General features: G+C 67.4%; 52 protein-coding genes and 3 rRNA genes (2 of these 55 only partly in view). 22 read left to right on the top strand and 33 right to left on the bottom strand.

The window, feature by feature from the left end; genetic code table 11:
- Window positions 1–1,391: the 5' portion of an AMP-binding protein gene (locus tag HDA45_RS08660; protein WP_184893510.1), read on the bottom strand. 106 nt of this gene lie to the left of the window's left edge; only the first 1,391 of its 1,497 coding nucleotides appear in the window; the start codon lies at window positions 1,389–1,391; the stop codon falls past the left edge of the window.
- Window positions 1,388–2,020: a TetR/AcrR family transcriptional regulator gene (locus HDA45_RS08655; protein WP_184893508.1), complete on the bottom strand. Its 633-nt coding sequence runs from the start codon at window positions 2,018–2,020 to the stop codon at window positions 1,388–1,390. The genes HDA45_RS08660 and HDA45_RS08655 overlap by 4 nt, the downstream gene beginning before the upstream one ends.
- A gap of 62 nt (window positions 2,021–2,082) precedes the next feature.
- On the opposite strand from HDA45_RS08655, the gene HDA45_RS08650 reads away from it, so the two are divergent.
- Window positions 2,083–2,574, top strand: a complete 492-nt coding sequence (locus HDA45_RS08650) for a DUF1453 domain-containing protein (RefSeq protein ID WP_184893506.1) — start codon at window positions 2,083–2,085, stop codon at window positions 2,572–2,574.
- Here HDA45_RS08650 and HDA45_RS08645 read toward each other — a convergent pair.
- Window positions 2,571–3,749 (bottom strand): aminotransferase class V-fold PLP-dependent enzyme, encoded by a 1,179-nt coding sequence (locus HDA45_RS08645; protein ID WP_184893504.1) that lies wholly within the window; start codon window positions 3,747–3,749, stop codon window positions 2,571–2,573. The genes HDA45_RS08650 and HDA45_RS08645 overlap by 4 nt on opposite strands.
- A 46-nt stretch (window positions 3,750–3,795) precedes the next feature.
- On the opposite strand from HDA45_RS08645, the gene HDA45_RS08640 reads away from it, so the two are divergent.
- The gene (locus tag HDA45_RS08640; protein WP_184893502.1) at window positions 3,796–4,425 is read left to right on the top strand and encodes a GntR family transcriptional regulator; all 630 of its coding nucleotides are present in this window, start codon (window positions 3,796–3,798) and stop codon (window positions 4,423–4,425) included.
- 4 nt (window positions 4,426–4,429) lie between these two features.
- Window positions 4,430–5,191: a metallophosphoesterase gene (locus tag HDA45_RS08635; protein ID WP_184893500.1), complete on the top strand. Its 762-nt coding sequence runs from the start codon at window positions 4,430–4,432 to the stop codon at window positions 5,189–5,191.
- Here the strand turns inward: HDA45_RS08635 and HDA45_RS08630 are convergent.
- The 6 genes from HDA45_RS08630 to HDA45_RS08605 all read right to left on the bottom strand — a co-directional run bounded on the left by HDA45_RS08630 (window position 5,188) and on the right by HDA45_RS08605 (window position 12,370).
- A complete protein-coding gene (locus HDA45_RS08630; RefSeq protein WP_184893498.1) occupies window positions 5,188–6,807 on the bottom strand; it encodes a CocE/NonD family hydrolase in 1,620 nt (539 codons plus the stop codon). The genes HDA45_RS08635 and HDA45_RS08630 overlap by 4 nt on opposite strands.
- A gap of 161 nt (window positions 6,808–6,968) precedes the next feature.
- Window positions 6,969–8,357: an aspartate ammonia-lyase gene (gene aspA, locus HDA45_RS08625; protein WP_184893496.1), complete on the bottom strand. Its 1,389-nt coding sequence runs from the start codon at window positions 8,355–8,357 to the stop codon at window positions 6,969–6,971.
- Window positions 8,358–8,367: 10 nt separating this feature from the next.
- Window positions 8,368–9,321: an asparaginase gene (locus HDA45_RS08620; RefSeq protein WP_184893494.1), complete on the bottom strand. Its 954-nt coding sequence runs from the start codon at window positions 9,319–9,321 to the stop codon at window positions 8,368–8,370.
- Complete coding sequence (locus HDA45_RS08615) at window positions 9,318–10,751, bottom strand: amino acid permease (protein ID WP_184893492.1); 1,434 nt, start codon at window positions 10,749–10,751, stop codon at window positions 9,318–9,320. Before HDA45_RS08615 ends, HDA45_RS08620 begins: the two co-directional genes overlap by 4 nt.
- 4 nt (window positions 10,752–10,755) lie before the next feature.
- A complete protein-coding gene (locus tag HDA45_RS08610) occupies window positions 10,756–11,427 on the bottom strand; it encodes a FadR/GntR family transcriptional regulator (protein ID WP_184905444.1) in 672 nt (223 codons plus the stop codon).
- 541 nt (window positions 11,428–11,968) lie between these two features.
- On the bottom strand, window positions 11,969–12,370 hold the full coding sequence (locus HDA45_RS08605; RefSeq protein ID WP_184893491.1) for a nitroreductase/quinone reductase family protein: 402 nt from the start codon (window positions 12,368–12,370) through the stop codon (window positions 11,969–11,971).
- Window positions 12,371–12,583: 213 nt separating this feature from the next.
- Between HDA45_RS08605 and HDA45_RS08600 the strand changes: the two genes are divergently transcribed.
- The 7 genes from HDA45_RS08600 to rrf all read left to right on the top strand — a co-directional run bounded on the left by HDA45_RS08600 (window position 12,584) and on the right by rrf (window position 26,076).
- Window positions 12,584–13,588 carry a plasmid pRiA4b ORF-3 family protein gene (locus tag HDA45_RS08600; RefSeq protein ID WP_343072033.1) on the top strand — a complete coding sequence of 335 codons (1,005 nt, stop codon included), beginning with the start codon at window positions 12,584–12,586 and terminating at the stop codon, window positions 13,586–13,588.
- 203 nt (window positions 13,589–13,791) lie between these two features.
- A complete protein-coding gene (gene dnaE / locus HDA45_RS08595) occupies window positions 13,792–17,373 on the top strand; it encodes a DNA polymerase III subunit alpha (protein WP_184893489.1) in 3,582 nt (1,193 codons plus the stop codon).
- The gene (locus HDA45_RS08590) at window positions 17,373–18,845 is read left to right on the top strand and encodes an MFS transporter (protein ID WP_184893487.1); all 1,473 of its coding nucleotides are present in this window, start codon (window positions 17,373–17,375) and stop codon (window positions 18,843–18,845) included. The genes dnaE and HDA45_RS08590 overlap by 1 nt, the downstream gene beginning before the upstream one ends.
- 457 nt (window positions 18,846–19,302) lie before the next feature.
- Window positions 19,303–20,547, top strand: a complete 1,245-nt coding sequence (locus HDA45_RS08585; protein WP_184893485.1) for a low temperature requirement protein A — start codon at window positions 19,303–19,305, stop codon at window positions 20,545–20,547.
- A 352-nt stretch (window positions 20,548–20,899) separates the two neighbouring features.
- A 16S ribosomal RNA gene (locus HDA45_RS08580) occupies window positions 20,900–22,414 on the top strand.
- Window positions 22,415–22,738: 324 nt separating this feature from the next.
- A 23S ribosomal RNA gene (locus tag HDA45_RS08575) occupies window positions 22,739–25,875 on the top strand.
- An 84-nt stretch (window positions 25,876–25,959) separates the two neighbouring features.
- Window positions 25,960–26,076 (top strand): 5S ribosomal RNA (gene rrf / locus HDA45_RS08570).
- The 16S, 23S and 5S rRNA genes sit together here, the layout of an rRNA operon.
- A 214-nt stretch (window positions 26,077–26,290) precedes the next feature.
- On the opposite strand, the gene HDA45_RS08565 is transcribed toward rrf, so the two are convergent.
- From HDA45_RS08565 to HDA45_RS08535, 7 genes are all read right to left on the bottom strand, one after another.
- On the bottom strand, window positions 26,291–27,034 hold the full coding sequence (locus tag HDA45_RS08565) for a Sir2 family NAD-dependent protein deacetylase (protein ID WP_184893482.1): 744 nt from the start codon (window positions 27,032–27,034) through the stop codon (window positions 26,291–26,293).
- 16 nt (window positions 27,035–27,050) lie between these two features.
- Window positions 27,051–28,247, bottom strand: coding sequence for a L,D-transpeptidase (locus HDA45_RS08560; RefSeq protein ID WP_184893480.1), 1,197 nt, complete (start codon window positions 28,245–28,247; stop codon window positions 27,051–27,053).
- 93 nt (window positions 28,248–28,340) lie between these two features.
- Window positions 28,341–29,207, bottom strand: a complete 867-nt coding sequence (locus HDA45_RS08555) for a patatin-like phospholipase family protein (RefSeq protein ID WP_184893478.1) — start codon at window positions 29,205–29,207, stop codon at window positions 28,341–28,343.
- Between the two features lie 9 nt (window positions 29,208–29,216).
- Window positions 29,217–29,879 (bottom strand): DedA family protein, encoded by a 663-nt coding sequence (locus HDA45_RS08550; RefSeq protein WP_101609531.1) that lies wholly within the window; start codon window positions 29,877–29,879, stop codon window positions 29,217–29,219.
- 61 nt (window positions 29,880–29,940) lie between these two features.
- Window positions 29,941–30,942 carry a lipoyl synthase gene (gene lipA, locus HDA45_RS08545; RefSeq protein WP_181773779.1) on the bottom strand — a complete coding sequence of 334 codons (1,002 nt, stop codon included), beginning with the start codon at window positions 30,940–30,942 and terminating at the stop codon, window positions 29,941–29,943.
- 37 nt (window positions 30,943–30,979) lie between these two features.
- On the bottom strand, window positions 30,980–31,933 hold the full coding sequence (locus HDA45_RS08540) for an oxidoreductase (RefSeq protein ID WP_184893476.1): 954 nt from the start codon (window positions 31,931–31,933) through the stop codon (window positions 30,980–30,982).
- Between the two features lie 43 nt (window positions 31,934–31,976).
- A complete protein-coding gene (locus HDA45_RS08535; RefSeq protein WP_184893474.1) occupies window positions 31,977–32,507 on the bottom strand; it encodes a hypothetical protein in 531 nt (176 codons plus the stop codon).
- A gap of 132 nt (window positions 32,508–32,639) precedes the next feature.
- On the opposite strand from HDA45_RS08535, the gene HDA45_RS08530 reads away from it, so the two are divergent.
- Both HDA45_RS08530 and HDA45_RS08525 read left to right on the top strand, forming a co-directional pair.
- The gene (locus HDA45_RS08530; RefSeq protein WP_184893472.1) at window positions 32,640–33,257 is read left to right on the top strand and encodes a TetR/AcrR family transcriptional regulator; all 618 of its coding nucleotides are present in this window, start codon (window positions 32,640–32,642) and stop codon (window positions 33,255–33,257) included.
- A 25-nt stretch (window positions 33,258–33,282) separates the two neighbouring features.
- The gene (locus tag HDA45_RS08525) at window positions 33,283–34,218 is read left to right on the top strand and encodes a TIGR03560 family F420-dependent LLM class oxidoreductase (RefSeq protein WP_184893470.1); all 936 of its coding nucleotides are present in this window, start codon (window positions 33,283–33,285) and stop codon (window positions 34,216–34,218) included.
- Window positions 34,219–34,452: 234 nt separating this feature from the next.
- Here HDA45_RS08525 and HDA45_RS08520 read toward each other — a convergent pair whose 3' ends face one another.
- The 8 genes from HDA45_RS08520 to lpdA form a co-directional block, all read right to left on the bottom strand.
- Entirely contained in the window at window positions 34,453–34,734 is a 282-nt protein-coding gene (locus HDA45_RS08520; RefSeq protein WP_184893468.1) for a hypothetical protein, read from the bottom strand.
- Window positions 34,735–34,974: 240 nt separating this feature from the next.
- The gene (gene lipB, locus HDA45_RS08515; RefSeq protein ID WP_184893466.1) at window positions 34,975–35,718 is read right to left on the bottom strand and encodes a lipoyl(octanoyl) transferase LipB; all 744 of its coding nucleotides are present in this window, start codon (window positions 35,716–35,718) and stop codon (window positions 34,975–34,977) included.
- A 10-nt stretch (window positions 35,719–35,728) separates the two neighbouring features.
- Window positions 35,729–36,343 carry a phosphatase PAP2 family protein gene (locus tag HDA45_RS08510; protein ID WP_184893464.1) on the bottom strand — a complete coding sequence of 205 codons (615 nt, stop codon included), beginning with the start codon at window positions 36,341–36,343 and terminating at the stop codon, window positions 35,729–35,731.
- Window positions 36,340–37,224, bottom strand: coding sequence for a TIGR01777 family oxidoreductase (locus HDA45_RS08505; RefSeq protein WP_184893462.1), 885 nt, complete (start codon window positions 37,222–37,224; stop codon window positions 36,340–36,342). The genes HDA45_RS08510 and HDA45_RS08505 overlap by 4 nt, the downstream gene beginning before the upstream one ends.
- Before the next feature lie 37 nt (window positions 37,225–37,261).
- Window positions 37,262–37,729: an ArsR/SmtB family transcription factor gene (locus HDA45_RS08500; protein WP_184893460.1), complete on the bottom strand. Its 468-nt coding sequence runs from the start codon at window positions 37,727–37,729 to the stop codon at window positions 37,262–37,264.
- 22 nt (window positions 37,730–37,751) lie between these two features.
- Window positions 37,752–38,846, bottom strand: coding sequence for a serine hydrolase (locus HDA45_RS08495; protein ID WP_184893458.1), 1,095 nt, complete (start codon window positions 38,844–38,846; stop codon window positions 37,752–37,754).
- Between the two features lie 355 nt (window positions 38,847–39,201).
- On the bottom strand, window positions 39,202–40,983 hold the full coding sequence (gene sucB, locus HDA45_RS08490; RefSeq protein WP_184893456.1) for a 2-oxoglutarate dehydrogenase, E2 component, dihydrolipoamide succinyltransferase: 1,782 nt from the start codon (window positions 40,981–40,983) through the stop codon (window positions 39,202–39,204).
- 59 nt (window positions 40,984–41,042) lie between these two features.
- Window positions 41,043–42,416: a dihydrolipoyl dehydrogenase gene (gene lpdA, locus HDA45_RS08485; RefSeq protein WP_184893454.1), complete on the bottom strand. Its 1,374-nt coding sequence runs from the start codon at window positions 42,414–42,416 to the stop codon at window positions 41,043–41,045.
- 182 nt (window positions 42,417–42,598) lie between these two features.
- On the opposite strand from lpdA, the gene HDA45_RS08480 reads away from it, so the two are divergent.
- Window positions 42,599–42,943: a hypothetical protein gene (locus tag HDA45_RS08480; RefSeq protein WP_020630431.1), complete on the top strand. Its 345-nt coding sequence runs from the start codon at window positions 42,599–42,601 to the stop codon at window positions 42,941–42,943.
- Between the two features lie 6 nt (window positions 42,944–42,949).
- Here HDA45_RS08480 and HDA45_RS08475 read toward each other — a convergent pair whose 3' ends face one another.
- Window positions 42,950–43,933 (bottom strand): SMI1/KNR4 family protein, encoded by a 984-nt coding sequence (locus tag HDA45_RS08475; protein WP_184893452.1) that lies wholly within the window; start codon window positions 43,931–43,933, stop codon window positions 42,950–42,952.
- Window positions 43,934–44,056: 123 nt separating this feature from the next.
- The gene (locus tag HDA45_RS08470) at window positions 44,057–45,559 is read right to left on the bottom strand and encodes a leucyl aminopeptidase (protein ID WP_184893450.1); all 1,503 of its coding nucleotides are present in this window, start codon (window positions 45,557–45,559) and stop codon (window positions 44,057–44,059) included.
- A 111-nt stretch (window positions 45,560–45,670) separates the two neighbouring features.
- On the opposite strand from HDA45_RS08470, the gene HDA45_RS08465 reads away from it, so the two are divergent.
- Together HDA45_RS08465 and HDA45_RS08460 are read left to right on the top strand one after the other, a co-directional pair.
- Window positions 45,671–46,546: a hypothetical protein gene (locus HDA45_RS08465; RefSeq protein WP_343072032.1), complete on the top strand. Its 876-nt coding sequence runs from the start codon at window positions 45,671–45,673 to the stop codon at window positions 46,544–46,546.
- Complete coding sequence (locus HDA45_RS08460) at window positions 46,539–47,165, top strand: DUF402 domain-containing protein (RefSeq protein WP_184893448.1); 627 nt, start codon at window positions 46,539–46,541, stop codon at window positions 47,163–47,165. The genes HDA45_RS08465 and HDA45_RS08460 overlap by 8 nt, the downstream gene beginning before the upstream one ends.
- On the opposite strand, the gene HDA45_RS08455 is transcribed toward HDA45_RS08460, so the two are convergent.
- A complete protein-coding gene (locus HDA45_RS08455) occupies window positions 47,162–47,473 on the bottom strand; it encodes a hypothetical protein (protein WP_343072031.1) in 312 nt (103 codons plus the stop codon). The two genes, HDA45_RS08460 and HDA45_RS08455, sit on opposite strands and share 4 nt — an antisense overlap.
- Before the next feature lie 116 nt (window positions 47,474–47,589).
- On the opposite strand from HDA45_RS08455, the gene HDA45_RS08450 reads away from it, so the two are divergent.
- Window positions 47,590–48,693 carry a branched-chain amino acid aminotransferase gene (locus HDA45_RS08450; protein ID WP_184893446.1) on the top strand — a complete coding sequence of 368 codons (1,104 nt, stop codon included), beginning with the start codon at window positions 47,590–47,592 and terminating at the stop codon, window positions 48,691–48,693.
- A 335-nt stretch (window positions 48,694–49,028) separates the two neighbouring features.
- Here the strand turns inward: HDA45_RS08450 and cobT are convergent, their stop codons facing one another.
- Window positions 49,029–50,105, bottom strand: a complete 1,077-nt coding sequence (cobT, locus tag HDA45_RS08445; RefSeq protein WP_184893444.1) for a nicotinate-nucleotide--dimethylbenzimidazole phosphoribosyltransferase — start codon at window positions 50,103–50,105, stop codon at window positions 49,029–49,031.
- Between the two features lie 93 nt (window positions 50,106–50,198).
- On the opposite strand from cobT, the gene HDA45_RS08440 reads away from it, so the two are divergent.
- Window positions 50,199–50,867, top strand: a complete 669-nt coding sequence (locus HDA45_RS08440) for a 2-C-methyl-D-erythritol 4-phosphate cytidylyltransferase (protein WP_184905436.1) — start codon at window positions 50,199–50,201, stop codon at window positions 50,865–50,867.
- Here HDA45_RS08440 and HDA45_RS08435 read toward each other — a convergent pair.
- The gene (locus HDA45_RS08435) at window positions 50,864–51,271 is read right to left on the bottom strand and encodes a hypothetical protein (protein WP_184893442.1); all 408 of its coding nucleotides are present in this window, start codon (window positions 51,269–51,271) and stop codon (window positions 50,864–50,866) included. The genes HDA45_RS08440 and HDA45_RS08435 overlap by 4 nt on opposite strands.
- A gap of 170 nt (window positions 51,272–51,441) precedes the next feature.
- On the opposite strand from HDA45_RS08435, the gene HDA45_RS08430 reads away from it, so the two are divergent.
- From HDA45_RS08430 to HDA45_RS08420, 3 genes are read left to right on the top strand one after another with little or no spacing between them, the layout of a single operon-like run.
- Window positions 51,442–52,191, top strand: a complete 750-nt coding sequence (locus HDA45_RS08430) for a GntR family transcriptional regulator (RefSeq protein WP_184893440.1) — start codon at window positions 51,442–51,444, stop codon at window positions 52,189–52,191.
- Window positions 52,188–53,039 carry a phosphoribosylaminoimidazolesuccinocarboxamide synthase gene (locus tag HDA45_RS08425; protein WP_184893438.1) on the top strand — a complete coding sequence of 284 codons (852 nt, stop codon included), beginning with the start codon at window positions 52,188–52,190 and terminating at the stop codon, window positions 53,037–53,039. Before HDA45_RS08430 ends, HDA45_RS08425 begins: the two co-directional genes overlap by 4 nt.
- On the top strand, window positions 53,032–53,259 hold the full coding sequence (locus HDA45_RS08420; protein ID WP_039795309.1) for a hypothetical protein: 228 nt from the start codon (window positions 53,032–53,034) through the stop codon (window positions 53,257–53,259). The genes HDA45_RS08425 and HDA45_RS08420 overlap by 8 nt, the downstream gene beginning before the upstream one ends.
- 52 nt (window positions 53,260–53,311) lie before the next feature.
- On the opposite strand, the gene HDA45_RS08415 is transcribed toward HDA45_RS08420, so the two are convergent.
- Together HDA45_RS08415 and HDA45_RS08410 are read right to left on the bottom strand one after the other, a co-directional pair.
- Entirely contained in the window at window positions 53,312–54,301 is a 990-nt protein-coding gene (locus tag HDA45_RS08415) for an aldo/keto reductase family protein (RefSeq protein ID WP_184893436.1), read from the bottom strand.
- A gap of 70 nt (window positions 54,302–54,371) precedes the next feature.
- On the bottom strand, window positions 54,372–55,028 hold the full coding sequence (locus HDA45_RS08410; protein ID WP_184893434.1) for a DUF3043 domain-containing protein: 657 nt from the start codon (window positions 55,026–55,028) through the stop codon (window positions 54,372–54,374).
- Window positions 55,029–55,171: 143 nt separating this feature from the next.
- Here HDA45_RS08410 and HDA45_RS08405 point away from each other — a divergent pair, with 143 nt between their 5' ends.
- Window positions 55,172–55,549 (top strand): HesB/IscA family protein, encoded by a 378-nt coding sequence (locus tag HDA45_RS08405; RefSeq protein WP_005164197.1) that lies wholly within the window; start codon window positions 55,172–55,174, stop codon window positions 55,547–55,549.
- Window positions 55,550–55,620: 71 nt separating this feature from the next.
- Here HDA45_RS08405 and HDA45_RS08400 read toward each other — a convergent pair whose 3' ends face one another.
- Window positions 55,621–55,809 carry a hypothetical protein gene (locus HDA45_RS08400; RefSeq protein WP_101609500.1) on the bottom strand — a complete coding sequence of 63 codons (189 nt, stop codon included), beginning with the start codon at window positions 55,807–55,809 and terminating at the stop codon, window positions 55,621–55,623.
- Window positions 55,810–55,950: 141 nt separating this feature from the next.
- Between HDA45_RS08400 and HDA45_RS08395 the strand changes: the two genes are divergently transcribed.
- Window positions 55,951–56,940 (top strand): PfkB family carbohydrate kinase, encoded by a 990-nt coding sequence (locus HDA45_RS08395; RefSeq protein WP_184893432.1) that lies wholly within the window; start codon window positions 55,951–55,953, stop codon window positions 56,938–56,940.
- Window positions 56,941–56,998: 58 nt separating this feature from the next.
- On the opposite strand, the gene HDA45_RS08390 is transcribed toward HDA45_RS08395, so the two are convergent.
- On the bottom strand, window positions 56,999–57,144 hold the 3' portion of the coding sequence (locus tag HDA45_RS08390; protein WP_184893430.1) for an alpha/beta fold hydrolase. The gene runs 508 nt beyond the window's last position; 146 of the gene's 654 nt are visible here — the last part of the coding sequence; its start codon lies off the right edge, out of view; its stop codon occupies window positions 56,999–57,001.

Genomic DNA, 57,144 nt, shown 5'->3' with positions numbered 1-57,144 from the left:
CGGCAATGCTCCTCGAGCCGCTTCGCCAGCGCTGAGTCCCCGAGGACGTCTTCGACCGGTTGAACCACGGCGACGACCCGTTGTCCCCATTCGGGATCCGGCTCCCCGATCACCGCGACGTCGGCGACGTCCGGATGGCTCAGCAACCGCGCCTCGATCTCGGCCGGGTAGATGTTCACGCCACCGGAAAGAATGAGATCCGTCCGCCGGTCGCACAGGAACACGCGGCCCTCGGCGTCGAGATAGGCGACGTCCCCGACGGTGACGAACTCCCCGGAGCGCGCGGCGGCCGTCTTGTCCGGATCGTCGTGGTAGTCGAATTTCGTGTGCGCGGAACTGAAGTAGAGCGTCCCTGGCTCGCCCGCGGGGAGTTCCCGGCCGTCGTCGTCGACGACCTTCACCCGCACACCGTCCAGCGGTTCGCCGACCGTGCCCGGCTCGGCGAGCCATTCGCGCGCGTGCACCGCCGTGATCAGTCCCTCGGACGCGCCGTAGTACTCATGGACGACCGGCCCGAGCCAGGCGAGCATCCGCTCCTTGACCTCACGCGGACAAGGCGCGGCGCCGTGGATCACCGAGACCAGGCTCGACAGGTTGTAGCGCGAGCGGACGTCCTCGGGCAGCCGCAGCATGCGGTGGAACATCGTCGGCACCAGATGTGTACTCGTGACACGGTGCTTTTCGGTGAGCCGCAACGTTTCCTCGGCGTCGAACCGGTCCATCAGCACGAGCGTGTGCCCGAGGTGCAGGATCGCGGTCGAGAACGTGCCCGGCGCCGCGTGATAGAGCGGGCAGGCGACGAGGTGTACGCCGTGCCCCGGCAGGACGTCCAGGCGTTCGAGGACGTTCGCGTGGATCGGGTGCAACGCGGGCGGCCGCCCGGACAGAGCGCGCCGGACACCTTTGGGGCGTCCCGTGGTGCCGGAGGTGTAGAGCATCGTCTGGCCGGCTGTGCGGTGCTCGGGGGTGATGGCGGGCTGGTCCGCGCCCCAGGTCGCGTAGTCCGCCCAGCCGGGTGTCTCACCGCGCGAGAACCGGTGCAGACCCTTGAGTTCCGTGGTGCAGGTGGCCGCGATGTCCGCGTCCGCGATGGCCACCTTCGCGCCGCTGTTGACCGCGATGTAGGCGATCTCGCTCGGCGAGGACCGGTAGTTGACCGGGGTGAAGTAGATCCCCGCTTGCAGGGTCGCCAGCAGCAGTTCGTAGTAGGCGAGTCCGTTGTGGATGATCGCGAGGACACCGTCGCCTTCGCCGAGGCCGAGTGCCCGTAAGGCGTGGGTCAGCTGGTTCACCCGCGCCGACAGCTCGCCGAAGGTGGTCTCCCGCCCGTCGACGTCGATCACCGCGACGCGGCCGGGATCCAGGGCCGCGACTTCGTAGAACGTGCTCATCCCGTCACAGTGCCATCTCCCGGGTCGGGGCGCCGCAGGCTCTCCAGGTGCCGCCGGAGCACCGAGAGCATCAGCTCCGGCGATGTCCGCCCCGACGAAAGGGCGAGGCCGTCCAGCAGCGCGGCCAGCCGTTCGGTTTCGACGGCCAGGTCGAGGCCTTCGAGCAGGCCGCCCACTCCGTGCGCGCCTTCGAGAACCCGCCGGACGAGGGAACGGACCCCCTCATACGTGCGGGTGACCTCCTCGGCGAGGTCCGGGCGGTATTTCGCGGCTGCCGTGAACGCCAGCCAGACGTCGGTTTCGGCCCTGGTCTGCTCGGTGAGCGGAAGCAGTTCGCCGAGCAGTGCTTCGGTGAGTTCCTTCCGCCGTGAGCGCGGTGTCGCGGGGTCGAGCGGCTCCGGGAGATGCCCCATCAGCCTCGCGATCACCCTGTCGCCGAGCGCGCGCATGGCGAACACGATCAGCTCGTCGTGCCCCTTGAAGTAGTGCCGAACCGAGCCGATCGCCAGACCGGCTTCGTCGGCCACGCTCCTGAGCGAAGCCTGCGCGAGGCCGTCCCGCTGGATCACGCGGAAGACGGCCTCGGCTATCTCCAGGCGCCGGGCCTCGGGGTCGACGATCTTGGGCATGTTGTCTTTATAGCACGACCTTGCTATTTTATTTGGCACAGTCATGCTACAAAGGGGGAGTCATGAGGACCTGGTTGCTGATCGCGCTGGTGGTCGCCGCGGTGATCGTGATCGTCGTACGGCGACTGCGCGGGGAGCCGCTGGTCGCCCGCGACGTGTTCGGGGCACCGGTGATCCTGATCGGGATCGGCGTCTACGGCTTGACGAAGCTGGATGCCTTCACGTTCACGGACGGTCTCTGGCTCGTACTGGGCTCCGCGGTCGGCTGCGGCCTCGGCGCGGTGCGTGCCACCACCACGAAGCTGTTCGAGCGCGACGGAGTGCTTTGGCTGCGCTACACCGGCTGGACGTTCGGCGTCTGGGTGCTGTCGATGGCGGTGAACTTCGGCATCGGTTTCCTGGCCACCATGGCGGGTGCGCATCCCGACGCGCGGCCGGTGACCTTGTCGATCGGCGTCAGCCTCATGGGTGAGGCGTTGGTGATCGGCAAGCGCGCCAAGACGACGGGGCTGCCGTACGCCCCGCCGTCCGAGTCGGTGCTTTCCCGCCGTTAGGCCAGTTTCGCGACCTCGCCGACGAGGAGTGCGATCTCGTCTTCGGTGTTGAAGTAGTGCACCGAAGACCGGACCATCGAGGGCAGCCCACGCGCGGCGAAGTCGAACTGGGCGGACGACGCTTCCACGACGCTGACATTGATCTTCGCCGCGGCCAGGCGCTGTTTCACTTCCTGCGACGGCGTTTTCGCGACGCTGAACGTGACGATTCCGCACTTCCGCGCGCCCTGGTCGTGGACGCGGACGCCGGGGATCTCGCGGAGCGCGTCGCGCAGTTTCGCGGCCAGCGTGGCGACGCGGGCTTCGATGGCGGGCATGCCCCATTCGAGGGCGTAGTCGATCGCGGCGCCGAGGCCGTGCACCGCGGCGTGATCACGTTCCCAGACCTCGAACATCTTCGCCGTCGAATCGACCTCGTAGCTCTCGGGCGCTGTCCATGCCGCCGAGTGGAGGTCGAGCATCGCGGGCTCCACGCGTTCACGCAGCCGCGGGTGCGCGTAGAGGAACCCGGTGCCGCGCGGTCCGCGCAGGTACTTGCGGCCGGTCACGCTGAGCGCGTCGCAGTTCAGGCGCGCGACGTCGAGGTCGATCTGGCCCGCGCTCTGGCACGCGTCCAGCAGGAACGGGATCCCGGCCTCGCGCGCGACAGCGCCGATCTCCTCGGCGGGGTTCACCAGCCCGCCCTGGGTCGGCACGTGGGAGACGGCGATCAGCTTGACGTCGCCGTCGACACGGCGTTTGAGGTCCTCGACGTCCAGTTGTCCGGACTCGTCGTCCTCGACCACCTCGACGACGGCGCCGGTGCGCTTCGCGAGCTGAAGGTAGGAGATGACGTTGCTCGCGTACTCGGACTTCGCCGTCAGGATCCGGTCTCCGGCGGCGAACGGCAGCGCGTAGAAGACCGCTTGCCAGGATCGGGTCGCGTTGTCGGTCAGCGCGATGTCGTCGGGCTCGGCGCCGACGAGCCGCGCGGCCGAGGCGTAGACGCCGTCCAGCCGCTCCACGGTGGCCGTGGCCTGCTCGTATCCGCCGATCAGGGCTTCTTCGCGCAGGTAGTCGACGACGGTGTCGGTCACTCGCGCGGGTGGCAGCGACGATCCGGCGTTGTTGAGGTGGACCACTTCCGCGCAGCCCGGCGTCTCGGCACGAGCGCGGTTTACATCGAAGGCCGTCATGCCTAACTGAATACAGTATGGCCGAAGTGCATGCAATACTGCCCGCATGACGAGGAACCTGCTGCGGAGCGATCTCGCCGAGGAGATCACCGCCCGCGTACTCGACGGCCGGCTCGCCGCGGACAGCCGGATCAACGAGGTGCACCTCGCCCGCGAACTGGGTGTCAGCCGGACACCGCTGCGCGAGGCGCTGATCGGGCTGGCCGATCGTGGCCTGCTCGTCTCGGCGCCGGGTCGCGGTTTCCTCGTGCCGCCCTTCGATCCCGAAGAGGCCCGGCGGCTGTACCCGCTCGTCGCGGAGCTGGAATCGCTCGCGTTGCGCTGGAGTTCGCCGCAGGACCTCGCCGGGCTCACCGGCGGCCTCGACCGGATCGCCACCGAGATGACAGCGGAACTCGGGCGGCGAGGCGATCTGTCCGATTTGGACGATCGCTGGCACGCGCTGCTGGTCTCGCGCTGCACGAATCCGCATCTGCTGCGCCTGATCGAACAGACCAAGCCGCTGCTGAAACGCTATGACACCAGCTATTTCGGTGGCGCCGAACGCTCGCTGGAAAGTATCGACGAGCATCGTCGGATCGCCGAGGCGATCCGTGTCTCGGACCTCGCGACGGCCGCGGAGCTGCTCGTGCGGAACTGGGTGAAAACGTTGGCATATTTGGAGAACATGGGGTGACACGATGTTCGTGACGGCACATCTGAGTGACAACCATCTCGACGGCGGGGAGCGCGGCGACGAACGCACCGCGCGGGTCATGCGGTACCTGGAAAACCTGGCGAAGCCGGTCGACGCGATCCTGGTGACCGGCGACATCGCCGATCACGGCACGCTCGAGGAGTACCGGCGCGCGGCCGAGCTGTTCAAGACCGACGTCCCGTTGTTCACCTGCCCCGGCAACCACGACAAGCGCGGCCCGTTCCGCGAAGGGCTGCTCGGCCAGGCGCCGGACGACGCCCCGGTCAACGCGGCGCACACCGTCGGCGACGTCACGTTCGTCATGGCCGATTCGAGCATCCCCGGCAAGCCGGACGGCCTGTTCGACGACGAGACGGTGGCCTGGCTGGACGGCGTTCTGGCCGTCGGCGACGGCCCCGCCTTCATCGCCTTCCACCACCCGCCTGTCGAACTCGGTCTGCCGCTGGTGGACGCGATGCGCCAGTACGGCGAAGACAGGCTGGCCGAGGTGCTCGGACGTCATCCGCGAGTGGTGGCCCTGCTCTGCGGGCACGTCCACGCCTCGGCGTCGACGACCTTCGCGGGTCTGCCGCTGAGGTCCGCGCCTTCTGTCGGGTCGAGCATCCTGCTCCCGTGGGAGGAGAACGGGCTCCGGCCGTGGGGAGAAGGCGGGCCGATCGACTACGACCTGCCGCCGTCGCTGCTGTTCCACGTGCTGCACGACGACGGCAGGCTGACCACCCACCACCGGGTGGTCCCGGCCTAGGAAGACACCGGCAGGGTGATCGCGGACGGCCGCGCGGGATCGTGGAAGATCTCGAACCGCGCGGGTTTCCCGTCCACCGCGCTGAAAACGGACTCGCCGGTGCCGTGGTTGCGGGCGAAGCGGGGGAACGCTCCGCCCGCGACCTGCAGCCGCAGCCGGTGCCCGCGCCGGAACCGGTAAGCCGTCGGATCGAGCCGGACCTCCGCCGCGACCACACCGTCCACATCGGACTTGGGGTGGCCGGGGCGCAGGCGGAGGATGCCGTCGGTGACGTTGCGGGAGACACCGCGACCGTCCACATCGCAAAGCCGGACGAACACGTCGCCATGCCCGACGTCGGTCCGCACGTGCACCAGCGCGGAGACCTCGCCGATGACGTCGAGGTCGCGCTTCAGCTTTTCGCCGGTGAAGAGCAGCACGTCCCCGCGCTCCTCGACGTCCTTGTTGTCGCGCTGTTTCTGCGTGCCCGAAAGCAGCGGGCCGCCCACGGACGGCGTCGGATCGGCCGGGTCGAAGGTGAACGTCCCCGGCTTCGACTCGACGGGCTCTTCGGTGGAAAGCCCGCCGGGGCGCAGGAAATACGGGGTGGCGTCGGACTTCGGCGGCCAGCTGTCGAAGTCCAGCCACCGCCCGGAGCCCTGCAGGTACAGGCGTACGGGAGCCTGCCTCAGCGGCGCGCGATCGCCGTGAAGGTGGGCGGAAAGGAAGCCGATCTGGTCGGTGATCAGGGTTTTGAGGCTGGCCGGTTCGCCGTGTGCCCAGGGGCCGATGGTGATCCTCGGCTCACGCCCCGCCGCGGCGAGTTCCTTGAAGTCGCGCAGCTGCGCGGTGATGAACAGGTCGTACCAGCCGGTCACCATCGTCACCGGGGTCCTCAGCCCGGCGACCTCGGCGCTGTGGTCCGACGGCGCCCAGAAGTCGTCCCCCGGCTCGGCGTGCCCGGAGACGTCCTGAAGGAACCGCACCTGCTTGCCGATGGCCGCGACGTCCGCGCCGGAAACCGGCAGATGAGCCATGGCCTGGCGGGTCTTCTTCGTCTGCCAAGGGTTCGGCAGACCGGCGAACCGGCCTTCCTGGCGGCCGATCAGCGCCGACCACGAGACCATGTTGTCGACCGCGAGGATCCCGCCGGGATAGAACGTCGAGACGAACTCCGACGCGGTGACACCGAGACACAGCGCTTCGAGCGGCTCGTCGAGATACGGCGCGACAGCCCACTGCGTGTGGCCGAGGTAGCTCGCGCCCGCCATCGCGACCCGTCCGTCGCACCACGGCTGCTCGCGCAGCCAGGCGACGGTGGCGAGGCCGTCCTCCTTCTCCAGGTGGAACGGCCGGAACTCGCCGCCGGAGCCGAAGGTGCCGCGAGTGCTCTGCAGGACCGTCTGCAACCCGTGCCGCGCGAACGTCTCGCCGAAGATCTTGCCCATCAGCCCCTTGCGGCCGTACGGCGTGCGGATCAGCACCACCGGCCGCGGTTCGCCGTCCGGGACGGCGTAGCGGTCGGCCAGCAGCCGGACGCCGTCGGGCATCGGGACGGGGATTCCCTTGGTCGCCACGGGAGCGGGGCCTTCGGCAGGGGGAAGGCCGAGGAACCGGTCGAGGAGTCGGTCGAGCACGCCTGGGCCGCCTTTCGTGCGGATGATCATCGTCCGCTTACGACCGTACTCCAGGTCAGGGCAGGTGGTGGGTCTCGTGAGTGGTGAGGACGGTTGGAGCCGTCCTTCACCACTCACGAGACCTGGCGCGGGGCGGACCGCCCGGTACCGCCCCGCGGGTCTCAGCGAAGCCGTGCGAGTGTCTCCGGCTTCAGCAGCTTCGCCAGTTCTTCGGCGGGGAGAAGGCCCTTCTCGACGACGAGTTCAGCCACTCCGCGCCCGGTCTCCAGCGCTTCCTTGGCGATCTCGGTCGCCGCCGCGTACCCGATGCTCGGGTTCAGCGCGGTCACCAGCCCGATCGAGTTCTCGACGTAACCCCGCATCACGTCGGCGTTCGCGGTGATCCCGGAAACGCACCGTTCCGCCAGCACCACGCAGGCCGACCGCAGATGTGTGATGCTCTCCGAAAGCGAGTGCAGGATCAGCGGCTCGAAGGCGTTGAGCTGCAACTGCCCGGCCTCCGCCGCCATCGTGACGGCGACGTCGTTGCCGATGACCTCGAAAGCGACCTGGTTGACCACTTCGGGGATCACCGGGTTGATCTTGCCCGGCATGATCGACGACCCGGCCTGCACCGGCGGCAGGTTGATCTCGTTCAGCCCGGCCCGCGGTCCCGACGAGAGCAGCCGCAGATCGTTGCAGCTCTTCGAAAGTTTCACCGCGATGCGCTTGAGGACACCGGAAAGGTGCACGAAGGCACCGCAGTCCTGCGTCGCCTCGACGAGATCGGCGGCGCTCACGACGGGCAGCCCGGTGATCTCGCGCAGCTGTGCGACGGCGGCTTCGGCGTATCCGGGCGCGGCGTTGAGGCCGGTGCCGATCGCGGTCGCGCCGAGGTTGATCTCGTGCAGCAGCGCCACCGCTTCGGTGAGCCGCAGCCGGTCTTCGCCGAGCATGATCGCGTAGGTCCCGAATTCCTGCCCCAGCGTCATCGGGACCGCGTCCTGCAGCTGGGTCCGGCCCATCTTCAGCAGATCGTGGAACTCGACGGCCTTGGCGGCGAACGCGCGCTCCAGCACGGTCATCGCTTCGGCCAGTTCGCGGACGGCGATGATCGTCGCGACGTTGACCGCTGTCGGATAGGCGTCGTTCGTGGACTGCCCGAGGTTCACGTGCTCGTTCGGGTGCACTCGGGCGTAGTCGCCCTTCTCGTGTCCGAGCAGTTCGAGCGCGCGGTTCGCGATCACCTCGTTGGCGTTCATGTTCGTCGAGGTGCCCGCGCCGCCCTGGATGACGTCGACGACGAACTCCTCGTGCAGCGCGCCTTCCCGGATCTCCCGGCACGCGCGGCAGATCGCGTCGGCGACGTCCGGGCTCAGCAGGCCGAGGCCGGCGTTGGCGCGGGCGGCGGCCTCCTTGACCGAGGCGAGCGCCTCGATCAGATGCGGGTACGCGGAGATCGCGGTGCCGGTGATGGGGAAGTTCTCCCTGGCGCGCGCGGTGTGCACACCCCAGTAGGCGTCGGCCGGAACTTCCTTGTCTCCCAGCAGATCGTGTTCCACGCGGTGCATCGAAGGCTCCTCAGGCGGCAAGGTGGTGTCCGGCCAGCGCGTCCGTCACGCGCAAACCGGAGGTCGGCTCCAGTACGTCCTGCTCGACGCCGCACAGCGCCAGCGCGGCGGCGAGCACCGGCCGCCGGGCCCGGTCACCGCCGTCGGCGATCTTGATCGCGATCGCCGTGCCGTCCGGCAGCGCGGCGACCTGGACGGCTTCGAAACCGTCCTTCGCGATCAGGCCGGGAACCGCGCGCATGAGCGCGGTGACGTCGCGGCGGGTACCGGCGACCAGTTCCGGATACTTCCGGATCCCTTCGGCCACAAGGCCTTCCGGGGTTTCCGGCGCGGCGGCGGCGATCTTGCCGACGGCTCGGGCGAGCCCGCGCAGCGAGACCGCGAACAGGGGAGCGCCGCACCCATCGACGGCGACCTTGGGGATCCGTTGCCCGGCCAGGTCCTCGACGCAGTCCGCGATCGCGCGCTGCAGCGGATGTCCCGGATCCAGGTAGTCCTTTGTGGACCAGCCGTGCAGGCGGCAGGTCGCGAGCATCGCCGCGTGCTTGCCGGAACAGTTGTGCGCCAGCCTCGAAGCCGTCCGTCCCGTGGCGACCCAGGCGTCCCGTTCGACCGGGTCGAACGGCAGATCCTCGGGCGTCCGCAGATCCGCGGCGGTGAGCGCGGCGCCGTCCAACGTCCTGAGAACCTCCGAAAGGTGGATTTCCTCGCCCGAGTGGCTGGCCGCGCCGACGGCGAATCCCGCCGGGCTCAAGTCCACCCCGAGTCGGGCCATCGCGGTGGCCTGCAAGGGTTTCGCCGCCGAACGCGGATAGAACGCCGCCTCGATGTCGCCCGCCGAGAACAGGACACGGCCGTCGGGCGCCAGGATCACGGCCGAACCGTGGTGCACCCCCTCGACCATTCCGTCGCGGAGGAGGTGCACCAGCGGTTCGTGCGCGGGAACGCGGATCTCGGGGATCACAGCTTCGTCTTTTCGAAGACGTCCATGTTGATCCGCTTGCGCACCCCGAACCAGCCCGCCACCAGCGCGAGCGCGATGACCGGCAGGCAGAACAGGGTGATCCGGCCGACCTCGTCGAAGCCCATCAGCACGATGACGGCGACGAGGAAGAGCAGCGTCGCGATCTCGGTGTAGGGCGAGAACGGCAGCCGGTACGACGGGCGCTCCACCTCGCCGCGCTTGGCCTTGCGCACGAACATCAGGTGGGACAGCACGATGATCGCCCAGGTGCCGAGGATGCCGACGGCCGCGAAGTTCAGCACGATCTCGAAGGCCTGGCTGGGCACGACGGCGTTCAGGCCGACACCGACCACGCAGACCGCGGCGGTGAGCAGGATCCCGCCGTAGGGCACGTGGTTCTTGTTCATCACGCCGGTGAACTTCGGCGCGGATCCGGCCAGCGACATCGACCGCAGGATGCGGCCGGTCGAGTAGAGCCCCGAGTTCAGGCTGGACAGCGCCGCCGTCAGCACCACCAGGTTCATCACGTTGCCCGCCTGCGGCACCCCGATGTGCGAGAGCACGGTGACGAACGGGCTCTCGTTCTTCGAGTAGGAGTCCCACGGCATCAGCATCGCCAGCAGGACCACCGATCCGACGTAGAAGATCCCGATCCGCCACATGATCGAGTTGATCGCCTTCGGCATGATCTTGCGGGGGTTCTCCGTCTCACCGGCGGCGACGCCGACCAGTTCGACAGAGGCGTACGCGAACACGACACCCTGGACGATCAGCACCATCGGCAGCAGCCCGGCGGGGAAGATGCCGCCGTTGTCGGAAATCAGCGAGAAACCGGGGGTCTGGCCGTCGATCGGCTGCTGGGTGACCAGCAGGAAGATCCCGATCCCCATGAAGGTCACCAGCGCGGCGACCTTGATGATGGCGAACCAGAACTCCATCTCGCCGAACAGCTTGACCGACACCATGTTCAGCGCCAGCACCACCGCGAGCGCGATGAGCGCCAGCACCCACTGCGGGATCGGCGTGAAGAAAGACCAGAAATGCGCGTACAGCGCGATCGCGGTGATGTCCGCGATACCGGTCGTCGACCAGTTCAGGAAGTGCATCCAGCCCGCGACGAAAGCGCCCTTCTCGCCCATGAACTCCCGGGCGTAGGAAACGAAGGCGCCCGATGAGGGGCGGTACAGGATGAGTTCGCCGAGCGAACGCACCACGAAGAACGCGAAAAGGCCGCAGACCGCGTACACGATCGCCAACGCGGGGCCCGCCTGCGCGAGCCGTCCGCCCGCGCCGAGGAACAGGCCGGTGCCGATGGCGCCACCGATCGCGATCATGTTGACGTGGCGGGGCTTCAACGCCTTGTCGTAGCCGGCGTCACCGGCGTCGGCCGGCACCGGCGCGGTGTCCGCGCTGAGGGTCTGTTCGGTCACGGTGTCAGTCGTCCTTGTTCTGGTGCGTCGTGTGGCCGGGCCGCACGATGGTGGTGAGGGCGTTCTCGACGTGCTCGAGATGAGAGGTCATCGCCGCGACGGCGTCCGCTTCGGAACCGGAGGCGATGGCGGTGACGATCTCACGGTGCTCGGTGTTCGACCGGGTCCGACGGCCACCCAATTGGTTGAGAAAAGAGGACTGGCGGGCCAGCGCGTCCCGGATCTCCTCGATGACCTTGCCGAACACCGGGTTTCCCGAGGCCTGGGCGATGGTGATGTGGAACAGGGAGTCCAGCGCCACCCACGCGGTGTTGTCGGTTTCGAGGTCCATCCGCTCGACGAGGTGGCCGAGCAGGTCGAGGTCGTCGGTGCTGCGCCGCAAGGCCGCGTACCCGGCGACGGGGATCTCGACGTGGCGCCGGACCTCGAACAGGTCACGGGCCGAGTAGGTCCCGAAGGTGGGGTTCTCGACCGGCCCGCTGGCGGTCACGAAGGTCCCTTTGCCCGTTTTGGACACGGTGAGCCCGAGCGCCTGCAGTCCCCGCAGCGCTTCGCGGACGACCGAACGGCTGACCTCGAACTCCTTGCCGAGCGCGGATTCCGACGGCAGCTTGTGGCCGATCTCGTACTCGCCGCGCTCGATGGCGCCGCGAAGGTGGGCCAGAACGGCCTCCATCGCGCTGACGCGTCGTGGACCACCGTGTCCGGCTGTCTGGCTGTCAGACAGGTTCATGAGACGAGATCGTGCGGTCGGCTCAACGCTTTGTCAAGCGATCAGCCGAGGTCTCGGATCCATCCTGCGAGGTCGGCCTCGACGGGGTAATCGGAAGCCGTACTGGGCGCTTTCGCAGCCGCGAAGCTCTGTCGTGACACCGGATTTCCTCGCTGGGGTGGCCAGTGTCACACGCAGCGCGGTACCGGTCTGGGGCGAGGTGAAGGACCCCTTCCCACGCAGCCGCCGTTCTTGACCCCGCTTGAAGTACATGAAGGCCCCCTTCCTTGCTAAGCGCAAGGAAGGGGGCCTTCATGTACTTGGGAGCCGCGTGAAGGACCCCTTCCCGCGGCTCCGGTGTGGCTGCTGGGGCGGGCGTGGCGATCCGCAGGTCCGTGAAGGGCCCCTTCCCTACCTTCAGGGTAGGCAAGGGGCCCTTCACGGAAGCAGTCAGAACCCAGCAGGTACCTGAGGCAGGGCGGTCCTAACCCGGATCACACCCGTGTCATACCCGTTTGAGCGCGATCACCGGGAACGGCCGGCTGGTCATCGACTGGTGCTCTGCCAGCCGCGGGAACGCCTTCGCCTGCTTCGCGAACAGACGGTCCCGAGCCGCTCCGGTGATCTCGGCCGCGTGGGCGGTGAAGGCCTCTCCGTCCGCCTCGACGTCGACGGACGGCTCCGCGACCAGGTTGCGGTACCAGTCCGGATGTCCGGGAGCACCTCCGTTCGCGGCGAACACGACGTAGCGGTCGTCGTCGGCCAGGAACAGCATCGGCGTCACGTGCCGTCGTCCGGTGCGGGCGCCGGTGGTGGTGAGCAGCAGTGTCGGGAGCCCCTCCCCGTGGCGGCCGTTCGCGCGGAACTCCGCGATCACGCGTTCGTTCATGGCCTGCAGGTCGATCATCAACTCTCCGGGCGGTTCGGTGATCTTGGCGGCTGGTCAGTCTGCCCATCCGCGCCCAGGTCGGCAAGCACTTTTGGATCATGGCTGCTCACGACGCCGAAAACTGTCGGTGCCGCTGGCGATACTGATCGTGTGTCCCCCGTCAGCCGTGGCCGCAGGCCCGCCAAACGACCGAAGAACCAGCGTTCCCACCGGACGCGTACGCCACTGGACGTGGCCAGGGTGGAGCGCTGGCCGAAGCTGCTTCACGGACCGATCGAGCTGTCGGACTGTGTCGTCCAAGGCCAGGTGGATCAGGACTGGGTGGTCCTGGCCGCCACGCTGACCGCGGGCAAACGCTCGGTCGGTGTCGAGGTGATGGTCAACGATCGCGAGGTCGACGTGATCGAGCTCCACCCAGACCCCGCGGACGCCCTGGCGGTGCCTCGCGGTGGCTTCGAGGTGACAGAGGCACCGCTGACACCCGAGGAGTTCCGAAGCCAGGTCGAAGCCGCGCTGATCGCCAAGGCGGATCGCGACGCCTGGTTTCGGGAAAGGGTCCCCAAACTCCTGGAGCTGGGGACAGATCCGAGGCCCGATCTGCCCGAGCGCGCGGCCCAGCTGCGCCGATGGCTCGGTCTTCCCGCCTACGAACCGCTGCCCCGCTTGTCGTCGGCCGATCCGTTGCCGCTCGTCCTGCCCTCGCCCATGCCGGTCACCGGACTCCGGCTGACGGTCGCCCTGTCCGAGCTGGACGACGCGATCTGGCGACGGCTCGAAGTCCGCTCCGACGTCACCCTCGCCGGGCTGCACCGGATCCTCGCGGCCGCGTTCGACCGCGACGAGCGGCGGTATCACCGGTTCGAGACCGCGTACGGCGGCTTCAGCGCCGACGCCCAGAGCGGTGAGGGTGACCGTCTGGACGACGAAGTGACCCTGGGGCAGGTCATCACCTCGCCCGGCCACAGGCTCGTCTACGAGTCGGGGCACTGGAGGCACTGGATCCGCGTCGAACGGACGGTCGCCCTCCCCGAAGCGCCGAGCTGCCTCGACGGCGAACGCGCCGCCCCGCCGTCGGAATGCGAAGACGCGAGCGGCTACGAGACGTTGCTGGAGGCGCTGCGCGATCCGTACGACGAAGAGAACGAAGTACTGCTCGATGAGCTGGGCGGCCACGGGTTCGATCCGGAGTGGTTCGACAAGGAGGTGGTCGACGAGCGGCTGTCCCGGCTCGGCTGACCCAGCGCCCCGTTCGGGGGTAACCGAGGTCATCGCGAAACCCGCGCCGCGTGGGTGCTTGGCGACGGCTCGTCGGAGGTACAGACTGGCCCTCGCCGAGGTGCTGGCCCGCCCGGGCGCCGAGTTTCTCCGGCGCATAAGGTGGGAGGACCGGCCCGCGTCACGCAGCCAGGGATCCGTCTGCCTAGGGGAGGTTTTCGCTGGTGTCGAACGATTCCTTCGTCCACCTGCATGTGCACACCGAGTACTCGATGCTCGACGGTGCGGCGAAGATCGCCCCCTTGTTCAAGGAGGCGGCGCGGCTGGGCATGCCCGCGGTCGGGATGACCGACCACGGCAACATGTACGGCGCGGACGAGTTCTACCAGCAGGCGGTCAAGCACGAGCTCAAGCCGATCATCGGCATCGAGGCCTACGTCGCGCCGGAGAGCCGCTTCCACAAGAAGCCGGTGTTCTGGGGTCAGGCCAACCAGCGTGGCTCCGACGAGTTCGGTGAAGGCGGCGACGTCTCGGGTAGCGGTTCGTACACCCACATGACGATGCTCGCCGCGAACGCGACAGGGCTGCGGAACCTGTTCAAGCTCTCGTCGCTCGCGAGCATGCAGGGCTACTACCGCAAGCCCCGGATGGACCGCGAGCTGATCTCGGAGAACCACGAAGGCATCATCGCGACCACCGGCTGCCCGTCCGGTGAGGTGCAGACGCGCCTCCGGCTGGGGCAGCGCACCGAAGCGATCCAGGCCGCGTCGGACTACAAGGACATCTTCGGCGGCGAGAACTTCTTCCTCGAGCTGATGGACCACGGCCTGCCGATCGAGCGGTCGGTCCGCGAGGGCCTGCTCGAGATCGGCAAGCTGCTCGACATCCGGCCGCTGGCCACGAACGACTCGCACTACGTCACCAAGGACCAGGCCGACACGCACTCCGCACTGCTGTGCGTGCAGGCGGGCAAGACGCTGAACGATCCGAACCGGTTCAAGTTCGACGGTGACGGCTACTACCTGAAGTCGGCCGCCGACATGCGGGAGTACTGGGACAAGGAAGTCCCCGGCGCCGCCGACTCGACGCTGTTGATCGCCGAGCGCGTCGAGTCCTACAAGGACGTGTACACGCACAAGGACCGGCTGCCGTTCTTCGGGGTTCCCGAGGGTTACGACCAGGGCACTTGGCTGCGGGAAGAGGTCGCGCGCGGCCTCAAGTGGCGATACCCGGAGGGTGTCCCGGACGAGTACTACAACGAGCGCATCGAGATCGAGCTCGACGTCATCATCGGGAAGGGCTTCCCCGCCTACTTCCTCATCGTCGCCGACCTCATCAACTACGCCCGCAAGGTCGGCATCCGCGTCGGCCCCGGCCGTGGTTCGGCCGCCGGTTCGCTGGTCGCGTACGTCCTCGGTATCACCAACCTGGACCCGATCCCGCAGAAACTGCTGTTCGAGCGGTTCCTGAACCCCGAGCGCGTTTCGATGCCCGATATCGACATCGACTTCGACGACCGCCGACGCGGCGAGATGATCCGCTACGCCACCGACAAGTACGGCGTCGACAAGGTCGCGCAGGTCATCACCTTCGGCACCATTAAGACCAAGGCGGCCATCAAGGACTCCGCCCGCGTCCACTTCGGCCAGCCGGGGTACGCGATCGCGGACCGGATCTCGAAGGCGCTGCCGCCGCCGATCATGGCGAAGGACATCCCGCTCTCGGGCATCGTCGACTCCAAGCACGAGCGCTACGGCGAGGCCGCCGAGGTCCGCGCGCTCGTCGAGACCGACGAAGAGTGCAAGACGATCTTCGAGACCGCCCGCGGCCTCGAAGGCCTGATCCGCAACGCCGGCGTCCACGCCTGCGCGGTCATCATGTCCTGTGACCCGCTGACCGACGCCATCCCGCTGTGGCAGCGTGACGACGGCTCGATCATCACCGGCTGGGACTACCCGTCGTGCGAGAACATCGGCCTGCTCAAGATGGACTTCCTGGGCCTGCGGAACCTCACCGTCATCGGTGACGCGATCGACAACATCAAGACCAACCGCGGGGTCGACATCGACCTCGACACCCTCGGCGTCGAAGACCCGGAGACGTACAAGCTGCTCGCCAGGGGGGACACGCTCGGCGTGTTCCAGCTGGACGGCGGGCCCATGCGGGATCTGCTGCGCCGGATGCAGCCGACGGTGTTCGACGACATCGTGGCGGTGGGCGCGCTGTACCGCCCCGGCCCGATGGGCATGAACGCGCACAACGACTACGCCGACCGGAAGAACAATCGGCAGAAGGTCAAGCCGATCCACCCGCAGCTCGAGGAGCCCCTGAAGGAGATCCTGGCCGACACCTACGGCCTGATCGTCTATCAGGAGCAGATCATGCACATCGGCCAGAAGGTGGCCGGATACACGATGGGCCGCGCGGACGTGCTCCGCCGGGCCATGGGTAAGAAGAAGAAGGAAGTCCTCGATCTCGAGTACGAGGGCTTCGAGGCCGGGATGAAGGCCAGCTCGCTGATCGAAGGCGGGTTCTCGCCGGAAGCGGTGAAGGCGCTCTGGGACACGATCCTCCCGTTCGCCGGCTACGCGTTCAACAAGAGCCACGCGGCCGCGTACGGCCTGATCTCCTACTGGACCGCGTACCTCAAGGCGAACTTCACGCCGGAGTACATGGCCGCGCTGCTCACCTCGGTCGGTGACAACAAGGACAAATCCGCGGTCTACCTCTCCGAGTGCCGCCGCCTCGGGATCAAGGTCCTCCCGCCGGACGTCAACGAGTCGGCGCTGAGGTTCGCGGCCGTCGGGGAGGACATCCGCTTCGGCATGGGTGCCGTCCGCAACGTCGGCGCGAACGTCGTCGAGTCGATCATCAAGACCCGCGAGGAGAAGGGGAAGTACTCCACCTTCACCGACTTCCTCGACAAATCCGAACTGGTGGCCTGCAACAAGCGGGTCATCGAATCGCTGATCAAGGCCGGCGGGTTCGACTCGCTCGGCAACACGCGGCTCTCGATGATCCAGGTGCACGAGGACGCGGTCGAGGCCGTGGTCCCGCTCAAGCGCCAGGAGGCGATGGGCCAGTTCGACCTCTTCGGTTTCGGCGGGGACGACGACGCCGAGGCCGTGTCCTCTTCGCCGCTCGCGCACCTGAAGTTCGGCGAGGAGGAGTATCCGCGCAAGCAGCTTCTGGCCTACGAACGGGAGATGCTCGGCCTGTACGTCTCGGCGCATCCGCTGGACGGCGCCGAGCGCATCCTGCGCAAACACGCGCCGAGGCCGATCGCCGCGATCATCGCCGACCCGCCCAAGGAAGGCGAGCTGATCATCTCCGGGCTGATCACCTCGCTGGAGCGCCGGGTCAACAAGAAGGGCGAGCCCTGGGCGATCTGCACGGTCGAGGACATGGACGCCTCGCTGGAGGTCCTCTACTTCCCGAAGTCGTACGCGATGTTCTCCGCCGACCTCATCGAGGACAACGCGGTCCTGGTCAAGGGCCGGGTGAACTGGCGCGAGGACAAGATGTCCATCTTCGGCGGCGGGCTCGTGCCGCTCGACCTGTCCGAGATCGGCAACGGTGACGACGACCTGCCGCTCGTCCTGCTGGCCGCGGCGGAGAAGATCGACCAGTCGGTGGTCAGCGAGCTGAAGCAGACCCTGTTGGCGCACAAGGGCGAAACCCCGGTGCACCTCAAGCTGGTCGGCAAGAACCAGACCGTCTTCGCGCTCTACGACTATCCGGTCAAGGTGACGTCGATGCTGATCGGTGAGCTCAAGGGCATCCCCGGGATCGCCGCCAGCACCTGATGAGCACCTACGAACCCGACCCGCGGCGCTGGAAGGCGCTCGCCGTCTCCCTCGCCGCCGGGTTCATGGGCCTGCTCGACGTCAGCATCGTCAACACGGCGCTGCCCTCGATCCAGAAGGACCTCGGCGCGTCGAGCGGCGGGATCCAGTGGGTCGTCTCCGGCTACGCGCTGGCCTTCGGGCTGGTGCTGGTGACCGGCGGCAGACTCGGCGACGCGCTCGGCCGCCGCCGCATGTTCCTGTTCGCGCTCGCCGCGTTCGTGCTGACCAGCGCGTTCGCCGGCGCGGCGCCGGACGAGACGACACTGGTCATCGCGCGGCTCCTGCAGGGTGTCGCGTCGGGCATGATGACGCCGCAGAACAGCGGGATGATCCAGGACCTGTTCCGCGGCGCGGAGCGAGGCCGCGCGTTCGGCATGTTCGGTGCCACCGTCGGGATCTCGACCGCCGTCGGGCCGGTGCTCGGAGGCGTGATCCTCGCCGTCTTCGGCGACCCGGAAGGCTGGCGCTGGGTCTTCTACGTGAACGTGCCCATCGGGATCCTCGCGTTCATCCTGGCCTTGAGATGGCTCCCGAAGGCAGAGAGCCCGGTGAGAAGCCTGCGCGGCGAGATCGATTTCGTCGGCATCATGCTGCTGGGCGTCGCCGTACTCGGGGTCCTGCTCCCGTTGATCGAATCCGAACAGGGCGGGCTCAGCAGCCTGTGGTGGCTGTTCGTCGTCGCGGTGGTCTTCGGTTTCGCGTTCGTGCGCTGGGAACGCTCGATGGTGCGGCGCGGCCGTCCGCCGCTGCTGGACACGCGGTTGTTCACCGGCACCCCCGGATACGCCACGGGTGCCGCCGTCGGCGCGCTGTACTTCAGCGGGTTCACCGGTATGTGGCTGGTCTTCGCCATCTTCTTCCAGCAGGGACTCGGTTACACGCCGCTGCAGTCCGGACTCGCCGTCACCTCCTTCGCCCTCGGCTCGGCCGTGTCGGCGGCGATCGCGGGACGGCTGGTGCCGAAGTGGGGACGCAAGCTCACCGTCACCGGGCTGGTCATGGTGATCGCCGGGATGCTGTCGATCGCCTTCCTCGCCGGTCAGGATCCCGGCCCCGCGGCGGGCTGGTGGTTCGCGCTGCCGCTGCTCGTCGGCGGGATCGGCGGCGGCATGGTCATTTCGCCCAACACCACGCTGACCCTGGAATGCGTGCCGACGTCGATGGCCGGCGTGGCCGGGGGAGCGTTGCAGACCGGCCAGCGGATCGGCACCGCGATCGGCACGGTCGTCCTGGCCTCGGTCTTCCATGCGGTACTGGGCGCGAACGGCGGCTATCCGTGGGCGCTGACGGTGGCGATGCTGTGCGCCGCGGCCTTGACCTGCTCGGCGCTCTTACTCGCCGTGATCGAGCTCCGCGCGCGCCGGAACAGGCGCTTGCTCACTGAGCGGGAGGAAGCCGACAGGGCCGCCGCCGACAGTCAACGCGGCTGAGTCATCCAGGCGTGCCGACGACTACGGTCGGCGAGAGCGGATGCTCCATCCGAGTGACTGACGTCGTCAAGCTCTGGTGCTACTCAGAGCAACCGGGTACACCTTACGGAGCCTTCACTGCTGTGTCTTGGCTACCGACAGTGGTATTTCTGTCGATCGATCGGGGATGGATCGATCGGCTGGAGCGATCGTGGTGAGTCCGGAGTTCTCAGGAATGGACACCCACGGTCACGAGCCGGTGGACGGCCGTCGGCGTCCGCGGGGGACCGTACGGCGGCACCCGGCTCACCACCACTGACCAGCCGAGCGCCGGTGAAGCAATCGCGCGGGTGGGTCCGCGCGGGGACGCCTGGGGAGGTGCACCCGGCCCGGACCCACCCGCCGCGCGTTTCTCCGAGTGTGTGAACCGCCTCCGGCTGCGAAGATCTTCGCGAGTTCGAGATTGCGAGGAGCACCGATGGCGGAGAATTCTGTGGGGCGGAATCGACTGCGGGTCTGGTACCGGCCCATGCGGATGCGGGATTCGGGTGAAGGGCATCGGGTCGCGACCCCGCTGGAGCTGCTGTTCGACCTGTGTTTCGTGGTCGCCGTCGCGCAGGCCGCGGCCGGCCTGCACCACGCGATCGCCGAGAACCACATCGGGCACGGGGTGCTCAGCTTCGGGATGGTGTTCTTCGCGATCTGGTGGGGCTGGCTGAACTTCAGCTGGTTCGCGTCGTCGTTCGACACCGACGATGTCCCGTATCGGCTGGTGACGCTGGTGCAGATCGCAGGCGGGCTGACCGTCGCCGCAGGCGTCTCGTCGGCCTTCGAGGGCGACTTCAAGATCATGGTGGCCGGCTACGTCCTGATGCGGCTCGCGATGGTCGTCCAATGGCTGCGCGCCGCGCGGACCGATCCGGAATGCCGCCCGGCCGCCCTCCGGTACGCCGTCGGCATCACGATCGTCCAGATCCTGTGGATCGTCCGCCTCGGTTTGCCGGAGTCACTGGCACTGCCGTCGTTCTTCCTGCTCTTGCTGGCCGAGCTCGCGGTCCCGGTGATCGCCGAACGCAAACGCTGGACGGGCTGGCACCCGCATCACATCGCCGAGCGCTATGGCCTGTTCACGATCATCGTGCTGGGTGAATCCATCCTCGGCGCGACCACGGCGGTCAAGGAAGGGCTCGACGAAGGTGAGCACACCGGCAGCCTGATCTCGCTCGCCGCGGCGGGGCTCGTGCTGCTCTTCTCCCTGTGGTGGCTGTACTTCGACCAGCCGGGACACGCCAGGCTCGAGAAGGCCAAGAGCCTGTTCACCGTCGCGAGCTGGGGTTACGGGCACTACCTGATCTTCGCCTCGGCGGCCGCTCTCGGCGCCGGACTCGAAGTCGCGGTCGACTACGACACCCACACCGGGCACGTCGCCGCACTGCCCGCCGCCATGGCGACGACCGTGCCCGTCGCGATCTACCTGCTGAGCGTCTGGCTGATGCACATCGGGCCGACCAACGAATGCCGTCCGATCGCGATCGGCTTCCCGGTGACCGCCGCGCTCGTGCTCGCCGCGTCGTTCACTCCCGCGCCCATCCACATCACCGCCGGGCTCGCCGCCGCCCTCGTCGTGCTGACGGTCGTCGCGACGCACGGGGAGCCAGTTCCGGGTGAACCCAAGATCGACGCAGGTCAGAGCCTCGGCGCGAAAAAAGGGACCCCCCTGTAAAAGCCGTTTTCGGGCCGTGTAATGTTCTCTTCGTCGCCAGGGAAACCGAGCGGCCGCCGGGAACACGAACCAAGCTCCCACCGGATGGTGGTAGAGTGGGTGGTCCCGAACCGGAGAGGTAACCTTACCCCCCGCTGAAACGGCAGTTTCGAGCAGGTGTTAGGGTGTGCTCCGAACAAAAGCCAAGAAATAACTGCTTCGGATAAGGCCGGGTTTTGCCTGGTGCGATTCGGGGTGTGTTGCTTGAGAACTCAACAGTGTGCTAGTGAACTAAGCCAGTAGAGCTTATGTATTTGTAACCTCGTAAAGAGGTTCCTTTGAGAGCATTTATTTGCCTCGATCAAATTTGACATTGTTGGAGAGTTTGATCCTGGCTCAGGACGAACGCTGGCGGCGTGCTTAACACATGCAAGTCGAACGATGAAGCCTTCGGGTGGATTAGTGGCGAACGGGTGAGTAACACGTGGGCAATCTGCCCTGTACTTTGGGATAAGCCTGGGAAACTGGGTCTAATACCGGATATCACCATTCCTCGCATGGGGGGTGGTTGAAAGTTCTGGCGGTACAGGATGAGCCCGCGGCCTATCAGCTTGTTGGTGGGGTAATGGCCTACCAAGGCGACGACGGGTAGCCGGCCTGAGAGGGTGACCGGCCACACTGGGACTGAGACACGGCCCAGACTCCTACGGGAGGCAGCAGTGGGGAATATTGCACAATGGGCGAAAGCCTGATGCAGCGACGCCGCGTGAGGGATGACGGCCTTCGGGTTGTAAACCTCTTTCGCCAGGGACGAAGCGCAAGTGACGGTACCTGGATAAGAAGCACCGGCTAACTACGTGCCAGCAGCCGCGGTAATACGTAGGGTGCGAGCGTTGTCCGGAATTATTGGGCGTAAAGAGCTCGTAGGCGGTTTGTCGCGTCGTTCGTGAAAACTCCACGCTTAACGTGGAGCGTGCGGGCGATACGGGCAGACTTGAGTTCGGTAGGGGAGACTGGAATTCCTGGTGTAGCGGTGAAATGCGCAGATATCAGGAGGAACACCGGTGGCGAAGGCGGGTCTCTGGGCCGATACTGACGCTGAGGAGCGAAAGCGTGGGGAGCGAACAGGATTAGATACCCTGGTAGTCCACGCTGTAAACGTTGGGCGCTAGGTGTGGGCGACATCCACGTTGTCCGTGCCGTAGCTAACGCATTAAGCGCCCCGCCTGGGGAGTACGGCCGCAAGGCTAAAACTCAAAGGAATTGACGGGGGCCCGCACAAGCGGCGGAGCATGTGGATTAATTCGATGCAACGCGAAGAACCTTACCTGGGCTTGACATGCGCCAGACATCCCTAGAGATAGGGCTTCCCTTGTGGTTGGTGTACAGGTGGTGCATGGCTGTCGTCAGCTCGTGTCGTGAGATGTTGGGTTAAGTCCCGCAACGAGCGCAACCCTTATCCTACGTTGCCAGCGCGTTATGGCGGGGACTCGTGGGAGACTGCCGGGGTCAACTCGGAGGAAGGTGGGGATGACGTCAAGTCATCATGCCCCTTATGTCCAGGGCTTCACACATGCTACAATGGCTGGTACAGAGGGCTGCGATACCGCGAGGTGGAGCGAATCCCTTAAAGCCGGTCTCAGTTCGGATCGCAGTCTGCAACTCGACTGCGTGAAGTCGGAGTCGCTAGTAATCGCAGATCAGCAACGCTGCGGTGAATACGTTCCCGGGCCTTGTACACACCGCCCGTCACGTCATGAAAGTCGGTAACACCCGAAGCCCATGGCCCAACCCGCAAGGGGGGGAGTGGTCGAAGGTGGGACTGGCGATTGGGACGAAGTCGTAACAAGGTAGCCGTACCGGAAGGTGCGGCTGGATCACCTCCTTTCTAAGGAGCAACACATCCATCGTTCCCGGGATACCCGGAACCAGAATGATGGGGTGGCCGGAACTCAACATCCGAATGTGGTGTTGTTCTGGTTGCTCAAGGAATTGTGGAACTACTGGTTATGGCCTGAGGCCAGGTTGCCGGCAAGTGCGAGTACTGCTCCTTCGGGGGCGTGGAAAGTGTTCTGCCGGGTCTGGTCGATGATCGTTCACGAGCACGCTGTTGGGTCCTGAGGCAACACGCCGAGGGGCTGGACACAGTCCCAGGGACGTTTGTTTCTGGTGTGGTGTTTGAGAACTGTAGAGTGGATGCGAGCATCTTTGTGGTCAAGTTATTAAGGGCACATGGTGGATGTCTTGGCTTCAGGAGCCGATGAAGGACGTGGGAGGCTGCGATATGCCTCGGGGAGCTGTCAACCGAGCTGTGATCCGAGGATTTCCGAATGGGGAAACCCAGCACCAGTTATGTGGTGTTACCCGCATCTGAATATATAGGGTGTGTGGAGGGAACGCGGGGAAGTGAAACATCTCAGTACCCGTAGGAAGAGAAAACAACCGTGATTCCGTGAGTAGTGGCGAGCGAAAGCGGAAGAGGCTAAACCATGCACATGTCAAGCTGTCAGGCGTTGTGTGTGTGGTGTTGTGGGACCCGCCTTGAGGATTCTGACAAGTTCTCGGGTTTGCGCGTGTGTTAGTGGAACGCCTTGGGATGGGCGACCGGAGTGGGTGAGAGTCCCGTACGCGAAAACACATGTTAGTGAGCCTTGGTGGTGTTCCCGAGTAGCAGCGAGCTCGTGGAATTTGCTGTGAATCTGCCGGGACCACCCGGTAAGCCTAAATACTTCCTGAAGACCGATAGCGGACTAGTACCGTGAGGGAAAGATGAAAAGTACCCCGGGAGGGGAGTGAAAGAGTACCTGAAACCGTGTGCCTACAAGCCGTCAGAGCCCGAGCAGCATCTTTGATGTTTACGGTGATGGCGTGCCTTTTGAAGAATGAGCCTGCGAGTTAGTGCTGCGTGGCGAGGTTAACCCGTGTGGGGTAGCCGTAGCGAAAGCGAGTCTGAATAGGGCGTCTGAGTCGCGTGGTCTAGACCCGAAGCGGAGTGATCTACCCATGGCCAGGCTGAAGCGTCGGTAAGACGACGTGGAGGGCCGAACCCACTTAGGTTGAAAACTGAGGGGATGAGCTGTGGGTAGGGGTGAAAGGCCAATCAAACTCCGTGATAGCTGGTTCTCCCCGAAATGCATTTAGGTGCAGCGTCACATGTTTCACCACGGGGGTAGAGCTACTGGATGGTCTAGGGGCCTTACCGGGTTACCGAAATCAACCAAACTCCGAATACCGTGGTGTGAGAGTGTGGCAGTGAGACGGCGGGGGATAAGCTTCGTCGTCGAGAGGGAAACAGCCCAGAACACCAGCTAAGGCCCCCAAGTGTGTGCTCAGTGGGAAAGGATGTGGGATTGCCCAGACAACCAGGAGGTTGGCTTAGAAGCAGCCACCCTTGAAAGAGTGCGTAATAGCTCACTGGTCAAGTGGTCCTGCGCCGACAATGTAGCGGGGCTTAAGCACACCGCCGAAGCTGTGTCATTCACACATACAGATCGACGTGTCCCTTGAGGATCACGTCCAGTCGTGTGGATGGGTAGGGGAGCGTCCTGCATCCAGGGAAGCGGCGGCGGAAGCCAGTCGTGGAGGGTGTGGGAGTGAGAATGCAGGCATGAGTAGCGAATGCAGAGTGAGAAACTCTGCCGCCGGATGACCAAGGGTTCCTGGGCCAGGCTAATCCGCCCAGGGTAAGTCGGGACCTAAGGCGAGGCCGACAGGCGTAGTCGATGGATAACGGGTTGATATTCCCGTACCCGAGCACGTGCGCCCAGGATGAGGCGGTTGATACTAACCACCCAAAGCCAGTTACCAATGTCTTCGGACGGAGGTTTCTGTGTGGAGCGTGGGATCTGATTCCGTAGTAGTCGAGTGATGGGGTGACGCAGGAAGGTAGCTCCGCCAGTGAGTGGTAGTACTGGTGTAAGCGTGTAGGCCAGAGTGTAGGCAAATCCGCACTCTATTAAGGCTGAGACGTGATGCGTAGCCGATTGAGGTGAAGTAGAGTGATCCTATGCTGCCGAGAAAAGCCTCTAGCGAGTGCGTGCACGGCCCGTACCCCAAACCAACACAGGTGGTCAGGTAGAGAATACTAAGGCGATCGGGTGAACTGTGGTTAAGGAACTCGGCAAAATGCCCCCGTAACTTCGGGAGAAGGGGGGCCAAACACTCTGAAGTCCTTCGCGGACTAGGGGTGGGTGGCCGCAGAGACCAGCGGAAAGCGACTGTTTACTAAAAACACAGGTCCATGCGAAGTCGCAAGACGATGTATATGGACTGACGCCTGCCCGGTGCTGGAACGTTAAGAGGACCGGTTAACCTTTCGGGGTGAAGCTGAGAATTTAAGCGCCAGTAAACGGCGGTGGTAACTATAACCATCCTAAGGTAGCGAAATTCCTTGTCGGGTAAGTTCCGACCTGCACGAATGGCGTAACGACTTTCCGGCTGTCTCAACCACAGGCCCGGCGAAATTGCACTACGAGTAAAGATGCTCGTTACGCGCGGCAGGACGGAAAGACCCCGGGACCTTTACTATAGTTTGGTATTGGTTTTCGGTTCGGCTTGTGTAGGATAGGTGGGAGACTGTGAAGCTGGCACGCTAGTGTTGGTGGAGTCGTTGTTGAAATACCACTCTGGTCGGATTGGGAATCTGAACCTCGGACCATGATCTGGTTCAGGGACAGTGCCTGATGGGTAGTTTAACTGGGGCGGTTGCCTCCTAAAGAGTAACGGAGGCGCCCAAAGGTTCCCTCAGCCTGGTTGGCAATCAGGTGTTGAGTGCAAGTGCACAAGGGAGCTTGACTGTGAGACAGACATGTCGAGCAGGGACGAAAGTCGGGACTAGTGATCCGGCACCACCTGGTGGAAGGGGTGTCGCTCAACGGATAAAAGGTACCCCGGGGATAACAGGCTGATCTTGCCCAAGAGTCCATATCGACGGCATGGTTTGGCACCTCGATGTCGGCTCGTCGCATCCTGGGGCCGGAGTAGGTCCCAAGGGTTGGGCTGTTCGCCCATTAAAGCGGCACGCGAGCTGGGTTTAGAACGTCGTGAGACAGTTCGGTCCCTATCCGCCGCGCGCGTAGGATACTTGAGGAAGGCTGTCCCTAGTACGAGAGGACCGGGACGGACGAACCTCTGGTATGCCAGTTGTCACGCCAGTGGCATGGCTGGTTGGCCACGTTCGGAAGGGATAACCGCTGAAGGCATCTAAGCGGGAAGCCTGTTCCAAGATGAGGTATCCCACCCTTGATGGGTTAAGGCCCCCAACAGACCATTGGGTTGATAGGCCAGAAATGGAAGCACAGTAATGTGTTGTCGAGTTGACTGGTACTAATAGGCCGAGGACTTGCCCACAAAGATGTTACGCATCCACTCTACAGCTCTGAAACACCACACAGCCACCAGCAGTATTCGGTGGTAGTGGTTGTTTCGTAGTGTTTCGGTGGTTATAGCGTCAGGGAAACGCTCGGTCCCATTCCGAACCCGGAAGCTAAGCCTGACAGCGCCGATGGTACTGCAACCGAAGGGTTGTGGGAGAGTAGGACACCGCCGGACTAACATTGAAAAGGTCTGGGACCTGGTCGAGAACCCTCGTGGTTCTCCCAGGTCCCAGACCTTTTTTCATGTCCACATCCGCACTGTGTGGGTTTTGGGACATCTAACGTCCCAAAACCCACACAGTCCCGGCGTGACCGGTCCGATCCGGCCAGGCCGTGTGGATATAGGGACACTCAACGTCCCTAAATCCACACACCCCACCCATAGGCGGTCAGGGAGCGAGCGCCGGGAGCGTTTCGCTGAGCGGGCCGCGGACGACCGCGGAAGCCATGGAGTCATACGGCGTCTCGGAGCCATTGCAGATCACCACATCGGCCCCCGCGCGTGAAGCGACACTCACCAGGGAGGCGGCCGGCTGTACGCTCAGGGACGACCCTGCCACCAGCAGGAGATCGCCACCGGAGACGGCGGCACGGGCGGCTCGGAGCAGGGTTTGGTCCAGGTGCTGGCCGAACGAGATCGTGGCGGACTTCAGGATGCCGCCGCAGACGAGGCAGGGCGGATCGGTTTCGCCCGCTCGGACACGGTCCAGCGTCGCGCGCATGTCCCGGTGATCGTCACAGGACAGGCAGACGGACTCGAACATCGTCCCGTGCAGTTCCAGCACCCGCTCCGGCGGGGAACCAGCCTTCTGGTGCAGCCTGTCGATGTTCTGGGTGACGATATGCGTCGGCGACAGGCGCTCGAGCGCGTAGTGCGCGGCGTTCGGCGTCGCGTCCCAGCCGGGATGGACCAGCCGTGCCTGCCAGGTGCGTTCCCGGACCTCGCGACTGCCTCGATAGGCCTGGAGGTTCGACATCTTCTCCGCGGCCGGGTCACGGGTCCACAGGCCCTGCGGGCCGCGGAAGTCGGGGATCCCCGAATCCGTGGAGATCCCGGCGCCGGTCAGTGCGACGATCCGGCCGGCGCCGGTGACGAGCGAACGAGCCTTGTCCAACTCGGGATCGGTGGTCACCGTCCCATGATGACCGTTACTTGACGGCGCTGCCCGCCTGCCAGTCCGCCCACGACTTCGACCAGTCTCCGTAGAGGTCCCAGACCGGCAGCTGCGGGCCGCCCGAGTTGGTCACCTCGACGACGTCGCCGAGCCCCATGTTCTGGTAGAACCACTGGGCGTTGGCGGCGTTGAGGTTGATGCAGCCGTGCGACACGTTCGAGCTGCCCTGCGCGCCGACGCTGTTCGGGTTCTCGTGGACGAATTCGCCGTCGTTGGAGATGCGCAGCGACCATTTCTCGTTCGCCTTGTAGTACCCCGGCTGACCCTGGCAGACGCCGTAGGTGCACGAGTCCATCGTGTAATTCTCGTGTTTGTCCGAAATGACGTGTGCGCCCAAATGGGTCGGCGTGGCGTCCTTGCCCATGGAAATGGGCATCGATTTCGCCAGCTGGCCGTTGTGGAAGATCTGCATCTGCTCGGTGTTGCCGTCGGCCTTCGCGACCCAGGAATCGTGCACCTTGTACGTTTCGGTGCGGTCGGTCGCGCCGTAGACGCCATTGCCGAAATCGACGCCGTAGATCATCGCCGACACCTTGAGCGTCGACCCCGGCTGCCAGTAGACCTTGGGGCGGTAATGGACGTTCTTGTCGTCGATCCAGTACCAGGAGCCCTCCTGTTTCGGTGTGGACTCCACCGACAGCTTCTTCTCCACCTCGGCCTTGTTCTTCACCGGCTGGCCGAAGGCGAACACGATCGGCTGCCCGACGCCGACGCCACCGGACGTGACCGCCGCGGGTGCCGGGATCAGGTTCGGGTTCGCCTGCTGCTTCGGGCTCAGAGTGGACACCCGGCTCTGCTGCTCCACGGGCTTTCCGTCGGTGCCCCGGGCATGCGCCATGATCTTGTAGGTGCTGCCGTAGCCGAGCGGTTCGGTGTTCTTCCAGCTGAGGCCGTCGCTCGCCAGTTCGCCCTTCACCTGGTTGCCCTTGTCGGCGTTGGAGACCGTGACGTCGGTCAGCTTGCCGTGCTCGGCCTTGACGACCACCGGTGTCGCCGGGTTGACGTCGGTTCCGCCCGCCGGATCGATGGTCACCGAAACCGGGCTTTCGTCCGATTCGGCACTGGTGCCCGCTGAATTCGCAGGACTGTTTCCACCTGAGGAGCAGGCGGAAATCAGCAGTACCGCGGCGAGTATTCCGGCCGTCGAAAGTAATGTCTTCTTGGGAAACATATAATTCTCTTTTTACGTCGCTCGATCAGCGGAAAGGTCCTTTTTCAAAAGTACGCGACGAAGAAGACGTGATCGATGCCGGTTGGTTGCTCGTCACGCCAAGACGAGACCGGGGGCACCGTAGAGACCAGGGCCGTCCACGCTCAATTCACCCAAATAGGTCTTCGCGGCGTCGTAGGCTTCGGCGGTCAAGGTCGTGGTGTGACTGAAGTCCAGTGGGCTGACCCGCACCGGCTTCGGTCCCGGCACGTAGACCACGGGCACTTCGGCCGCGGCGATCGGCGCCTCCAGCACGGCCTGGTTCCGCATGCTGATCATCGCGGTGAACATCATCACCTCGGCGAAGGTCTGCGGGGTGCCGGGCATCTTGCCGGGGAAGGCGCAGTCGAGGACGACGAGCGATTTCGCGCCCATCGCGAGCGCCTGGCGCATCGGCACGTTGGCGACCAGGCCGCCGTCGTAGAGCATCCGCTCCCCGAACGGCACCGGCGGGTAGATCCCCGGGATCGCGCAGCTGGCCAGCAGCGGCGCCAGAAGGGGCCCGGAACGGATCAGCAGCGGCTCGGCGGTGTCGACGTCCGTCGCGACGACGCCCAGCGGCAGCGCGAGATCTTCGAAGCGGACGCCCTCGCCGATGTGCTCGTCGACGATCGCGGCGAGTCCGGTGTTGGGGAACAGGTTGGTCTTGCTGTGCCGCAGGGTCCGCACCTGGCTGAGCACACCGCCGGGGAACGCCTCGTGCCGCGTCATCCGCGACCAGATCCGGTCCAGCCTGTTCCCGGATTCGTCCCCGAGTGCGAGCACGGCGGCGTTCAGGGAACCCACCGAGGTGCCGACGACGAGGTCGGGGGCGACTCCGGCTTCCGAGAGCGCCCGCAGCATGCCGACCTGCATGGCGCCGAGACTGCCGCCACCGCCGAGGACGAAACCGATCGGCTGGGGCAGGTTCAGGGCGGCCATGCCCGGAATCTAGTCCTCCGCGCCGACCTTCGCCGGGGTGGCTTCTTCGGCTGTGACGCCGAGCGCTTTCTTCTTCTTGTAGCGCAGCAGGAAGAACACGGCGACGCCGACGAGTACGCCGACGATGGCCAGGCCTCCGGTGTTCAGCACGCCTTCGACCTTCTTCGCGGCTTCACCGAGGGCGGCACCGATGCCGATGTGGATGGCCGACCAGCAGGCCGCACCGGCCGCGGCGGCGGGCAGGAACTTGCGGAACGGCAGGCCCGAGGTGCCGGACGCCGCCGGGGTCAGCGTGCGGATCACCGGAAGGAACCGAGCGAAGAACACGGCCCACGCGCCTCGCCGCTCGAGCACGCCCGTCGCCTTGTCCCACGCGTCGAGACCGTACTTGCGGATCAGTTTCGTCTCGCGCAGGCGCGGGCCGAAACGCTTGCCGATCGCGTAACCGAGCGAGTCGCCCAGGGCGGCGCAGACCGTCACGACCGCCCACAGGGTCAGGAAACGGGAGACCGACGTCGCCGTCGTGGCCGCGACCAGCAGCCCTGATTCGCCGGGCGCGATGAAACCGAGCCCGATGGTGCATTCGGCGAACACCAGTCCGCCGGTCGCCGCGACCAGTCCCGGTTCCGGGAGTCCCTGCAGCCAATTGAGAAGATCCGTTACCAACGCCACCAGGTCACTTTACTGATTCGTGACCTGGTGGGTGGCGATGTCGCGGACAGGGTGACCGGAGTCACCGAGCCAGCAGCGAGCTGGCTTCCTGGGCGGCGGTCCCTTCGGCGGCGAGGTGCGCCAGGTTTTCCGACAGCGCTTCGCCGCGGCGCGCTTTCGTCTGCGCGAAGAGACGGCCTGCCCGATACGACGACCGCACGAGCGGCCCCGCCATGACACCGGCGAAGCCCATGGCCTCGGCGGCGTTCGAGTGCTCGACGAACTCTTCGGGCTTGACCCACCGGTCCACCGGATGGTGCCGTGGCGAGGGGCGCAGGTACTGGGTGATCGTCAGGATTTCGCAGCCCGCGTCGACGAGGTCCTTCATCGCCGGGGCGACCTCGTCGGGCGTCTCGCCCATGCCGAGGATGAGGTTCGACTTCGTCACCAGACCGGCCTCACGAGCCCGGGTGATGACCTCGAGCGACCGGGCGTAGCGGAAACCGGGGCGGATGCGCTTGAAGATCCGCGGCACGGTCTCGACGTTGTGTGCCAAGACCTCCGGCCGTGAACCGAACACCTCGGCCAGCTGGTCGGGGTCGGCGTTGAAGTCCGGGATCAGCAGCTCGACACCGGTGCCGGGGTTCAGCGCGTGGATCTGGCGCACGGTTTCGGCGTAGAGCCACGCGCCGCCGTCTTCGAGGTCGTCACGCGCGACACCGGTCACCGTCGAGTAGCGCAGGCCCATCGCCTGGACGCTTTCGGCGACCTTGCGGGGCTCGGTGCGGTCCAGCTCGGCGGGTTTCCCGGTGTCGATCTGGCAGAAGTCACACCGCCGCGTGCACTGGTCGCCACCGATCAGGAAGGTCGCCTCGCGGTCTTCCCAGCATTCGTAGATGTTGGGACAGCCGGCTTCTTCGCAGACGGTGTGGAGGCCTTCGCGGCGCACCAGGCCTTTGAGTTCGGTGAACTCCGGTCCCATCCGGGCGCGCGTCTTGATCCACGACGGCTTCTTCTCGATGGGAGTCTGGGAATTCCGGACCTCGAGCCGCAACAGCTTGCGGCCATCTGGGGCAGCACTCACACCGTCACCCTACGCTCGCCGTAGTAGTGGTCGCCGCTCACGCGGGGTCGGGGGTGACGCCCGTCAACTTGGTGGTCACGTCCCACAGCGCGGCGCCGAACGATTCGCTCCGCGCGGCGGGCAGAGGCCGCACCTTGACCGGCGTGCCGCGAAGTCCGCCGAGCCCGCGAGGGCCGATGTAATCGCCGCCTTGGACCTCGGGCGAGGTCGCCGCGAACAACTGCGGGAGCGTGCCCTGACGGGCGTTCTGCGCGATGAAGATCTCGCCGATCCGGTTGCCCGCGCCGACGAGCGCGCGCACCACCGGGTTGCGGTACGAGCGGGCCATCCCCGAACCGAGTCCGGTCCACGTGTAGCCGGGGTGCGCCGCCACGCTGATGACGTCTTCGCCCGCGGCGCGCAGCCTGCGGTCGAGTTCGAGCGCGAACACCTGATTGGAGAGTTTCGACTGGCCGTAGGCCGAGCCCGGGTTGTACATCCGGCGCTCGAAGTTCGGGTCGGCGACGTCGATGCGCGCGCCTGTCGCGGCGACGCTCGACAAGGTCACGACCCGGGCTCCCGAGCCCTTGCGCAGCGACGGCATCAGCAGCCAGGTCAGCACCGCGTGGCCGAGATGGTTCGTGCCGAACTGGGTCTCGAAACCGTCCTTGGTGTGGCCGCGCGGGGTCGCCATCACGCCCGCGTTGTTGACCAGGACGTCGAGCTCGGGTGCCAGCTCCTGGACCTTCTTCGCGGCTTCGCGGACCGACTCGAGGTCGGCGAGGTCGAGCCGGACGAGCTCGGGTGCTTCCCCGGTGGCGGCCGCGCGCACCTGCTCCAGCGCCTTGGCGCCGCGCTCCGGCGACCGGCAGCCGAGCAGCACGCGGGCCCCCTTGCCCGCGAGCACCTCGGACATGCGCAGCCCGAGCCCCGAGTTCGCGCCGGTGACGAACACGGTCCGCCCGGTCTGATCCGGGATGTCGGCCTCGGTCCAGCGCGCGTGAGCAGCCATGTCGGTCACCTAACTACATCGGCGGCGGGCACGCCAAGCGGGATCACGCGCTCGGCGCGAGCAACCGGAGCAGGTGTCCCATCGGGCTGCGGCGGCGGGCGGGCTTCGCGTGACGGCCGTGCCGGAGCAGGGTGGCGAACGCGCTGCCGACCTGGGTGATCTCCGCGGCCGGTTCGTCGCCGTCGGCCAGCCCCGCCGTCAGCGCGAGCGTGCGCAGTTCGGCTTCGTGCGACGGGATCAGCGCGGGGCACCGCTCGAGAGCGGCGTCCAGAACGGCGCGGAGGGTCTCGTGCTCGGCCGTCGCGTGGTTCCAGGCGCGGGTGACCGCCTCGACCCTGTCGAGCGCGAGGTCCTGGTCGGCGTAATCCGGATCGGTCATCTCGGCGCGGAGGTGACCGGCGAGCACCTGGTTCCACTTGTACCGAAGCGCGACCAGAAGCTCTTCTTCGGTCGCGAAGTACTGGGTGGCACCGGGGATTTCTTCGAGTGAAATCGCCTCGGACGGGTGGTGACCCGCCTGTCGGAGTGCGGCTTCGAGGATGTCGCGCCGCTGGTAGAAGTCGTTCCAGCTCATGATGTGGGCTCCCCTCCGTGACCCGGTTCATACCGCAGGTTTGCGGCATACTCCCGGTACGGACCTGACAGCAGTCAACATACCACGAGTATGGTGCGGGGCCGGCGGCGTAAAGTTGTGAAGGTGGCGACAATGAGGTCAAGGCGGCTGGACTATTCCGAGTCCACCCGGTCGGCACTCGTCGAGAGTGCCGTGGAGCTGTTCACCAAACGCGGATACGCCGGCACGTCTCTCGACGAGATCGCCAAGCGGGCCAGGGTGACGAAGGGCGCGCTCTACCACCATTTCAGTGGCAAACAGGCGCTTTTCGAGGCTGCCTTCGACACCGTCGAGAGCCAGGTCTTCGACAGGCTCGAAAAGATCATGAACGGGCCGGATTCGCCGTGGGAGCGGGCGCTCGCCGGGCTGCGCGGGTTCCTGCAGAGCTGTCTCGACCCGGCGTACCAGCGGATCGCGATCCACGAGGCCCCGGTGGTGATGGGCTGGGAACGGTGGCGCGAGGCCGAAGAACGGTGCAGTTTCGGCCTGGTCCGCACCGGGATCCAGTCGCTCATCGAGGTCGGCGAGGTCGACGACGTCCCGGTCGACGTCACCGCGCGGCTGCTGTTCGGCGCGTTGTCGAGCGCCGCGATCGAGATCGCGTCGTCTCCCGAGCCGAAGAAGGTCAGCGCCCAGGTGGAAGAGGTCCTGGTGCGGTTGCTCGTCGGATTCCGCCGTATTCCGCCCGCTGAGCACGGGAAAGCGAGCTGACAGCTCCGTCTATATGGTGGCCTTCGTGGACCTCAGGATCTTTACCGAGCCCCAGCAGGGGGCCAGCTACGAAGACCTGCTCCGGGTGGCCAAGGCCACCGAGGACGCGGGCTACGACGCCTTTTTCCGCAGTGACCACTACCTGAAGATGGGGTCGGCGACCGGATTGCCGGGGCCGACGGACGCGTGGATCACCCTCGCGGGTCTCGCCCGTGAGACCAGCCGGGTGAGGCTGGGCACCCTCGTCACCGCCGCCACCTTCCGGCATCCGTCGGTCCTCGCGATCTCCGTCGCGCAGGTGGACCAGATGTCCGGCGGCCGTGTCGAACTCGGCCTCGGCTCGGGGTGGTACGACGACGAGCACACCGCCTACGGCCTCGATCTGCCGCCGATCAAGGAACGCTTCGACCGCTACGCCGAGCAGCTCGCGGTGGTCACCGGACTGTGGGAGACGCCGGAGGGCGAGACGTTCTCCTACGACGGTGAGCACTACAAGCTCGTCGACTCGCCCGGCCTGCCGAAGCCGGCCCAGCGGCCCCGGCCGCCGGTGATCATCGGCGGTGGCGGCAAGAAGCGCACGCCGGCGCTCGCCGCGCGGTACGCCGACGAGTTCAACCTGCCGTTCGTGGGGCCGGAGTTCGCCGTCGAGCAGTTCGGCCGCGTCGACGACGCCGCGCGCGAGATCGGGCGCGACCCCAAGGAGATCCTCCGCTCGGTCGCGCTCGTCGTCGCCGTGGGCCGTGACGAGGCCGAGGTCGCGAAGCGCGCTTCGGTGATCGGGCGTGAGGTTTCCGAGCTGCGGGAGAACGGGCTCGCGGGGACGCCGTCGGAGGTCGTCGAGAAGATCGGGCAGTGGCGGGAGAAGACCGGGATCACCCGGCTCTACCTGCAGCTGCTGGACCTCTCGGATGTGGACCAGGTCGAGCTGATCGCGTCCGAGGTCGCTCCGCAGCTGGACTGAGCCGGAAGTCCGGTGAAGGCCTCCTTGAGGATTCTGGGTCTCTCAAGGCGAACCGGTATTTGCCGGGATCGACGATGGAGGATTTGGGACGTTCACGTCCCAAATCCTCCATCGTCACCAAGCCACCCCGACTCCCCACTCACTCCGAATCGGCACCCCCGGCACGAGGCGCCGAAACCAGTCAGGTTCCAGTGCGACGAAAGGCCGGTCTCTCAAGGAGGCCTTCACGTACTTTTAGACGTATTCGACGTCCACGCTGGCGATGGAGCCGCCGGGACTGAAGGAGATTCCCGACGGGTTGCCGTTGACGGCGGGGTAACCCTCTTCCCGGTGACAGTTCGGACGGCAGTACTGGACGACGACCTTGTAGGTCCCGCTCGGGCAGAAGCCGGCGGCCCAGGTCGAGCCGTTGGTCTCCGTCCAGCAGCTCGGGGGCACCGCCGACGCGACGGCGGGCGAGGCCAGCATGCCGCCGACGGCGGCCACGACCGCCAGCGCGTGCGCGAATTTACGCATGGAATCCTCCCAGTGGGGCCGACGGTGTTTCCGTGGCCCTACTGGAAAGCGTGGCACAAAACCTGTTGAGGGGTAAGGCAAAGGTGTCTTGGTCGCGGGTGGACCGGCACCTCACCGCCACGTCTGATGTCGCGAAAGCCACTTTCGCGACATCAGACGTCTCGAAAGTGGCTTTCGCGACATCGAAGCCGACACAGAGGCGAGCGACCCGACCCAGCCACCTTGCCTGTCTCGCAAAACCTAGTTCTGCAAAGCGAAAGTGACACCTGCGGCGGCGGGCGCCTCGGGACGCGGCAGCCAGCGCTCGTCGCTCACCGAGAGGTCGCCTTCCAGCGCCGCGAGCACGGCTTCGCGCGCCATCGGCAGCACCGACGCCACGGTGACTTCGCGGTCGAGTTCGGAGGAAAGCGACGTAACACCCGCGTCCCGGATGCCGCACGGGACGATCTTGTCGAAGGCACCGAGGTCGGGGTTGCAGTTCAGCTCGAAACCGTGCATGGTCACGCCGCGCTGCACGCGGATGCCGATCGCGGCGATCTTCCGCTCCACGCCGCGGTCGTCGGCGGGGATCCAGACGCCGCTGCGGCCCTCGACCCGGCCGGTGTGCACGCCGAGCTGGTCGCAGACCGTGATCAGTGCCTCTTCGAGACGCCGCACGTAGTGCACGACGTCGATCGGGTCGGCGAGTTTGATGATCGGGTAGCCGACCAGCTGGCCCGGTCCGTGCCAGGTGATCTTGCCGCCGCGGTCGACGTCGAGCACCGGGGTGCCGTCGGTCGGCCGGTCCTCGGCTTCGGTGCGCTTGCCCGCGGTGTACACCGACGGGTGTTCCAGCAGCAGCATGGTGTCGGGGCCTTCGCCGTCGGCACGGGCTGTCACGTGCCGGCGCTGGAGTTCCCAGGCTTCGGTGTAGTCGATCGTCCCGATTTCGCGGACGTCGACGGGCTCGGTGGCGGCACGGCATGACGTGGTCGAAGAGCTCACGTCCGCGACACTACGCCGGATCCCCGGGCCGGGGCAGCAGGCCCAGTCCGGCCGCCGAAATCAGGCCGACACCGCCCACCGCGAGTACGGATCCCGCGGTGTCGGTCAGCCAGTGCACACCCAGGACGACCCGGCAGAGCGCGCCGATCACCGTCGCCGCGACGGCGATCGTGATCGCCAGGCGGGTCAGCCGCGGGCGGGTCCACGCGCACAGGAGCACCGCGACGAAACCGGTGCAGGCGACGGCGACGACATGTCCGCTCGGGTAGCTCAGATCGGGGAATTCGCGAGGCCGTTCCCGGTAGAACAGCGGTTTGGCGACCAGGCTGGTCAGACGGCACAGCATCAGGACGACGGCCAGTTTGACGCACAGCACGGCCAGTTCCCGGCGGCGCCAGGCGATCATCACCAGCACCGCGCCCAGCGCGAACGGCAGGACCGGGCCGAGGACGTTCGTGATCAGGTCGGCCACTTGCCCGGCGGGCCGCGTGTACTGCCCTCGGAACGCGTCGGCGAGGGCGACGTCCACCGGCGGCGGCCGGTCGTCGACGAGCAGCCCGAGTGTGACGAAGCCGACGAGCAGAAGGAGTCCGGCGAGGATGTACAGACCGCGCTGCAAGGTCATGTCGCGGCGGCCAGCGCGTCCTCGAGGGTCGGGTGGCGGAAGGGGTAGCCCGCCTCTTCCAGCGCGCGGGGCAGGGCGCGCTGCCCGAACAACGCCATCTCCTCGGCCGCCTGCCCGAGGGCGATCTTCATCGCGAAACCGGGGACCTGCCAGAACGCGGGGCGGTGCACGGCCCGGCCGAGCGCCTTCGTGAACGCGGCGTTGGTGGCGGGCTGCGGGCCGGAGAGGTTCACCGCGCCGGACAGCGATTCGTTCTCCAGCGCGAAAACGATCGCGCCGACCTCGTCGTCGAGCGAGATCCACGGCATGTACTGCTTGCCGTCGCCGAGTTTCCCGCCGAGTCCCAAGCGGAACAGCGGCCGCAGGACGTCGAGGAGCCCGCCCTTGCGCGCGAGCACCAGACCGGTGCGGATGCGCACGACGCGGGCGCCCGCGGTGGCCGCTGTCTCGGTGGCGCCTTCCCACGCGGTGCAGAGTTCGGCGAGAAAACCTCGTCCCACCGGGCTGGATTCGTCCACAAGGGACGGACCGGGGTCGCCGTAGTAGCCGACGGCGGAGGCGTTGACCAGTACCGGGATCCCGTGTTCGGCGACGGCTTCCGCGAGCACCTCCGTCGGCTCGACCCGGCTGTCGAGCAAGACCTGTTTGCGGGCCGCGCTCCAGCGTCCGGGCAGCAGCGGCGCGCCCGCGAGGTTCACCACCGCGTCGACACCGTCGAGCGCGCCGTCGGCGATCTCGCCCGCAGGGGGATCCCAGCGGCGCTCGTCGTCCGCCCGCTCTTCCCGGCGGACGAGCCGGACCACTTCGTGCCCGGACCGGCGCAGCCGCGTCGTCAGGGAGGTACCGATCAGTCCGCTCGCACCCGCGATCAGAACTCGCATGGACCGATCGTGTCCTATCCGCGATCCGGTCGCACGCTCAGGTTCGCAGTTGCCCGGCCACGTCCGACGCGGCGGTGAGCAGCACCAGCACCGGGATCGTCGCGGCGGGGCGGAGCCGGTAGCTGCCCCGCTTGTCCTGCTCGACGATCCCGGCACCGGTCAGCGCCTTGAGGTGGTGGTACAGCTGGCCGGGGGAGCCGAGTTCGGCGGCCTCCTGCAAAGCGGGCGCGGATTGGACGCCCCTTTCGGCCAGTGTCCGCACGAGCGCCACCCGCGCGGTGCTGGACAGGGCCGCGAGCACCTCGACCCGCGGCCCGTCGTCCAGCGCCAGCATCGGCCCCGGCGTGACGGTGATCGCCCAGCTCAGCTCGACGGGATCGGTGAGCTCACCGCGATACCCGACCAGACCATCAGGGCCGGTCGGCGGTTCGGCCTGGCCCTGTCCTTCGAGCGCCGCGACCCGCTCTTCGAGGGCGGCGATCCGGTCGGCGAGCTCAGCGTTCATACCGGTTATCTATACCGTCGTCTCAGCCGAGCGCCCGTTCCAGGGCGGCGAACCGCGTCGGATCGGACAGAGCCGCGAGCAGGGCGTCGATGAGCGGCAACTCGTTTAGCGTGTCCTGATCCGTCACGCCGTGGAGCAGAACGGCGGCCGTGCCGGACCGTCCTCCCGGCCACCTGACCGAAAGCCCGATGGTGAGCGTGCGCGGCAGTGCGCCGTCCTTGACGAGCACCTCGCTCGCGCCGGGTGGCACGCGGTCGGCAAGCGGCCGGGCGAGGATCTCGCGGGCGAGTGCGCCACCCGGCCGGTAGCGGCCGGACGCCAGGCTGCGGTGGAGCGAGAACAGCTCCGACGCCGTCCCCCTCGCGTGGCCCTTGATCCACGGCCATTGCGCGTCCGGCGTCCCCGGCATGGTCGGGAAGCGCTCGAACGCTTCGGCGCGGAACGCGGGGTCGGCCACGAACCGCCGGGCCACCGCGTCGCCCAGTGCCCGCCGGACCGCGACGGGACTGCCGGGAGGCGGCGCGTACTCCGGCATCATCAGCATCAGGACCTCGCCGCCCAGCGAACGGGTGTCCGGCCGCGTCCAGCCGCCTCGTGCCGCCGCGAGCCGGAGGGCGGGGTCGCCGAGGCGGGTGCGGAGGTAGTCCGTGGCGGCGTTGTCGCTGAAGAAGATCATCGCTTCGGGGATCCGCGACAGCGGGACGAGCTGATCGGGATCCTTGGCGATGCCGTAGTCGTCGCAAGGGATCCCCAGCCAGGTGAGCGCGTGGAAATGCGCGCGACCGTCGGCGACGAACGGGTGGTGGGCGTCCCAGTCGCCCACCCGGATCCGTTCCCGCGGATCGAGCCTGCCCTCGGCGACAGCGACGGCGTACGCGCTGAGATGCACGACCTTGACCGACGAAGCCAGCAGCCGCCGGACGTCGGCGTTGCGCGAGGCCCGGCGGCCCGCGCCGTCGTCGATCAGGACGGAGACATCGCGCCGGTGGGCGGCGAGCCAGTCGAGCCAGCCCTGTTGTGTCGACGTGTCCGGCGTCGTGGCGCTCGCGGTGCCCGGCAGCAGCAACGCCGCCGACCCCACGGCGGCGGCCGTCATCAGATGACGTCTGGTCAGCATGGTGGTGCCCTCCCTCTTGTTTTCCGTAATTCCGGAATACTAGAGTTCGGGGTGGCTGTCAAACCTTCGTCCGAGTACTTCAAGCGGGCGAGCCGGCACCTCACCGCAGCGCCTGTCTCGGTGCGGTACGTGAATTTCTTCATGTACCGGGCAGGGTGAAGGTCGAGTTTCTTCGGCTGAGCCGAGGGAAGCGAGCGTGGCGATCCGCAAGTCCGTGAAGGCCTCCTTGAGGGACCCAGGGTCCCTCAAGGAGGCCTTCACGGACCAAACCGTAGCCAGAGGACGAACCCCGGGGAAAGAGGAAGGCCCTCGCCCCGCCGAAGCGGAACGAGGGCCTTCACGCCACTACGGAGGATCAGAGACCGAGCTCGTCCTCGAAGTTGCCCTCTTCCAGACGCTGCTTGATCGTCGTGACGAAGCGGCCCGCGTCGGCCCCGTCCACCAGGCGGTGGTCGTAGGTCAGCGGCAGGAACGCCATCGACCGGACGGCGATCGTGTCGTTGCCGTCGGCGTCCGCGATCACGACCGGGCGCTTGACGACCGCGCCGGTACCGAGCATGCCGGACTGCGGCTGCACGATGATCGGCGTGTCGAACAGGGCGCCGTTGGAGCCGATGTTCGTGATCGTGAAGGTGCCGCCCGACAGTTCGTCCGGCTTGATCTGGCCCGAACGCGCGCGGCCCGCCAGATCGGCGATGCGGTGCGCGAGACCGGCGAGGCTGAGCTCACCCGCGTCGTGGATGACCACCGACAGCAGACCCTTTTCGGTGTCCACCGCGATCCCCAGGTGCACCGCACCGTGGTAGGTGATCTCCTTCGTGTCCTCGTTGTAGGACGCGTTGACGTTCGGGTGCTGCTTGAGCGCCTCGACGGTGGCCTTCGCGAAGAACGGCAGGAACGTCAGGTTGACGCCCTCGCGCTCCTTGAAGGCCGCCTTCGCCCGCTGGCGGAGCTTGGCGATCTTCGTGACGTCCACCTCGTGGACCTGCGTGAGCTGCGCGGAAAGCTGCAACGACTCGCGGGTCTTCACGGCGGTGATCTGACGGATCCGGCTGGCCTTCTGCACGGTGCCGCGCAGTGCCGCGAGCTCCGGCGAAACCGCGGCCTTGCGCGGAGCGGCCGGTGCCGACGAAGCGGCGGGGGCAGCGGCGGCGGGCTGTGCGGCGGGAGCCGGGGCTTCCTTCTTCTGCTTGGCCTCGGCGGCCGCGAGCACGTCCTGCTTGCGGATGCGGCCACCGACACCGCTGCCGGTCAGCGACGACAGGTCGATGCCGTGCTCGGAAGCGAGCTTGCGGACCAGCGGCGTCACGTACGGCGCGTTGTCCGAACCGTTGTCGCTGCTCGCCGCGGGCTGCGCGGCGGGCTTCGGCGCCTCGGCGGGCTTCGGCGCGGGAGCGGGAGCCGCTTCGGCCTTGGGCTCGGGCTTCGGTTCCGGCTTGGGTTCCGGCTTCGGCTCGGGCTTGGGTTCCGGCTTGGGCTCGGGCTTGGGCTCGGGCTTCGCCTCGGCCTTCGGGGCGGACCCGGCCGCACCGATCACCGCGAGGACACCGCCGACCTCGACGGTCTCGTCCTCACCCGCGCGGATCTCCAGCACGGTGCCGGCGACCGGGGACGGGACCTCGGTGTCGACCTTGTCCGTGGAGATCTCGAGCAGCGGCTCGTCGACCTCGACGCTCTCGCCGACCTGCTTGAGCCACCGGGTGACGGTGCCTTCGGTGACGCTCTCGCCCAGCTCGGGTAGCTTCACCTCGGTGCCTTCGCCGCCCGAAGCCGGCGCGGTGTCCGGCTGGGAAGGCGCGGACGCCTGCTCCTGCGCGGGCTCCGGCTCGGGCTCGGGTTCCGGCTGCGCCTCTTCGGCGGCGGGCGCGGAGGATCCGGACGACTCCGGCACCCCGCCGGTCCCGTCGTCGATGACGGCGAGCTCGCCGCCGACCTCGACGGTCTCGTCTTCCTGGGCGCTGATCTTCACGACCTTGCCGGCGACCGGGGACGGGACCTCGGTGTCGACCTTGTCCGTGGAGATCTCGAGCAACGGCTCGTCGACCTCGACGGTGTCGCCCTCCTGCTTCAACCACCGGGTGACGGTGCCCTCGGTGACGCTCTCACCGAGCTCCGGCAACGTGACGGAGTAGGCCATCGTTCGCTGACTCCCTTGATATGTCTTGCTTGGTCTTCTGGTTCTTCGACGGTGAGACGTCAGCTGTGGACGTGCAGCGGCTTGCCCGCCAGGGCGAGGAACGCTTCACCGAGGGCCTCGGTTTGCGTGGGGTGCGCGTGGATGAGCGGGGCCACGTCCTCGGGGAACGCCTCCCAGCTGTAGATCAGCTGCGCTTCGCCGATCAGCTCGCCGACGCGGTCGCCCACCATGTGCACGCCCACGACCGGCCCTTCCGGAGCCTTGATCAGCTTGACCCCACCGGAGGTCTTGAGGATCTGGCTCTTGCCGTTGCCGCCGAGGTCGTAGGTGAAGGTGGTGACGTCGGAGCCGTACTTCTCCTTCGCCTGCGACTCGGTCAGACCGACCGAAGCGACCTCGGGGTGCGAGTAGGTGACGCGCGGGATGCCGCTCTCGTCGATCACGCGCGGCTCCTGGCCGGCGATCTCTTCGGCGACGAAGATGCCCTGCTGGAAGCCGCGGTGCGCGAGCTGCAGACCCGGGACGATGTCGCCGACGGCGTAGACGTTCGGCAGGTTGGTGCGGAGGCGGTCGTCGGTGAGGACGAAACCGCGGTCCATCTTGACCCCGGCCTCCTCGTACCCATGCCCGGCCGAGTTCGGGCCGCGGCCGACGGCGACCAGCAGCAGGTCGGCTTCGAGCGTCTCGCCGGACTCCAGCGACACGCTGACGCCGTTGTCGTCCTGCTTGGCGCCGGTGAAGCGGACACCGGTCTTGAAGGCGATCTTGCGACGCCGGAAAGCGCGCTCGAGCTGCTTGGACGCGTACTCGTCCTCGTTCGGGACCAGGCGGGGCAGCGCCTCCACGATGGTGACGTCGACGCCGAAGGACGCCCAGACGGACGCGAATTCGACACCGATGACACCACCGCCGAGAACGATGACCTTCTTCGGGATGTAGTCCAGCGAAAGCGCCTGCTCGCTCGCGATGATGCGGCCGCCCAGCTCCAGGCCCGGCAGCGTCTTCGAGTACGAACCGGTGGCGAGGATGACGTTCTTGCCGGTGTAGCGCGTGCCTTCGACCTCGACGGTGGTACCGCCGACGAACGTTCCGGTGCCCTCGACGAGGTTCACCTTGTGCGCCTTGGCCAGGCCCTGGAGGCCCTTGTACAGGCGGGAGACGATCCCGTCCTTGTACTTGTTGACCCCGGCGATGTCGATGCCTTCCAGCACGGCCTTGACGCCGAAGGTCTCGGCGTCGCGGGTCTCGTCGGCGACCTCCGCCGCGTGCAGGAGGGCCTTGGTCGGGATGCAGCCTCGGTGGAGGCACGTCCCGCCAAGCTTGTCCTTTTCGATCAGGGTGACGGAAAGGCCCAGCTCGGCCGCGCGGAACGCGGCGGCGTAGCCGCCCGATCCGCCACCCAGGATCACAAGGTCGGCGGAGGTGTCGGTCACTTCAATAACTCCTCGGCAAGCGGTAGGGGTGGTGCTCTGGCGCCGCTTCGCGCGGTATACGCGCGCGCGGACACTTGCCATCTTGTCACTAGGTGTGGAGAGCCTGCGACCTAGCCGGGTATGCGACGGCGAGCACACGCCCGAGTCGGGATAATGGACGCTGGACGCGAGTGGGAAGTGAGGTGGTCGGAGTGGGTCTGTTCGACTCGCTGCGCCGGCGCTCTAAAGGCGGGCAAAAGCCCGGTACGCTGCGGAAAGCCTCTTCAAACGACTTCAAACACCTTGAGGAGTGGGCCTCGTCGAGGACCGGTGTCGAGGCCTATGTGGAGCCCAAGACCAACGTCACGGAGACCACAGTCGTCCTCATCGCACACGACGGTGAGTGGACCCGGCGCCGGATCGAGAGCCTTGACGCGGCGCAGCAGTTCGGTCACAAACGGTCGATCCCGGTGTACGAGGTGGCGCGGGTCGGCTATCCGAAGCGGATGCGCGAGTACACCGAGCGGAAGAAGCGCGGCGAAGCCTGACGGCCTTCACACGGACTGCGCCAGAAGGAGTAGGTGCCGCTCCAGCAGCGCCCGGAACGTCGGATGCACCGTCGTGCCCAGGGCCGGGTCGATCTCGACCGTCCGCCACCGGTCGCCGGCGGCGGTGAGCAGCACCGAGGCGGGATCGGCGATCACCACGACCCCGCCTTCCGCGCGCAGTTCCGCCGTGCCGAGCAGACGCGGGAACACGACGTCGGCGGGCAGGCCGTCGCAGGTCCGCAGGAACTCCCGGTAGTCGGCGGGCAGCCGGAGCCCGAGGCGGGCTTCGGCGGCGTCGATGTTCCGTGCCGAGGCCGCCGGGGGCGCGGTGCCGCCGCCGCGCAGCCGGAGGATGCCCGCGACCATCTCGCGCCACGAGCCGGTGTCCGGCGGGTAGCGCTCGTACAGCGCCGCGACCAGCGATCCGGCGCACAGTCCCGGCCAGTCGCCGAGGCCGAGCGGGTCGGCGCCCGCGACCAGACGCGGCGCGAGCCGCCGTGACGCGGCGAGCACGGCGACGTCCGGCCGTCCCTGCCGCGAGGCGATCTCCGCCCAGGCCTCGACGTCACCCTGGGTGACGGCCTCGCGTAACCGATCCGGCCGCGACGGTCCGAGGTGCGAGACGGCCTCGCCGAGGGGGGAGCCGCCGAGGAGACCGTCGAGATCGGACACGCGCCGGGCGAGATACGTGTCGTGGGCGCGTTCTTCCGCGTCGAGGTCGAGCGGGGTCAGCGCGGCGGCCCAGTCCGGCCGTGTCCCTTGCGCCTCGAAGAGCATCGCCCACGCGCGGGCCTGGACGGCGCCGGGCACGAGCGCGGTGACGGGACGTTCGGTGAGCGCGTGCCAATGCGTGATCAGCCTGTCGGCTTCCGCCCTCGCGCCGGAGACGGCGAACAGCAGCGCGGCGTGCCCGATCCGGTCGTCGAGTGTCGCGTCGTCACCGCTGAGCACGTCCCTGATCGCGCCTTCGAGATACGCGTCCCTGTCCACGGAACCGACCTTGCCACACCCGGTTCGACCCCGTGACGCGCGTGAAGGCCCCCTTCCCTCGACTGGTCATCTAAAACCAGGGCCGAGGGAAGGGGGCCTTCACGCGCGTCGAGCGAGCGGAGATCAGCCGTTGGCGGCGATGTCCGCGAGCACCGCGGCGATGGTGCGGACCGGGACGCCGGTGCCGCCCTTGCCGGTGTAGCCCCACGCCCCGGCGGTGTTGAACGACGGGCCCGCGATGTCGATGTGCGCCCAGGGCAGGCCGTCGGCGACGAACTCGCGCAGGAAGATGCCCGCGGCGAGCATGCCGCCCCAGCGGTGCCCGGTGACGTTGGCGAGGTCGGCGAGGCGCGAGTCGAGGTCGGCGCGCAGTTCCTCCGGCAGCGGCATGGCCCAGCCGCCCTCACCGGTCGCCTGCGCGATGCCCGCGATGCGGTCGCGGAACTCGTCCGAGCCCATGACGCCCGCGGTGCGGTTGCCCAGCGCGACGACCTGCGCGCCGGTCAGGGTCGAGGTCTCGATCAGGTAGTCGGGGTTCTCCTCGCCCGCGCGCACGATCGCGTCGGCCAGCACGAGACGGCCTTCGGCGTCGGTGTTGAGCACCTCGACGGTCTTGCCGCCGTACATGCTGAGCACGTCGCCCGGCCGGTACGACGTGGCCGAGGGCAGGTTCTCCGCCAGCGGGATGTGCGCGACGACCTCGAGCGGGTACTTCAGCTTCGCGGCCAGCACCACGGAGGCGAGCACGGCGGCCGCGCCCGACATGTCCGAGGTCATGTGGTCCATGTTCGCGGCGGGCTTGATCGAGATGCCGCCCGAGTCGAAGGTGATGCCCTTGCCGACCAGCGCGACCTTCTTCGACGCCTTCGCCGGCTTGTAGGCGATGCGCAGCAGGCGCGGCTGCCGCGACGAACCGCCGCCGACGCCGAGGATGCCGCCGAAGCCCTTGCGCTTGAGGGCCTTCTCGTCGAGGACCTCGAACTCGAGGTTGTTCGCCTCGGCCAGCGTCTTCGCGCGGTCGGCGAAGGAGGCCGGGAACAGGTCGTTCGGCGGGGTGTTGATCAGGTCGCGGGCGATGATCACCGACTCCGCGATCAGGGTGGCGGCCTTCAGCGTCGCCTTGTGGTCCTTGGCGGTGCCCTCCTCGGGGCTCACGAAGTCCACCTTGGCGACCGGGCCGTCGCCCTTTTCGGAGCGGTACTCGGTGAAGGAGTACGCGCCGAGCGCGGTGCCCTCGACGGCGGCCTGCAGGTCGATCGCCGAAAGCGTGACGAACGCGCGCTCGGTCCCGCTCAGCGCCCGCGCGGCGGCACCGGCACCCCGGCGGACCTGCTCGGCGGTGACGCCGTCCGCGCCTGCCTTGCCGAGGCCGACGGCCAGCACGACACCGGCGGACAGCTTGCCCAGTGTCGGTACCTTGACGACCTCGTCGGCCTTGCCGGACGCGCCGAGCGTGCCGAGGACGTCGGCGAGCTTGCCGTCGAAGGCGGTGTCGGCAACGGAGGAGCCGGCGGCGAGCGCCAGGCCGTCCTCGCCCTGCAGGGTGCCGATGACGACGACGTCGGCGCGCGTCTTGGCAAGCGCCGCTTCGGCGTTCTCGGTCAGGGCAAGCTTCGGCACGGTCACTTCTGGCTCCTCGCGCGTTCGCGGTGGTACCGGGCGTCCGCCCGGTTGGATCGTGAGCCATGCTAATGACAGTCGGACCTGGGGGAACAGCGGGGCCGACCGGGTCACTCGGTGTACAGGAAGGGAGACGGCGTGCGGCTGGCGGGCGGTCTGCTCATCGCGCTCGCGGTGGGCACCTCCGGGGCGGACTACTGGGTTCTTCTCGCCGCCGTGGTCGCGGCCGTGCTCGCCGTCGCGGCCGAGGCACTGCTGCCGCCGGTGGGGGACGCCGGGCCCGAGCGGATCGTGGGCTCCGTTTCAAGGCTGGGCCTGGTCCTGGTCTTCGCGACGACGTTCGGGCAGTACCTCTTCCCGTCCGCGCCGGGAGTCGCCGCCGCGGTGTTCGCCGTCGTGGTGGCCGTCGCCGATCTGGCGGGCGTCCGCCTCGGCGATCACGCCGCCCGCTGGGTGATCGGCCTGCTGCTGGCCGCGGCCGCCTCCCTAATCGCGATCTGCGTCGGCATCCCGCCCCTGGCGCAGTTCATCGCGCCGGACCCGCCGTCCGTGTCAGGTCTCGGCCTCGCCGTGCTGGTCCTGCTGCCGTTCCTGCTGCCCCGCCGTCCCGGCGCGGGCCGCGCGGCCGCGGTGGGCGCGGTGGCCGTGGCGATCGTCGCCGTCGCCCTCTACCAGCTGGGACCGGTCCGGCTGGGACTTTCGGCGACGTCGTTCCGCGAGCTCCTCGCCGCGGCGGACGCTGTCTCGCTGCTGCCGGTGCTGTCCGTGGTGGTCGCCGTGGCGACCGTGCCGGTCGCGGTGGACGCCTTCACCGACGGCCGGGAGCGGCTTTCCCCGGAACGTCCGAAGGCGACACTCGCTTGTGGACTGATCGTGGCCGTCGCCGCCGCCTTCGCTGGGCCGGTCGTGGCCCTCGGGCTCGCGGGAGTGGGAACGCTCGCCGAACTGGTTCTGCGGGTCCGCGCCCGTGGGTACCGTTCAAGGCGTGCGTGATCCCCAATGGACGCCGGGTGACACGGTCGTCGAACGGTTCCTGCGACCGGACGGTTCGATCGGCCAGCACCACCCGCTGCGCGTCATCGCCGACGACGGCACCGTGCTGCTCGGCTGGCTCCCCGCGGACACCCCGATCATCGGCAGCAGGCTCGCCGACGGGCGGCTTTTCCGCGAGGCGCCGCTCGAGGAGCGGTTCCGGGTGGCGAGGGTGCGCGTGCCCGACTTCTGGCGCGACACCTCGACGCTGCGCCGGATCGCCGACGACGAATGGTCGTCGGTCTGGTGGTTCTTCGACGCCGAAGGCCACTTCCTGAACTGGTACGTCAACCTCGAGGTCCCGCTGGGGCGCACGTCGTCCGGGCCGGACCGGATCGACGGCATCCTCGACGTCGCCGTCGAGCCCGGCGGGCGCTGGCAGTGGAAGGACGAGGACGAGGCCGAGGAGGCCGTGCTCGCCGGCCGCATCACCGCCGGGCAGCTCGAGCGGCTGCGCGCCGAGGGCGAGCGGATCGGGGCACTCGCGGACGCCGGGCGCTTCCCCTTCGACGGGACGTGGACCGACTTCCGGCCGGACCCGGACTGGCAGGCGCCCGGTCTCCCCGAGGGGTTGCTCTAGCCCGCGACGAGGAACAGCAGCAGCGCGAGCGCGACGTTCACCACCGCGAGGATGACCACCGATTTGGTGGACAGCTCGCGCGGGAACACCTTGCCGTGGATGTGCCGCCACCAGAACACGCCGAAGCCGCCGCCGACCAGGCCGAGGAACGCGCCGAAGCCGCTGCTCAGCAGGGCCCAGCCGTCCATCATGAGCAGGCCGACACCGAAGGTGAGCAGCACCGCCGTCACGAAGGTCTTCACGTCGGCCCCCGCGCCGGGGGTGGCGGGCTGGGCCGGGCGGGCGGGCTGCATCTGGTTGTACGTCACGCCGCCATCCTAGGGGCGCGAGCCCTCGCGTGTTCGTGCTGACGGACAGTTCGAGGGCGGTAAAGATATGCGGACGTCCGACTAACGTGGGTCCGACCAAGCGTTATCGTCTAGGCATGACGACCACGACGCAGTTCGCCCACCTCCCGCACTCGAGCCCCGCGAGCCCGGAACGCGTCGCGGACGTATTGGCCGCACCCGGTTTCGGGCTGCATTTCACCGACCACATGGTGACCGTGAAATGGAGCGCCGAGCAGGGCTGGCACGACGCGACCGTCGGACCGTACGCGCCCTTGACGCTCGACCCGGCGACTTCCGTGCTGCACTACGGCCAGGCGATCTTCGAAGGCCTCAAAGCCTACCGCCAGCCCGACGGCACGATCGCCGCGTTCCGGCCCGACGCGAACGCCCTCCGGTTCCGTAACTCGGCCGAGCGGCTCGCCATGCCGCAGCTGCCGGTGGAGGTCTTCCTCGACTCGATCCGCGAACTCCTCGCTGTCGACAGCCGCTGGGTCCCGACGAAGCCGGGCGAGTCGCTGTACCTGCGGCCGTTCATGATCTCCACCGAAGCCGGGCTCGGCGTCAACCGCCCCGCGAACGAGTACCTCTACGCGCTGATCGGCTCGCCCGCGGGCTCGTACTTCTCCGGCGGGGTCAAGCCGGTGAGCGTGTGGCTCTCGACCGAGTACGTGCGCGCGGTCCCCGGCGGCACCGGCGAGGCCAAATGCGCCGGCAACTACGCGGCGTCGTTCGTGGCGCAGGCGCAGGCCGTGGAAAAGGGCTGCGACCAGGTCGTGTGGCTCGACGCCGTCGAACGGCGCTGGATCGAGGAGATGGGCGGGATGAACCTGTTCTTCGTCTTCGGCTCCGGCGACGACGCCCGCGTCGTCACCCCGGAACTGACCGGCTCGCTCCTGCCGGGTGTGACCCGCAAATCGCTGCTGGAGCTGGCGAAGTCGTTCGGCCACCAGGTCGAGGAGCGGCGCATCTCCACCGACGAGTGGGAGAAGGCGGCGGCTTCGGGCGAGCTGACCGAGGTGTTCGCCTGCGGGACCGCGGCGGTCATCACGCCGGTCGGGCACGTGAAGCACGCGGGCGGCGAGTTCTCCGTCGCCGGTGGGCAGCCCGGTGAGCTGACGATGAAGCTGCGCGGCGCGCTGACCGGCATCCAGGAGGGCACCCGGCCCGCTCCGGAAGGCTGGATGTACCCGCTGGGCTGAGCCCTCCGCTCCTGCTCCGCTTGAAGTACATGAAGGCCCCCTTCCTTGCGCCAGGCGCAAGGAAGGGGGCCTTCATGTACTTGGGAGGGTGTGAAGGTCGAGTTTCCTCGGCTGAGTCGCGTGAAGGGGTCCTTCACGCGCTGCCGCTGTGACTGCTGGTGCGGGTGTGGCGATCCGCGAGTCCGTGAAGGACTCCTTCCCTACTTTCAGGGTAGGCAAGGGGCCCTTCACGGACCGCACCCGCGAACCACAGCGGCCGGAAGCCGGTAGGTACCTGAGACGCGCTCGGTTCTTACCGCTCACGTTCCGCATTTAGAGGACTAAACGCGAGACCGTCAGGAGGCCGGAGCCTCGATCAGCGGACCGCTCACCCCGGCCTGTTCGTGCGTCGCCATCTCCGCGAGCACTCGCGTCGCCATGAACACCAGCGGCAGCGCGGCGACCGCGCCCGTCCCCTCGCCGAGGCGTACGTCCAGATCCAGGATCGGGTCCAGGTCGAGGTGTTCCAGCGCCAGCGCGTGCGCGGGTTCGCCGCCGCGCTGACCCGCGGTCCACCACTGCCGCGCGCCCGGGACGAGTTCCTCGGCGACCAGCGCGGCCGAGGCGGCGACCAGGCCGTCCAGGATCACCGGCGTCTTCCGGAGCGAGGCCTGCGCGAGGAATCCCGCCATCGCGGCGATGTCCGCGCCCGCGGCCGTGCGCAGCAGCGCGACCGGGTCGGCCAGCACGGTCCTCGCCCGGCGCAGCGCGTCCCGGACCGCCGCGGCCTTGCGCATCCAGGCGTTGTCGTCGATCCCCGAACCACGCCCGACGACGGCCACCGGCTCGCTGCCGGTCAGCGCCGCGACCAGGACCGAGGCCGGGGTGCTGTTCCCGATCCCGAGGTCGCCCGCGATGAGCAGATCGGCCCCGCCGTCGACCTCGGCGTCGGCGATCGCCCGGCCCGCGCGCACGGCGGCGCGCGCCTCTTCGTCGGTCAGCGCGTCTTCGACGTCGATCGAGCCGGACCCGCGCCGCACCTTGTACTCGCCGATCGACCGCGTGGCGGGAGCGTCGCTGTCGACGGACATGTCGACGACCCGGACGCTCGCGCCCGCCGAGGCCGCCAGCACGTTGATGGCCGCGCCGCCGGTCAGCATGCTGCCGACGAGTTGCGCGGTGACCTCGCCCGGGTAAGCCGAGACGCCCTTCGCGGCGACGCCGTGGTCTCCGGCGAACACCACGACCCGGGGCCGGGTGAACGGCCGCGGCGGCGACTGGCCCTGGCAGGCCGCGACCCAGACGCCCAATTCTTCGAGCCTGCCCAGCGAACCCGCCGGTTTGATCAGTTTCGAGTGCAGGGCGATCGCCGCCGAGCGCGCGTGTTCGTCTGGCTGCTCGACTTCGGCGAACTCTAGGATTTCGTCGTCCAACGCCCTGCCCCTTCGGATCGCTTCGGTGGCCGGACCCAACCTACCGACCCGCCTGTGCCAGAGTTGCCTGTGGCTCAGACGAAGGCCGCCGGGGTGGTGCTCGCGAGCGGAGCGGGTACCCGGATCGGCGCCAAGCTCAACAAGGTCTACCTGCCGGTGGCGGGCAGGCGCGTGGTCGCGTGGTCGCTCGGCGCCTTCGCCCGCGTGCCCGGGATCGACGTGCTCGTGCTGGTCATCCGGCCGCAGGACACCGAACTCGCGCAAGAGGTACTCGCCTCGCATCCGGGTGAAGTCGAACTCGTGCACGGTGGTGCGACACGGCAGGGTTCGGAGCTGAACGCGTTGCGCCACTTGGCTTCCCGCATCGACAGCGGCGAGATCGACGCGGTGCTCCTGCACGACGGCGCCCGTCCGCTCGTCACCCCGGAACTGATCGCGGACGTCCTCGCCGACACGCGGCGATACGGGGGAGCGGTGCCCGGTGTCGCGGCCGACGACATCGTGCGCGTGGACGGCGACACCGTTTCCGGCGCGCTGCCCGGCGCGATCCGAGTGCAGACGCCGCAGGGTTTCCGCGCCGCTCCGTTGCTCGAAGCGTACGAAACCGCGGAGCGCGAAGGTTTCGTCGGCACGGACACGTCTTCGTGCATGGAAAGGTTCTCCGCGCTGCCGGTGCGGTGGGTTCCGGGCAGCGCGGAGAACCTCAAGATCACCTACCCGCACGACCTCGTTGTCGCCGAGCAGGTGATCGGCCGCGGTTAGGGAGCTCCCTGATCGGGCTCGGGAGTCCCATTGGCGGGCAGGATGGTGACCGGCTGGCGCGCTTCCATCGGGATCACGCAGTCCGGATGTGGTTGCAGCAATTGGATCGGCGCGGAGACGTCACCGGGCGCCGGGATGGTGAGCACCGCGCGCAGGGTCCAGTCGGCCGTCGAGTGGTATTGCCAAGAGACGAGCGCCGGCCGGAAGACGTCCGTGTCGGGGAGGGTGGTGACCCGGAAGGCGGTGGCCCGTTCCTCGCCGCGGAGGATGAGGACGTCGGCACAGGTGTCCCACTGGAACACCGCGGCGCAGACCTCCGGTTCCTCCCGGGGGCCGAAGATGTAGACGACCCACCGGCGTCTTCGAAGCTCTTCGAGCAGTTCGTCGATGCTCAGATGGTTCATCGAGCCCCCCAACGGGTTTCGGGAACTCTGCGGAGAGTAACAGGTGTACTAGAGCACCGTCCAGAATGTGTACTAGTACGTAATAATGGGGTGTGAGCAGGATCCTTGGTGCTCGCCCCTTGGTGTGCTAGAACGCTTGTGCGCACCGCGCGACCTTGTGAGGAGTCACCTTGCCAGCCGTCGACAGACCCGAACCGCCGTACCTCCAGATCGCGGGAAACATCCGCGACGACATCGTTTCGGGCAGGCTCAAGGAAGGTGACGCGGTTCCGTCCGCGCGTGAGATCGCCAGAAACTGGAACGTCGCGATGGCGACCGCGATGAAGGTGCTCTCGACGCTCCGGGCGGAAGGTCTGGTCCGCGCGGTACGCGGGATCGGGACAGTGGTGCAGACCAGATCGCTGCACCGCTCCGCGCACGATCGGACGATCTCGATCGCGCGAACCGGCAAGGTCTATCCACCGGGCCACTACGCGAAAATCCGTCAAGCCGGGCTCGTCCCGGCGCCGGAACGGGTGGCGGGCGCGCTCGGCATCGAAGAGGGCGCTCCCGCGATCCGGCGGCGGAGGACCACGTACGCGGGCCAGGAACAACCGGTGTCCACGTCGGTCTCGTGGTTCGACGGCGCTGTCGCGGCGAAGGCGCCGTTGCTGTTCGAACCGGTGCGGATCGTCGAAGGCACGGTGAAATACGTCGCGGACCGGACAGGCCGGGTTCTGAAGTCGACTCATTCTCAGCACGCCGCGGGGCTGGCGGGTGCCGAGGAGGCGAAGGAGCTCGGCGTGGCCGAAGGTTCGGCGATCTTGTTGAGCCGCAACAGATTTCTCTCTTCGGAGGGCGACGTACTCGAGTACGGCGAATCGGCGGCCCTGCCGGACCATTGGGTTTTCTACGAATACAACATCGAGGACGGGGCATGAAGCACATTCACGCGGGTAAAGTGCGGGACCTATACGAAATCGACGGCGACATTCTGCTCGTCGCGTCGGATCGCGTTTCGGTCTACGACGTCTCGCTGCCGACCCCGATTCCGGACAAGGGCGCGCTGCTGAACCAGCTTTCCGCCTGGTGGTTCGAAAAGATGGCCGACGTGGTGCCGAACCACGTCGTCTCCACGACGGACGTGCCCGCCGAATTCGCGGGCCGTGCCATGCGGTGCAAACCGCTGAAGATGATCCAGGTCGAATGCATCGCGCGGGGTTACCTCACCGGTCTCGGCATGCGCGAGTACCGGCGTGACGGCAAGGTTTCGGGTGTCGAACTGCCCGCCGGTCTCATCGAAGCGGACAAGCTCCCCGAGCCGATCTTCACGCCCACCACGAAGATCTCCGACACCGGCCACGACGAGTTCATGACCTTCGCCGACGTCGTGAACGACATCGGCAAGGAGACAGCGGATCGCATCCGCGATCTGACGCTCGAGGTCTATACCAAGGGCGCGGAGCACGCGGCGAAGAACGGCATCATCATCGCCGACACCAAGATCGAATTCGGTTTCGACGCCGACGGTGTGCTGACGCTCGGGGACGAGGTCCTCACGTCCGACTCGTCGCGTTTCTGGCCCGCCGACGACTACGAGCCGGGCCGGACGCAGCACGCGTTCGACAAGCAGTTCGTCCGCGACTGGTCCACCACCACCGGCTGGGACAAGACGCCGCCCGGTCCGGAGATCCCCGACGAGATCGTCGAGGCGACCCGCAAGCGCTACACCGAGGTCTACGAGAGGATTACCGGGCAGACCTGGGTTCCCGGGGGTGGCCATGCCTGAACAGCAGGTCTACGACCCGTACCGGCTGATCGACGACGTCGAGGGCCTGCTGATCCAGCGGGGCCACCGGCCGGAGCGCCTCGACGGCCGTACGGGTGATCGCGTCGCCGGTGCGAGCAGGTTGTTGCGGGGCTTGGGAATCGATCCCTTGCGCGCCCCTGGCGACGCCCTCGACCTCGACGGTCAGATCGCTTACCAGTCCCGCGTGCACGGCGACTGACGCGGGTGGTCGGCCGAGTGAGGGAAAGCTCAGCCGACCACCCGCGAGGGAATCAGGGCGAGCGGGTCAGCGTCGGGTCGGTCTCGGTGACGCCGTCGAGCGCCTCGTCGATCGCGGCGAGCAGATCCGCGTCCAGCTTCACGCCGGCCGCCTTCACGTTCTCGTGCACCTGCTCCGGCCGCGAGGCGCCGATGATCGCCGAGGCGACGTTCGGGTTCTGCAGCACCCACGCCACGGACAGCTGGGCCATCGTCAGGCCCGCCTTGTCCGCGATCGGCTGAAGCCGCTGGACGCGCTCGAGGACGTCGTCGTTGAGGAAGCGGGCGACCATGTTGGCGCCACCCTTCTCGTCCGTCGCGCGGGAGCCCTCGGGCAGCGGCTGACCGGGCTTGTACTTACCGGTGAGCACACCCTGCGCGATCGGCGACCAGACGATCTGGCTGAGCCCTTCGCGTTCGGACGCCGGGACGACCTGCGCCTCGATGACCCGCCACAGCGCGTTGTACTGCGGCTGGTTCGAGACGAACGGCACCTTCAGCTCGCGGGCGATCGCCGCGCCCCGGGTGATCTGCTCGGCGGTCCACTCCGAGACACCGATGTAGAGCACCTTGCCCTGGCGGACGAGGTCGGCGAAGGCGAGGAACGTCTCTTCGAGCGGGACGGTCCGGTCGAACCGGTGCGCCTGGTAGAGGTCCACGTAGTCGGTGCCGAGCCGCTTGAGCGAAGCGTTCGCCGACTCGATGATGTGCTTGCGGCCGAGACCCTGGTCGTTGGGCCCCTTGGGGCCGGTCGGCCAGTAGACCTTGGTGAAGATCTCCAGGCTTTCGCGGCGCAGGCCCTTCAGGCCGCGGCCGAGCACCGATTCGGCGGCCGTGTTGGCGTAGACGTCGGCGGTGTCGAACGTGGTGATGCCGACGTCGAGCGCCGCCTTGATGCAGGCCTGGGCCTGGTCCTCTTCCACCTGGGACCCGTGGGTGAGCCAGTTGCCGTACGAGATCTCACTGACATTGAGGCCGCTGCGGCCTAGGCGTCGAAACTCCATGGGCAGGACTCTACCCCAGGTCGTTAGCCATGCTAACGACCCGGGTTTCGCCTGCTCCGCCGACCGGTGCTCAGACCGTGTCGCCGGGTTTGACCCGCGGCTTGGGGACGCGCAGCTTGCGGATCTGGCTCGCGCGGATGAAGGAGTACCAGCCGATCGACGTTCCCTTGATCGTCTCGCTCGGGAACTTCAACCGGACCATCTTGGAGATCCTGCGGCCGCTGAGGACGCCCTCGACGATCATGCCGAGCAGCATCACGGTGCACAGCAGCGTCGCGTAGCGCTGCACGTCCGGGTACGGCACCAGCAGGGCGACGAACACCAGGATCGCGAGCGGCATGAAGAGACCGAGCAGGTTGCGCCGCGAGTCGACCAGGTCGCGCACGTAGGCCTTGACCGGGCCGCGGTCGCGCGGGAGCAGGTACTTGTCGTCGCCCGCCATCATCTTCTCGCGGCGTTCCTTGGCCGCGTTGCGCTGCTTCGCCTTGTACTCCGGGTCGGCCTTCGCGGACTTGCGGAGTTCCTTGTTGCGCTTCATCGCCTCCCGCATGTTGGTCGGCGGGGGCGCCACCGGGCCACGGCGCTTGGCCTCGGCTTCACGCCGCTTGGGCGTGGCCTTGCCCTTTCCGGGCGTGTACGCCTTGGCCTGGACCTCGACACCCTCGTTGTCCAGGGTGTCGGTGTCGGTCGTGGCGGAGTCTGTGGTGCTACGGCGCAGGAACCTCACCTCACCAGGGTAGTTGCAGGCGTCACGGTGTCACGCACCAGGCCGAGCGATATGTCACCATGGAGGGGAACAGATCGGGACTCCGACGTGTTGGACCATGTGCAAGACGAGTACCCGCAGCGAGTTCGACCAGAGGGAGAACCATGACGACCGCTGAGCAGGCAGCCGCAGCTCAGGCCGAAACCGCCGAGGAGACCCACGGCGTCACGTTGACCGACGCCGCCGCCGTCAAGGCGAAGGCCCTGCTCGAGCAGGAGGGCCGCGACGACATGCACCTGCGCATCGCCGTCCAGCCCGGTGGGTGCGCGGGCCTGCGCTACCAGCTGTTCTTCGACGAGCGCACGCTCGACGGTGACCTGTTCCGTGACTTCGACGGGCTCCGCGTGGCCGTCGACCGGATGAGCGCGCCGTACGTGTCGAGCGCCGTGATCGACTTCGTCGACTCGATCGAGAAGCAGGGCTTCACGATCGACAACCCCAACGCGACCGGCAGCTGCGCCTGTGGTGACAGCTTCCACTGACGCCGCGTCGAGCATGAAGAAGGGCCGCGAACCTCACCCAGGTCGCGGCCCTTCTTCATGTCCGAGCGGTGTCAGACGTAGGCGTCCAGATCTGCGACCTGGGCGAGACACCGCTCGTCCACGGTCCAAGGCGGAGCGATCTGCCGGGGCAGTGGCAGGTTCTCGGCCTGGAGAGAAGACGGGATGCCGGCACAGTCGGCGATGAGTTCGCCGATCGATTCCGGTTCGAGGTGATACGCGGAAGTGGTCACGAACGACAAGTTAATGACTGACGTTCCGGTAGGACACCACTACCAACCGGTAGTGTTCATGGCCGTGCCTGAAGCAACCCGTATGGGGCATGACCTGCGGGTAACTTAGCCGTCCTCGTTTCGGCGGGGCCGACCGATCAAGGAGAACCGGTGGCAGACAGCGCCAGGATCGCAGTATCCGGCAGTATCGCAACCGACCACCTCATGCACTTCCCGGGCAGGTTCGCCGAGCAGCTCGTCGCCGAACAACTGCACCGCGTGTCCCTGAGCTTCCTGGCCGACGACCTCGTCGTCCGACGGGGCGGCATCGGCGCGAACATCGCCTTCGGCCTCGGTGTGCTGGGCAAGCGCCCGATCCTGGTCGGCGCGGTGGGCTCCGACTTCGCCGACTACCGCTCGTGGCTCGAACGGCACGGCGTCGACACGGCCGGCGTGCTGGTGTCCGAGGTCGCGCACACCGCCCGCTTCGTCTGCACCACCGACGAGGACCTCTGCCAGATCGCCACCTTCTACGCCGGCGCGATGGCCGAATCCCGCAACATCGAACTGGAGCCGGTCGCCGCGCACGCCGGTGAGCTGTCGCTCGTGCTGATCAGCCCGGACGACCCCGAAGGCATGGTCCGGCACGCCGAGGAGTGCCGTCAGCGTGGTTACACCTTCGCCGTCGACCCCTCGCAGCAGCTCGCCAGGATGGACGGCGCGCAGGTGCGTGCCTTCGTCGATGGCGCGAAGTACCTGTTCAGCAACGACTACGAATGGGAACTGCTGCTCCAGAAGACCGGCTGGACCGAGGCCGACGTCCTCGACCGGGTCGGCATGCGGATCACCACGCTCGGGGAGAAGGGCGTCGAGATCGTCGGCAAGGACGGCCTCGCGCTGCAGATCGGTGCCGTCCCGGAGCGCGGCAAGGTCGACCCGACCGGTGTCGGCGACGGTTTCCGCGCCGGGTTCATCGCCGGTATCGACGGCGGCCTCGGCCTGGAGCGTTCGGCGCAGCTGGGCTCGCTGATCGCCGTGCTGGTGCTGGAGACCGTGGGCACGCAGGAGTGGGACTTCGACCGCGACGACGTCCTGGGCCGCCTCAAGGAGGCCTTCGGCCCGGAGTCCGCCGAGGAGATCGCGGCGATCCTGCCGGAGTGAGCTGATTCAAAGCGCGTGAAGGCCCCCTTCCCTCGGCTCAACCGAGGGAAGGGGGCCTTCACGCGCGTCCGGTCAGAAGTCCGGAGAGTTCGGCGGGGCGCGACATGTGGGGGCAGTGCCCCGCGTCGATCTCGAGCGCGGTGACGCCCAGCCGGTCCCGGGCTGCCTGGCGCATCCACTCCGGTTTCAGCGTGCGGTCGCGTG

It is taken from the genome of Amycolatopsis umgeniensis, assembly GCF_014205155.1.
GTDB lineage: Bacteria > Actinomycetota > Actinomycetes > Mycobacteriales > Pseudonocardiaceae > Amycolatopsis > Amycolatopsis umgeniensis.
This window is presented reverse-complemented; position numbering and strand designations above follow the sequence as displayed.

Coding starts and splice junctions, on each gene's coding strand:
- sucB (WP_184893456.1), bottom strand. CDS start 40,983: ATGGCCTACTCCGTCACGTTGCCGGAGCTCGGTGAGAGCGTCACCGAG.
- HDA45_RS08535 (WP_184893474.1), bottom strand. CDS start 32,507: ATGAGCTGGAACGACTTCTACCAGCGGCGCGACATCCTCGAAGCCGCA.
- HDA45_RS08585 (WP_184893485.1), top strand. CDS start 19,303: ATGGCGGAGAATTCTGTGGGGCGGAATCGACTGCGGGTCTGGTACCGG.
- HDA45_RS08590 (WP_184893487.1), top strand. CDS start 17,373: ATGAGCACCTACGAACCCGACCCGCGGCGCTGGAAGGCGCTCGCCGTC.
- HDA45_RS08560 (WP_184893480.1), bottom strand. CDS start 28,247: ATGTTTCCCAAGAAGACATTACTTTCGACGGCCGGAATACTCGCCGCG.
- HDA45_RS08435 (WP_184893442.1), bottom strand. CDS start 51,271: ATGAACCATCTGAGCATCGACGAACTGCTCGAAGAGCTTCGAAGACGC.
- HDA45_RS08640 (WP_184893502.1), top strand. CDS start 3,796: ATGACGAGGAACCTGCTGCGGAGCGATCTCGCCGAGGAGATCACCGCC.
- HDA45_RS08405 (WP_005164197.1), top strand. CDS start 55,172: ATGACGACCGCTGAGCAGGCAGCCGCAGCTCAGGCCGAAACCGCCGAG.
- HDA45_RS08415 (WP_184893436.1), bottom strand. CDS start 54,301: ATGGAGTTTCGACGCCTAGGCCGCAGCGGCCTCAATGTCAGTGAGATC.
- HDA45_RS08645 (WP_184893504.1), bottom strand. CDS start 3,749: ATGACGGCCTTCGATGTAAACCGCGCTCGTGCCGAGACGCCGGGCTGC.
- HDA45_RS08495 (WP_184893458.1), bottom strand. CDS start 38,846: ATGCTGACCAGACGTCATCTGATGACGGCCGCCGCCGTGGGGTCGGCG.
- HDA45_RS08540 (WP_184893476.1), bottom strand. CDS start 31,933: ATGGCTGCTCACGCGCGCTGGACCGAGGCCGACATCCCGGATCAGACC.
- HDA45_RS08520 (WP_184893468.1), bottom strand. CDS start 34,734: ATGCGTAAATTCGCGCACGCGCTGGCGGTCGTGGCCGCCGTCGGCGGC.
- HDA45_RS08505 (WP_184893462.1), bottom strand. CDS start 37,224: ATGCGAGTTCTGATCGCGGGTGCGAGCGGACTGATCGGTACCTCCCTG.
- HDA45_RS08425 (WP_184893438.1), top strand. CDS start 52,188: ATGAAGCACATTCACGCGGGTAAAGTGCGGGACCTATACGAAATCGAC.
- HDA45_RS08635 (WP_184893500.1), top strand. CDS start 4,430: ATGTTCGTGACGGCACATCTGAGTGACAACCATCTCGACGGCGGGGAG.
- HDA45_RS08655 (WP_184893508.1), bottom strand. CDS start 2,020: ATGCCCAAGATCGTCGACCCCGAGGCCCGGCGCCTGGAGATAGCCGAG.
- aspA (WP_184893496.1), bottom strand. CDS start 8,357: ATGCACCGCGTGGAACACGATCTGCTGGGAGACAAGGAAGTTCCGGCC.
- HDA45_RS08555 (WP_184893478.1), bottom strand. CDS start 29,207: ATGGCCGCCCTGAACCTGCCCCAGCCGATCGGTTTCGTCCTCGGCGGT.
- HDA45_RS08650 (WP_184893506.1), top strand. CDS start 2,083: ATGAGGACCTGGTTGCTGATCGCGCTGGTGGTCGCCGCGGTGATCGTG.
- HDA45_RS08510 (WP_184893464.1), bottom strand. CDS start 36,343: ATGACCTTGCAGCGCGGTCTGTACATCCTCGCCGGACTCCTTCTGCTC.
- HDA45_RS08420 (WP_039795309.1), top strand. CDS start 53,032: ATGCCTGAACAGCAGGTCTACGACCCGTACCGGCTGATCGACGACGTC.
- HDA45_RS08500 (WP_184893460.1), bottom strand. CDS start 37,729: ATGAACGCTGAGCTCGCCGACCGGATCGCCGCCCTCGAAGAGCGGGTC.
- HDA45_RS08450 (WP_184893446.1), top strand. CDS start 47,590: ATGACGACCACGACGCAGTTCGCCCACCTCCCGCACTCGAGCCCCGCG.
- HDA45_RS08530 (WP_184893472.1), top strand. CDS start 32,640: ATGAGGTCAAGGCGGCTGGACTATTCCGAGTCCACCCGGTCGGCACTC.
- HDA45_RS08605 (WP_184893491.1), bottom strand. CDS start 12,370: ATGATCGACCTGCAGGCCATGAACGAACGCGTGATCGCGGAGTTCCGC.
- HDA45_RS08610 (WP_184905444.1), bottom strand. CDS start 11,427: ATGGAGGCCGTTCTGGCCCACCTTCGCGGCGCCATCGAGCGCGGCGAG.